This is a genomic window from Mesorhizobium sp. M2A.F.Ca.ET.043.05.1.1 (assembly GCF_003952445.1).
GTDB lineage: Bacteria > Pseudomonadota > Alphaproteobacteria > Rhizobiales > Rhizobiaceae > Mesorhizobium.
In genome coordinates this window covers 171,838-228,292 of sequence record NZ_CP034446.1, presented here as the reverse complement: position 1 = coordinate 228,292, position 56,455 = coordinate 171,838, and the positions used below count along the sequence as shown (strand labels likewise).

Below are 56,455 nucleotides of genomic sequence, written 5' to 3'. Positions count from 1 at the left end.
GGTCAGGCCGCGCCGGGTCAGGCGCAGGCGCCAGTTGCCCCTTTCGCCACCGATTTCGAACATGTTGTACTGCGCCGCGGGATGTTTGCCACCCGGCGCCTGGCCGGCGGCGGCGACCCCCACCACCGGCACCTTGGCGCCACGTGCGCCGATGGTGAACAAGGACGGCAGGTGCGAGTGGCCGTGCAGGACGAGCTCCCCGCCATGCCGGCGAATGACCTTGTGGAACCGAGCGATGCCGAACAGCCGCTTGTGCTGCGGGACTGCGCCGCGCACCGGCGGGTGGTGGATCATGATGATCCGGAAGAGTCCCTGTTTCGCGGTATCATCAAGGACCTTGCCGAGCCGTTCGGCCTGCCCTTCCATGAAGAAGCCGTTGGCCATGAAGGGTGCGGTGGCGCGCGCCGTGGTGACGCCGATCAGCGCGACATTGTCGCGCACGCGCAGATAAGGAAAGGAATTGCGGTCGACCGGACTGTTGACGCCGTCGCCCGTCATCCAGGGAGCCCAGGCCCGGCAGACCTTGTCGAAGGCGCCCGGCACATAGGCATCGTGATTGCCGGGAACCACGGAAACGTCGTGCGGCAATCCGAGCGTCTCCAGCCAGTGCTTGGCCATTTCGATCTCGCCGTCGAGCGCCAGATTGACGAGGTCTCCGGTGACGGCGAGATGGTCCGGCGCGTTCGCCTTGATGTCGGCGACGATTGTGTCGATGACGGCATCGTGCATATGGCGGCGTCGGTTGCGCTGCCAGTTGACATAGCCCAGCACGCGCTTGGACGCGAGGTCGCGATAGGTTACATCGGGCAGCGGTCCCAGATGAGCATCGGAAATATGCGCGAGCCTGAACATGACCCCTTCTTAAGCGACGCCGGCGAGGCTTTCCACTCACCCTTTGCTGTTCGCCCAAGCAGGCTTCGCAAAGGCGTCCCACGGTTTTCCGGCCAGACCCTGCGAAAAATGAAGAAGACCCAGCAGATGTTCGTGGGGCAACCCACAAACATCTGCTGGGGGATCGGTCGATGAACGACCGGCCAGATATTGAGGAGGCCTTCCGCCAGACCGGCTGGCCGGGGCTGCGGGCCAGATTCTTCCATTTTTACTTTCTGTTGCGCCGCCCGATGACGCTCGGCGTGCGCGGCCTGGTCTACGAACGTGCCTCCAACGCCGTCTTCCTGATCCGCCACACCTATGTTCCCGGCTGGCAGTTGCCCGGCGGCGGCGTCGAGTCCGGCGAGACGCTCGAGGAAGCGTTGACGCGCGAGCTGGCCGAGGAAGGCAACATCGCGCTGCTCGCGCCGCCGGTGCTGAGGTCGATGCATTTCAACCGGCGCTCCAGCAAGCGCGACCATGTCGGCCTTTATCTAATCGAAGCGTTCAGCCAGACCGCGCCGAAACTGCCCGACCATGAGATCGCCGAGGCCGGCTTCTTCCCGCTCGACCGCTTGCCGGAGGGCACGACCCCGGCGACGCTCCGAAGGATGGCCGAGATATTTGGCGGGGAGCGCATCTCACCCTACTGGTAATCACGCCGCTTTCCTGAACCTGCCCCGGTCATGCGCGACCGCATAATCGAGCTCTGGTCCCACCGGGACAACTCCCGTCGGATTGATCGACCTGTGGCTGCCGTAATAATGCGACTTGATGTGGTGAAGGTTGACCGTGCCCGACACGCCGGGCACCTGATAGAGATCGCGCAGATAGTTCGACAGGTTCGGGTAGTCGGCGATGCGGCGCAGGTTGCATTTGAAGTGGCCGACATAGACCGGATCGAAACGAACCAGCGTCGTGAACAGCCGCCAATCGGCCTCGGTGATGTGTTCGCCGGCCAGATAGCGCTGTCGCGACAGCCTCTCCTCGATCGTGTCGAGCGCCTGGAACAATTCGCCGAAAGCTTCCTCATAGGCTTCCTGCGTGGTGGCGAAGCCGGCGCGATAAACGCCGTTGTTGATTGCCGGGTAGACCTGCGCATTGATCCTGTCGATCTCCGCGCGCAGCGCCGCAGGATAGAAGTCGAGACCCGCATCGCCCCATTCGTCGAAGGCGGTGTTGAGCATCCGGATGATTTCGGAGGACTCGTTGTTGACGATCGTCTGTTGCTGCTTGTCCCACAGCACCGGTACCGTCACGCGGCCGGAATAGGCCGGATCGGCCCTGGTGTAGATCTGGTGCAGGAAATCGAGGCCGTAGAGCGTGTCGCCCGTGGCGCCGTCCTCGGCTTTGAAGGTCCAGCCGTTTTCGCCCATGAAGTGGTGCACCACCGACACCGAGATGATGCCGTCGAGCTTCTTCAGGGCACGGAAGATCAAGGTGCGATGCGCCCAAGGGCAGGCGAGCGAGACATAGAGATGATAGCGGCCGGGCTCCGCCTTGAAGCCCCGCCTGCGGCCCTGCGCCGGACTGCCGTCACGCGTGATCCAGTCGCGCCATTGCGACTCTCTGCGTATGAACCGTCCGCCGCTGTCGGTCTCGAACGGGCGGTCCTGCCATTTGCCTTCGATCAGCAATCCCATGCGGAAATCTCCCTGCGGTTCGCAACAATCTAGGCCGATAACCGGGTTGGCGAAGCCCTTCGACGCTGAACAGTTCGTCAAATGACGAACCAGTTCGTCGAATGACACAAAGAAAGACAAAAAGCGCCGATTGCAGGGGCACAAAATTGGTGCTAGCGGAGGCGCCCATGTTCGACTTTGCCTCGATCCGGTTCGACCGACGACGAAAGGGCGCCCGCGCTTAACAAAGCGCTGACTGGCGAACGCTGCCGCTTGCAGCAAACCTTCCTCGCATACCGGAACGCAAAGACCATGAGCCTTGCCGACGTGAAATACCTGCCGGAAACCCCGGCCCATGATGCTGAAATCGAAGCCATCAACGACGAGGCCTTCGGCCCGGGCCGCTTCGTGCTTGCCGCCTACAAGATCCGCGAGTCGGGCGGGCATGACCGCTCGATGTCCTATGTCGCCGTCAAGGACGACGCGGTCATCGCGTCGGTGCGCATGACGCGCGTGGCCGCGGGCGCGGGACGCGCCATGATGCTCGGCCCGCTTGCGGTGCGCCCCGCCTTCAAGAATCTCGGCATCGGCCGCAAGCTGGTCGCGATCGCGCTGGAAGCGGCCAGGAAGGCCGGTGCGCCTGCCGTCATCCTGGTCGGCGACGAGCCGTATTATGGGCCGCTCGGCTTCAAGCGCTTCCCGCGCGGGCAGATCGCCATGCCGCGCCCGGTCGATCTCGACCGGCTGCTGCATCACGAGATCAAGCCGGGCGCCGTCGCCCGCTTTGCCGGTGATGTCTGCCACGCCAACATGGCAAGGGTCGCGGAGTTTGCCCCGGCCCTGGCCCGTCCGGCAGCAAGCGCGTCGCTTTCGATCGAGCCGGCCATTGCGGTTGCGCCTCCCCTGCGCGCCTCGTAGCATAATCCGGAATCCTGGGAGGCTTGCATGAACCCGAACGGCCAGATCGCGATCGTCACCGGCGGAGGATCCGGGCTGGGAGAGGCGACGGCGCGCGCGCTTGCCGACAAGGGCGCCCGCGTCGCCATCCTCGATGTCGGCATCGAGCGCGCGGCGAAGGTCGCGGCCGACATCGGCGGCATTGCCGTCCAATGCGACGTCTCTAGCGGCGACAGCGCCACGGTCGCGATCGCCGAAGTGGCTGCAAAGCTCGGTGAACCGCGCATCCTGGTCAATTGCGCCGGCATTGCCATCGGTGTGAAGACGATCGGCAAGGACGGACCGCATCCGCTCGACCAGTACCGCAAGGTTATCGAGATCAACCTGATCGGCACGTTCAACATGATCCGCCTCGTTGCCGATCGGGCGGCGAAGCTCGATCCGCTTGCCGGGGGCGAGCGCGGCGTCATCGTCAACACCGCCTCCGTTGCCGCCTATGACGGCCAGATCGGGCAAGCCGCCTATTCCGCTTCCAAGAGCGGCGTCGTCGGCATGACGCTGCCGGTCGCGCGCGATCTGGCGCGCTCCGGCATTCGCGTCTGCACCATCGCGCCCGGCATCTTCAAGACGCCGATGATGGCCGGCATGCCGCAGGACGTGCAGGATTCACTCGGCGCCGCCGTGCCCTTCCCGCCGCGGCTGGGCGAGCCGGCGGAATATGCCGCCCTTGCCCTCCACATCATCGAGAACCAGATGCTGAACGGCGAGACCATCCGCCTCGATGGCGCAATCCGCATGGCGCCGAAATAGCGGGATGACCGGATCGCCGACAGGTGCCGGTGTTTCCACCGAAAGGACAGGCCCGCTTGCCGGTCTGAAAGTCATCGAGATGGCCGGGCTCGGCCCGGTGCCGCTTGCCGCCATGATGCTGGCCGAGATGGGCGCCGACGTGCTGCGAATCGAACGCGCCGATGCCGGCCAGCCGCTTCTGAACCTGCCGGAAGAATACGACCTCGACCGCCACGGCCGTTCCATCCTCAGGCTCGATCTCAAGCGTCCGGCGGGCACGGAGCTGTTGCTTCGGCTCGCGGCATGGGCCGACTTGCTTGTCGAAGGATTCCGCCCCGGTGTGATGGAGCGTCTCGGCCTAGGGCCCGATATCCTGCTCCAACACAATCCGGCGCTGATCTATGGCCGCCTGACCGGTTTCGGCCAGGACGGGCCACTGTCCGGGCGAGCCGGGCACGACATCACCTATCTCGCTTATGCGGGCCTGCTACACGCGATCGGCAGGAAGGACACGCCGCCGGTGCCGCCGCTCAATCTCGTCGCGGATCAAGGCGGCGGCGCGATGATGCTGATCGCCGGCGCGCTCGCCGCCCTTTTCCAGCGTTCGCTGACCGGAAAGGGTCAGGTGGTCGACGCTTCGATGATCGAGGGGGCCTCAATGCTCGCCGCGCCGATCCACGCTTACATGGCGGCGGGCCTGTGGAGCGACAGGCGCGGCGAGAACCTGCTCGATTCCGGCGCACCGTTTTACGACACCTATGAGACGGCGGACGCAAGGCACATTGCCGTCGGCTGCCTCGAACCGCGTTTCTTCGGCGAATTCGCCAAGCTGCTGCCGCTCGCCGCGCATTTTGTCGGCAGCCAATATGACAAATCGTCGTGGCCCACGATGCGCGCCGCCATTGCCGAGCGGGTCAGGGAGAAAACGCGCGACGAGTGGGCCGAGCTTTTCGCTGCGTCCGATGCGTGTGTCGCGCCCGTGCTGTCGCTGATCGAAGCCAGGAACCACCCGCACAATCGCGCCAGGCAAAGCTTTGTGACGTCTGGCGGGTTCGAGCGCCCCGCGCCGGCGCCGCGTTTCTCGCAGGACCCGGCAGCGGCTGCGGCAGCACCGGCCGCCGCCGATCGCGAGAGCGCAAGGATATTGACCCGTCTTGGCTTGAGCCAGGAGGAAATCGCGGCCCTTGCAAAGGCGGGTGTACTCGGCCGATAACCGGAGAATAGAAATCAACTTATCTCGGGTGAGCTTGTGACCAAAAAAGATGTCATTCGCGAGACCGACGCCGAAGCGATCAGGCTGGCGAAAACCCTGATCCGGTCGGCGCGTTTCGGTGCGCTCGCGGTTATCGAGCCCGGCACCGGCTCGCCGCTGGCGAGCCGGGTCGGCGTCGCCACCGACATCGACGGCGCGCCGCTGATCCTGGTCTCGATGCTGTCCGCGCACACCGGTGCGCTTGTCGCCGATCCGCGCTGCTCGCTGCTGCTTGGCGAACCCGGAAAGGGCGATCCACTGGCGCATCCGCGCATCAGCCTGGCCTGCCGGGCCGTGCGGCTGGAGCGGGGATCGGCCGACCAGATCCGAGCCGAACGCCGCTACCTCAATCGCAATCCGAAGGCCAAGCTTTATGCCGGGCTCGGCGATTTCTCGTTCTTCCGGCTCGAGCCTGGCCGCGCCAGCCTGAATGGCGGCTTCGGCAAGGCCTATCTTCTCGAGCGCGATGATTTCATCACCGGCAGCGCCCTTGCGGAGGAACTGGCCGGCAGCGAGCAGGCAGCACTCGATCACATGAATGCCGATCATCGCGACGCGATTGCCCTTTATGCTCGTCACTTCGGCGGCGCCGCGGGCGACGGCTGGATGGCTACCGGCTTCGATGCCGACGGCATGGATCTCGCCGCCCCGGACGCAACCTGCAGGATCTTCTTTCCCCAGCCTTTGCAAGCCGCGCGCGAATTGCGTTCGGTGCTCGTCGAGATGGCGAAGACGGGACGCGCGGCAGAGCAAGAGCGATAGTTGATCGCGCGCCAGCGAAAGCAACGCTTGAGATTTAAACGAAATGATCTACCTTTGTTGTGGCGCTGATTCAGCGCCTATCGACATCTGAACATTGTGGAATCAGGCGCCATTGCCCCCTGGCGCCAGGATGAGCCAGGACCCTTGGGGGATCTATGATCTCAAACAAACTAATGGCCAATGCGGAATCGGCCGCCGCCTTTCTCACTCTCATGGGTAACGAAAAGCGTTTGCTGATCGTGGCCCATCTGATCGACGACGAAATGTCGGTCGGCGCCATCGCCGAAAAGGTGCAACTCAGCCAGTCCGCGCTGTCGCAGCATCTCGCCAAGCTGAGGGCGCTCGATCTCGTCGAGACCCGGCGCGACCGCCAGATGATCTACTATTCCTGCAAATCCGAAGCGGTGCGCGAATTGCTGCGTATGCTGGAAGGCATTTTCGGCGACGGCGATCTTTCGCAGATGGCCTATCGGTTGCGTCGCGCCGGGGCTTGACCCGCAGCGCCAGTGGCTCATTACCTCGCTGACCATCCTCGGCGAGGTCCTGTATGAACATCATCCCGATCGACGATCCTGGAGATCCGCGCGTCGCCGCCTATCTCCACATTCGCGAGCGCGACCTCGTCGGTAGGCAGGGCCGCTTCGTCGCCGAAGGCAAGGTGGTGCTGGACCTCTTGCTGTCGACAGGGCGCTTCACTGCCGAGTCGGCTCTTATCCTCGAAAACCGGCTGGCGGGCCTGCAGGCGATCCTGCACAAGGCGCCTTCGGATTTCCCGGTCTATGTCGCGGCCGGCGAGGTCATGGACCGGATCGCCGGCTTCCACATGCATCGCGGCGTCCTGGCGATCGGCATGCGCGGCGATGCGGCGCCCGCCGAACTTCTGGTGCAAGACTTGCCTCGGCAAGCCTTGGCCGTCGTCCTGGTCGGCATCTCCAATCACGACAATATGGGGGCGATCTTCCGCAATGCCGCAGCCTTCGGCGCGGACGCGGTGCTGCTGGACCGGACCTGCTGCGATCCGCTTTACCGCAAGGCGATCCGCGTTTCCGTCGGCGCGGCGCTGAAGGTTCCCTTCGCGTCCTTCAACGATACCGCAGCCTTCACCGCGACGCTCGACCGGCTTGGCTTCAGCCAATTCGCGCTCTCGCCGCGTGGCGCAACCGACATCCGCGATGCGGAGCGGCCATCGAGGCTGGCGCTCTATCTCGGCACTGAAGGCGAAGGCCTGCCACAAGAGCTGCTTGCCAGACTGCACACGGTAAGGATCGCCATGGCGGAAGACTTCGACAGCCTGAACGTCGCGGCAGCTTCGGCCGTCGCCTTACATCACTTTTCAAACCGGTAGCAGTCCGCGGAACGATCCGAGGGCGCCCCGCGATCGTCTCTTCAGTTGGACGAGCCGGACTTCTGCAACGCCCTCACGCGGTCGGCAAGGCTGATGCCGCGCCCATTCTGCTGCCCGTCACTCGCCAGGGCCTTGGCGATAGGGGAATCCGGCCCTTCGAGCTTCATCGTCAGATTGACGACCTCGGCCGCCAGCTCGTTCATCTGTTCGCGAAGGCCGGCGCCGGAGCGTGCGTCGCCCGCCGATTCCGGCACTGCCGTCCCCGAGTCGGCGAGATCGCTTTTCAGCCGCTTGTTCTCACGCGCCAGCGCCGTCAGCCTTGCCTCCAGCCGTTCCCGGTCGGCCTCGAGCTTGGCGATCGCGTTGTCGACATCGTCGCTTTTCGCATCCGGCCCGGCGGTCAGCCGCGCGACGCCGTTTGCCACGGCGATCTCCTTCGAACGTTCGCGCATTCGAGCAAGGTCCTTCTCGCGCCGGTCGAGCTTCTCCTCACGGTCGGCGAGCGTGGCGAGCAGTCGCTCCACCTTCTTCTCGAGCTCGGCCGTTTTCTTCTTCTCGGCCTTCAACGCTTCGCGCGCAGCCTTGCTTTCCGATGCGATTTCCTGGCTGTGGCGGTCCGCCTCCTTGCGCTGGCTCTTGAGCAACGCGATGTCGCTGGCGAGCTTTTCCAGCTCGGATTCGCGGGCAACCAGCTCGATCTGGCGGTTCGAGGACGAGAAACTGGCGTCATCATACATCTGCTCGAGCTTCTGCAGCTCCAGCGCGCGCTTCTCCAACGCCCGCTCGGCCTGCGCAAGCTTTTCCGACAGGCGGTGCAAATCTTCCTCGCGCTGCTTGAGCTCCGCATTTTTGGCCTGCAAATCGGAGAGCGCCTGGTTCTTGTCCTTCTTTTCGACCGCGAGCCCCTTCAGGGCCTCGTGCCCGCGAGCGATCTCCACCAGCTGCTCGGCCACCTTCTCCTGCAGGTTCTTGACGGTTATCTCCAGCCGGCGCGTCGTCATTGCATATTCCGCCCGGACCCGGTCCTTGTCCGCCTGGATCTCGGCTTGCGTCAGCGGCAGCGACGCCTCCAGGCGTCTGCGCGTCAGCACGACGGCCCGCCGCCAGACCGCCGGCGCGATCAGCGACACCAGGAAAACGGCGCTCAGGAAACCGAGTGCGAAGAACAGAACCGACTGGACCAAGGCGAGCTATCCACTTTGCGGAGCGGCAATCGCTGGATTGTGCCACCTTGGCATGGCGGAAATTCAACGCCGCGGCAAGAGCTTGCCGCGGCGTGATCAGCACGGTCCGAGCGATTGTAACGGGCAGAACCCGATCAGAACGGGTTCCAGGTCGGCCTTTCGGTGAGCTTCAGATAGCCGAGATTGACCCCGAGGCGGGCGCCGACGCCGGTGCGGATCGGCACCAGCAGCACCCGATTGCTCTGCAGCACGTTGAAGCCGACGCCCGCAATCACATAGGCGGAGCCCGCAACGCCGCCGAAGCGGTTGTAGAGGCTGCTGATGTCGTCGAGGTTGTAAACCAGCATCATCACCCGGGAGCCCTCGCCGCCGAAATCCCAGCCGAGCGACGGCCCTTGCCAGAATACCTTATGGTCGCCGGCGTTCTTGGTGTAGAGCGTCCCCTCGCCATAGGTCAGGCCGCCGATGAGGGCCCCTGATCCCTCCTCGCCCAGCAGGTAGCCGTTCGGCAGGCCGTAGGACGCGAATATCTTCTCGACGACCGTGGCCAAGCCACCGGATGTCTCGCCGAAGAATTTATGACCGGAATCGATGATTTCCTGAGCGGTGTACTGTTGAGCCCGCGATGCCGCGGTCGAAAGGACCAAAGCCCCAGGAGTGTGATGGTCATGGTGAGGACACGGACGAATGTCCGGTCGTAGTATCGGGAAAACATGCTTCCAATCTCCGTCAGGGAGCACTTTCGCCGACGCCTCGCACCCTTGCGGCTCTTGGCGGCCGTTCAGGGTGGCTATCACGGGCAAACTATGCCGTAATCCTTTTTCAACCATTAAGCTCCGACACGAAGATGGCGGTTCGAAGGCTGAGCTTTGGCCCCGACCACCGGTTTTCCCCCCGTGAACGCACCATTTTCAGGCTCAGCAATTTGGATTTGTTGCTGCGCGCTCAGGCGCTGTGTATTCAGAAAGCCTTGGAAAGGCGCGTGATTCGTGTAGGCGGGCGCGAAAACGGTCGCTCGGCCATGAACAAGTGACTTGAAGCAGGGATTTCACCGATGGCCGAGCTCTTCACTCTTTCCGCGCCCGATCTCGCGGCGCTGCTTTGCAGCCGCGTCTGCCACGACATCATTTCGCCGGTCGGCGCGATCAACAATGGCCTGGAGCTGCTCGACGAAGGCGGCGCCGACGAAGACGCCATGAAGCTCATTCGCCAGAGCGCCAAAAACGCCTCGGCGCGGCTGCAGTTTGCCCGCATCGCCTTCGGCGCCGCAGGTTCCGCCGGCATGATGATCGACACCGGTGATGCCGAGGCCGTGGCCATCGCCTTCTTGAAGAACGAAAAACCGGAACTTGTGTGGAACGGCTCGCGCGCGCTGCTGCCCAAGAACAAGGTCAAGCTGCTGCTCAACCTCATTCTTGTCGCCCATGCGGCGATCCCCCGCGGCGGCAAGCTGGTGATCACGCTGGAAAATCTCGAAACCGAACCGCGCTTTTCGCTGTCGGCCAGTGGACCGATGCTGCGCGTGCCGCCGAAATTCCTCGAACTGCATTCCGGGCATAAGCCGGAGGAGCCGATCGACGCCCACTCGGTCCAGCCTTACTACACGCTGCTCCTGGCGCGCGAGGCCAACATGACGATCTCGATCCACGCGACCCCCGAAGAGATCGTGCTGACGGCTGCCTAAAGCATGTCTCCCAGAAGTGTGAGCGGTTCTGGGGACAACGAGATGCATCAAACAAAGACCTGAAGCGTCGCCTGAATCCGGCTCAGCGCGACGCGCGCTTTAAGAACTACAAGTATCTTTTATTGCTAATATTTGTATTGGCAATGCAGATCGAGCAATGCCGGCCGCGATCCATGTAACAGCGTCGTGGCCAAAAACCGCGCGATGCGCCTGTTTGGAAAAACTTTACCTAACGGCTTTTCAGCTTCTTTACCAGATTGGCCTATGGTGCTCATCGGTTACCCGGAGGCTGCCGGTTCGGCAGATGGCAAAGAGGATCCGGACATGAAGCGCTGCCTTTTCGTCGATGATTCGAGCGTCATCAGGAAGGTCGCTAAACGTATTCTTGGCGGCTCGGACATCATTGTTGTCGAGGCGTCGACCGGGGTCGAGGCTACCGAAATCTGCGCCGACGGCATGCCGGACGTCATTGTCATCGACGGCGGGCTGACCGACGTCCAGGCGGTGGACCTTATTCGCCGCATCCGCGCTATGGAAGCTCCCATCAAGCCCCAGATCCTGGTCTCGCTGGTCGAGGTCGATGTGGCCGCGATCATGCGCGCCAAGCGCGCCGGCGCTCAAGGTTATCTCCTGAAGCCCTTCAACCGCGCGCAACTGCTCGAAAGCTTCCGTTTCCTGAAGATCGCCGCCTGATTCGCAGGGAGCGGTGCAACAAAAAACCCGGCCTGAGCCGGGTTTTTGCTTCAAACCGTTTGGATCGCTTACGCGCTGACGCGGATGTCTTCCGGTTCGCGCAGCACATAGCCGCGGCCCCACACCGTCTCGATGTAGTTCTGGCCGCCGGACGCCGCGTCCAGCTTCTTGCGCAACTTGCAGATGAAGACGTCGATGATCTTCAGCTCCGGCTCGTCCATGCCGCCGTAGAGATGGTTGAGGAACATTTCCTTGGTGAGCGTGGTGCCCTTGCGCAGCGAGAGCAGCTCCAGCATCTGATATTCCTTGCCGGTCAGGTGCACGCGCTGACCGCCGACCTCGACCGTCTTGGCGTCGAGATTGACCACCAGATCGCCCGTGGTGATGACCGACTGGGCGTGGCCCTTGGAGCGGCGCACGATGGCGTGGATGCGCGCCACCAGTTCGTCCTTGTGGAAGGGCTTGGTCATATAATCGTCGGCGCCGAAGCCCAGGCCGCGCACTTTGTCCTCGATGCCGGCCATGCCGGACAGGATCAGGATCGGCGTCTTGACCTTGGAGAGGCGCAGCGTGCGCAGGACTTCGTATCCCGACATGTCGGGAAGATTGAGATCCAGAAGGATGATGTCGTAATCGTAGAGCTTGCCGAGGTCGACACCTTCTTCGCCGAGATCGGTCGTATAGACGTTGAAGCTCTCCGATTTCAGCATCAATTCGATGCTCTGTGCGGTTGCACTGTCATCTTCAATCAGCAGAACACGCATTTCATTCCCCTTTTCTGCTGCCGGGCCGTGTCACGACCCGTCCGGGACCCGGAGCAGTGATTGCCTGAACAGAAGGTGCCACCGACTGGTTAACAAATCCTAATTTCGTGTCATCCACGATACCAGATTTTTTAACCCCTTTCTACACCCACTTGAATCTAATAACGAATCACAGACGCAAACCGCTAATGCACCACATCAAAAAGTCAGCCTAAGTGACTCCAGAGACTCGCTGGCCCGGGCTTCCGCCGAGAGCCGGAATTTTTACCCGGCCTTAAGTCCTCGCCCGTATGATTAACAATGCCCGTAAACGAATGGTTACCGCCGGCGAAAATCTTTAGGGCTTTGTTTCCTATAGCCCAGGGAAAGCCGGGGGAAACGGGCGGGGCTTGGATCGTTCCGGGCGGACTGGACGGTATTGCAGGTGTGCGTTTGCGGAGTATCGAATCATGAAGTCACGTGAAAACCTCGTTCGGCTGAAGCAATTTCAGGTGAATGAGAAGCGGCGGCAGCTCTTGCAGCTGGACATGATGATCGCCGAGTTCGAACGCATGGCCGTCGAGCTGGAAGCGCAGATCATCGCCGAGGAGAAAAAAGCCGGCATCACCGACATCAACCATTTCGCCTATCCGACCTTCGCCAAAGCGGCCCGCCTTCGCCGCGACAACCTCAGGAATTCACAAAGCGACCTCGCCCAGCAGCGAAGCACCGCCGAATCATTACTCGGCGAAGCTGAAGCGGAGCTTTCCAAAGCGGAGATGCTGGAATCGCGCGACACCAAGATCCGCGACGCCGAAATAGGCGGCCGCAGCGCCATGATCGGCTGATCGCCGGCATATTGCAGCCATTGCGGCAGACATGTCGAGCCGGAGGCATGCCGCCGGCAGCTTCAGCACCGCCAGCCGGTCGAATCAGCCTCGCCGCCTGCTTCAGGACACGGCCATCTCGTCATGATCAGCCGATGCCCGCGCTCGGGCTTCCTTGATTTCCGGCGCATGTTCTTCGGCCCATGAGCGTATCTGGCTGAGCAGCCCCGCCAGGTTCTGGCCAAGCTCCGTGAGTTCATACTCTACACGTGGCGGAATGACGGGAAACACCTCGCGCCGCACGAGACCGTCGCGCTCCAGCACACGCAGCGTCTGGGTCAGCATCTTGGGCGTGATGCCTTCCATCTTGCGCGCCAGCTCGCCGTTGCGCAGCCTGCCGCGCCGCAGCGCGCAGACGGTAAGATAGACCCACTTGCTGGCAAGCATCTCAAGCACGGTGTGCGACGGGCAGGTGCGCCGGAATGCGTCGTAACCGAGCGGTGAAATGTCCTCACTATCCATAAGGTACCTATATATCAAAAAGGTGTATACTCGACAATCAGCTATTAGTATCCAAAAGATAGCGGCACATCCACTTGAACAGGAGGCGTTCATGCGTGCCGTTATCCAAACTTCCGTCGGCGGACCGGAGGTCCTTTTCGTCGCAGAGCAGCCAGACCCCGCGCCCAAGCCCGGCGAGGTGCTCGTGCGCGTCAAGGCGGCGGGCATCAACCCGGTCGACGGCGCCGTGCGCAGCGGTTCCTACCCACTGCTCGGCGAGCCGCCCTTCATTCTCGGCTGGGATATTTCAGGAACCGTCGCCGCGCTCGGCGCCGGCGTGACCGTCTTCAAGGTCGGCGATGAGGTGTTCGGCATGCCGCGCTTTCCCAAGCAGGCTGGAGCCTATGCCGAGCTTGCCGCGGCGCCGGCGGACGAGTTGGCCGCGAAGGCTGCGGCCATCGACCACGCGCATGCCGCGGCCTTGCCGCTCGCCGGCTTGACGGCCTGGCAGGGCCTCATCCGCCACGGCCACCTGCAGGCGGGCCAACGCGCGCTGATCCATGCCGGTGCCGGTGGCGTCGGCCATCTGGCGGTGCAGATCGCCAAGGCGCGCGGCGCCTATGTCATCGCCACGGCCAGCCCGGGCAAAACGGATTTCGTCCGCGCGCTCGGCGCCGACGAGGTGATCGATTACACCAAGGATGATTTCGCGGGGAAAGTCGGCAATGTCGATCTGGTTCTGGATCCGATCGGCGGCGACCATGCCGACCAATCGCTGGCAGTTCTGCGTGACGGCGGCGTTCTGGTCTCGCTGCTCAATGTTCACGATGCCACCAGGGCGAAGGCCGGCGCGCGCGGCATCCACGTCGAGCGCATGTCCGTGGTGCCCGACCGCGATGGCCTGGTCGAGCTTGCCAGGCTGGTGGATGCAAGCAAGCTCTCGCCCCATGTGGCGAAGGCCTTCCCGCTCGACCAGGCGGGAGCAGCTCATGCTTTTCTGGCCACGCGGCCGATCGGCAAGCTTGTGCTGACGGTCTGAGGTTTTACAAAAGCGAAACGGGCGCGGAACATCGCGCCCTTTTCGTTAATGTCTATCCAGCCTAGTGCCGGTATTGCTGGATACGCGTGGTGCGCAGCCCGGCAAGGCCGTATTCGTCGATCGATGCCTGCCAGGATAGAAATTCTTCGGTGGTGAGCTTGTAGCGCTGGCAGGCTTCCTCAAGGCTGAGCAGGCCGCCACGTACCGCTGCGACAACTTCCGCCTTGCGCCGGATAACCCAGCGCCGCGTGTTCGTCGGCGGCAGATCGGCGATGGTAAGAGGGCTGCCGTCGGGCCCAATAACATACTTGACTCTAGGTCTAACCAGATCGGTCATCGTACTCTCTACTAAAAACTCAAAGACCCAATCCCCGCCACAGTACCGCCACAGCTTTAAAAATTGCCTAAGCGAACCCTAATCACTAGGTAAGGATCGTGAACGCCCGGTTAGGATATCGTTTAGAATTTGAAACACCGGCCTCCAGGTCCTGAAATTGCCGGTAATTTCGTCCTGGGCCGCAAGCTGGCGCAGACGTGGCGCTTGACCTATATTCCGGCCATTGGCATTGAGCGCCGCACAGTGAAAGCACCATGAACAGCCTCGACCTCCCTCGCCGCCCAGAAGAAACCCGCGTCGTCGTCGCGATGTCGGGCGGTGTCGATTCGTCCGTGGTCGCGGGCATCCTGAAGCGCGAAGGATATGACGTCGTCGGCGTGACGCTGCAGCTCTACGATCACGGCGCCGCCACCCATCGCGCCGGTTCGTGCTGCGCCGGCCAGGACATAGACGACGCCCGCCGCGTCTCGGAGACACTCGGCATTCCGCACTACGTGCTCGACTATGAAGAGCGCTTCCGCAAGGCGGTCATCGATCCCTTTGCCGAGAGCTACGTCGCCGGCGAGACGCCGATCCCTTGCGTATCGTGCAACCAGACGGTCAAGTTCGCCGACCTCCTGGCCACCGCGCAGGATCTCGGCGCCGACGCCTTGGCCACCGGCCACTATATCCGTTCGCGCGCCAATGGCGCGCACCGCGCGCTCTACCGGCCGGTCGACGCCGACCGAGACCAGAGCTATTTCCTGTTCGCCACCACGCAGGCGCAGATTGATTATCTGCGATTTCCCCTTGGCGGTCTTTCCAAGCCGCAGGTCCGGGCCATTGCCGAGGAGATGGGGTTGACCGTCGCCGCCAAGCAGGACAGCCAGGACATCTGCTTCGTGCCGCAGGGCAAGTATTCCGACATCATCGCCAAGCTGAAGCCCGCGGCCGCCAACCCCGGCGACATCGTCCATATCGATGGCCGGGTGCTCGGCCGCCATGAAGGCATCCTGCGCTACACGATCGGTCAGCGCCGCGGCATCGGCATCGCCTCCGGCGAGCCGCTCTATGTCGTCCATCTGGATGCCGACCGGGCGCGCGTCATCGTCGGCCCGCGCGAGGCGCTGGAGACGCACAAGATCTATTTGCGCGCCATGAACTGGCTGGGCGACAACCCGCTGTCCGACGTTCCGGCCGGCGGGATCGAGCTCTTCGCAAAAGTCCGCTCGACCAGGCCGCCGCGTCCGGCCGTGCTGCATCATCGCGCCGGCGTGACCTCAGTCGAGCTGGCCGACGGCGAGTCCGGCATCGCGCCCGGGCAGGCCTGCGTGCTCTATTCCGACGATGGAAACGAGGCTCGGGTGTTCGGCGGCGGTTTCATCGAGCGTTCCGAGCGCGGAGCCGAGGCCGAGGCCATGCTGTCCAGGCTGGCCGCGAGGCCTGCGCAGATCCCAGCCGAGTAAGTTCTCAGTTATATCGTCGCTGCTTTCAGGACATCTCAGACCGACGAGCCCGTGTGTATGACTGTGCCGGCGGTCAGGATGCGCAGCACCCGGATCGCCTCCTCGCCGTCGGTGCGCGGTTCGGCGCGCGTCTGGATGCATTGCATGAAGTGGGCAAGCTCGCGCGTCAGCGGCATGCCCTCGCCGACCGGCACGTAGGAAGGCTCGTTGGCCGTGAACGCCCATTGGCCGCTGTCCTGCCAGACCGCGTGGCGGTAGACGGCAAGCTTGCGCTCCCATGGCTCGACGTCGTCGAACACCGCCATCGCCTTGGTGCCGACGACCGTCAGCCGCCGCTCGCGATAGGGATTGAGGCGCGAGGCGAAGAGATGGCTCCGCAGGCCGTTCGGAAAGCGCATATGCAGATGCGCGAAGTCGCTGAGATTGTCGAGCAGCGCCGCGCCCTCGCCCCTCACCTCGATCGGCTCGGTGCCGGTGATGGCGAGGATCATCGACAGGTCGTGCGGCGCAAGGTCCCAGAGCGCATCGTTCTCGGTGTGGAACTTGCCGAGGCCGAGCCGGTGCGAATGGATGTAGCGCACCTCGCCGAGCTCGCCATTGTCGATCAGCCCCTTCAGCGTCTCGAAGGCAGGATGGAAGCGCAACACATGGCCGACCATGAAGACACGGGCCTTGTCCTTGGCCGCCTGCACCGCGCGCTCCGCATCGGCGACGGTCAGCGCGATCGGCTTCTCCACGAGCACGTCCTTGCCGCTTTCGACGGCCCGAACGGCGGTGTCGGCATGAAATTGCGGCGGCAGCGCCATGACGATGGCGTCGATATCGTTTCTCTCGAACAGTCTGTCCGGCTCGATCGCCAGACAATCCTGCTCGCTGGCGAAACCCTCGGCCCGAGCGCGGTTGACGTCGGAAACGACGTGCAGCGCGCCAAGCGCCTTGAGGGTGCGGATATGGTTGCTGCCCCAGTATCCGCAACCGAGGACGGCGATGCGCGGCTTCATTCGTTCAAACTCTAGAATTTCATTGCCGAGACATAGCGACGTGCCCCGCCGAACTCAACCCCGGCGCAGCCCTGAGCGTCTGTCCGGCAAAGCTTTTCTGGGACGAGATTATACGGGCTGGATTATGCCGGCATGTCGGCATCATCCAAGCTTGACAGGCTCACCCTCCCAACCTTATATCCGCGCGACCTTGGCGAACGCCTCGCGACGCCCGTCCATTTAGGACGGTTTTCCGGGCCATTTGCCACCCTGGCGGGGTAGCTCAGTTGGTTAGAGCACGGGAATCATAATCCTGGGGTCGGGGGTTCAAGTCCCTCTCCCGCTACCATCTTCCCCCTACTCCTTGGACGCTGTGGGGAAGGCGCTGTTGCCCAAGAGTGCCGTCATCCGACCAGCGATTTCGACTTCAACGCGCCGGTTTTCGAGGATCTCGAAACACCGTAACGGTTTCGATCAGGCCACGCATTGCCCCTGCACATCCGGAATCGCCACGAAGCAATGCCCTTGGCACGCCCGGTCCGAAGTTGGTTCAGTTGCCCCTCGTAGCGGGCGAGCACCGCAGGGTGCAGCACGACCACTCCGTCGCAGCGGGTACCCGATCCAACTCTGCCAAAACGCTCTTGCGCTCTTCGTTCAGCGTTGTTGAGGTCCCCAGTACGGCTGGGTCGCCATAGCCCTTGGCAATAGCGTTGAAAAGCCGCTCGATCTCCTGAGACAAGTCCCCCTCTACGGCTCGTCCCTCTCATCGCGCAAATTAGACACGACGCGGCGATTCTGTGACCTGCAGGCGGTGTCGGGACAGTTGCGGACGAGCCTGTCCTTGCCGTAACCCTTGGCCCACATGCGACTACGGTCTATGCCGCCGGCGGCGAGGTAGCCCATCACTGCATCGGCGCGCTGCTGCGACAGCGCCGTTTCGTTTGCGCCGGGATCGTCGGCGAAACCCTGCAGCTTGAGCAGCCAGCGCGGATACTTTGCTAACCAGGCGATCTGGGTGTCGAGGGTGGTCTTGGCGACAGAATCGAGCGCGGCCGAACCTTTCGTGAAATAGGTGCGGCGGCCGACATTAAGGATAAAATCCTCCTCGCTGCCCGGCTGCACGTTCTGGAAGGCGGCAATCTCGGCGTTGGTGACGTCGGGCGTGGAAGGGGCCAGCGTGTTGCTGGTCGAGCAGGATGCGGTCAGCACCAGCAGGCTGGCGGCGAGCAGCCGGCGCGTGTTTTCAATCATGCGGTCCATGAGGCGCCATCATTCGACAGAGGTGGAAGCGGGCGCCTGGTCGGCGATGTGCGGCAGTACTTCCACCGCGGTGCCGATCGGGCACCGCTGGTAAAGGTCGATTATGTCTTCCGGGAACATGCGGATGCAGCCGCTGGAAGCGTCGGTGCCGATGCTCCATGGCTCCAGCGTACCGTGCAGGCGGTAGCCGATGTCGGCGCCGTCGCGGTACAGATAGAGCGCGCGTGGCCCGAGCGGATTGTTGGACGCGCCGCCTGCGATCATGTCCGGCAGTTCCGGCCTGCGCTTACGCATTTCGGGCGGCGGGACCCATTGCGGCCATAGCGCGCGGCGCTCGATCGTCGCGCGACCGTACCATTTGAAGCCTTCCTTGCCGACGCCGACGCCGTAGCGGATGGCGGTCTTGTTTTCCATGATGAGGTAGAGGAAGTGGTGGCGGGTATCGACCACGACGGTGCCGACCGGCTCGCTGCTGAAATACTTGACGATCTGGCGATGCCATCTCTTGTCTATCTTGGCGAAGTTGGTCTTTCGATAGACGAAATTGTTGTCGATGGAGGTGCCGGCGAAAAAGGATTTCGCGGTCGCGGCTTGAACAATATTGCCGGTTGCACCGACCGCGACCAGCGCCAGGCCGCCGATCACGACACCCCTGCGTGATAGAACCATCGGCAATCCCCCATGCCTTAAGCCTAGCAGACCATAGTTGAGAACTATTTCGCCTCAAAGTGGAAAATGCTGCAGTTTGCCGCAGTTGGTGGAGCACGACTGCCTCCAGTGGTGGCAGGCACCAGCTTCTCCAATGCCCGTGGTAATTGGCCTGGTTGTGCTGATGGGCGTGGTAACCAAGACCTCCATTCCCTTGGTGGAATTACGCGCTCCTGCTGCGGCGCCCGGGCCTTTCGGGTTTTGAGGCCCTGCTCGATGCAAGCCATAAGCGGGCGCGCTCCATCGTCCCAATGCATTTCCGGAGCCCAAGATCGACCTTAATTGAATTCACCTTGGCGGCGGCCTATACGTCGGCCGATGGAAACCATAGCCAGCGCCCAAAAGAACATCGTTCCGTTGTCCGGCAGCAAGCCTCATGCCCGGAAGGCTGCGCCGTTCCTGCCGATGAGCCGCGCCGAGATGGCGGCGCTCGGCTGGGATGAATGCGACATCGTGCTGGTCACGGGCGATGCCTATGTCGATCATCCGAGCTTCGGCATGGCGATCATCGGCCGTCTGCTCGAATCCCAGGATTTTCGGGTCGGCATCATCTCGCAGCCCGACTGGCAGTCGGCCGAGCCGTTCAAGGCGTTGGGCAGGCCGAGGCTGTTCTTCGGCGTTACCGGCGGCAACCTCGATTCCATGGTCAATCGCTATACGTCGGATCGCAAGCTGCGCCATGACGACGCCTATACGGCGGGCGGCGAGGGCGGCAAGCGGCCGGACCGCTGCACGATCGTCTATACGCAGCGCTGCCGCGAAGCCTACAAGGACGTGCCTATCGTGCTGGGCGGCATCGAAGCCTCGCTGCGCCGTATCGCCCACTATGATTATTGGTCCGACAAGGTGCGCCGCTCGATCCTGGCCGACGCCAAGGCCGACCTGTTGATCTACGGCAATGCCGAGCGCGCCGTCGTCGAGGTGGCGAACCGGCTTGCCGCCGGCGAAACGCCGCGCCAGCTCGATAGCATCAGGGGCGTCGCCCTGTTTCGCCGCGTGCCCGGGCATTTCACGGAACTCCATGCCGACGATCTCGATTCCGCCGACGAAGGCGCCAGCCGCAAGCCCGGCGATATCGTGATCCGGCTGCCGTCCTTCGAGCAGGTCGAGGGCAATCGCGATGCCTATGCCCGCGCCTCGCGCGTGCTGCACCGCGAGGCCAATCCCGGCAATGCCCGCCCGCTCGTCCAGCGCCATGGCGACCGCGACCTGTGGCTCAATCCGCCGCCCATCCCGCTAACCTCCGAGGAGATGGACGCCGTCTACGACCTGCCCTATGCGCGCGCGCCGCACCCGTCCTATTGCGATGCAAAAATCCCCGCCTGGGACATGATCAAGTTCTCGGTGACGGTGATGCGCGGCTGCTTCGGCGGCTGCACCTTCTGCTCGATCACCGAGCATGAAGGCCGCATCATCCAGAACCGCTCCGAGGGCTCGATCCTGCGCGAGATCGAGAAGATCCGCGACAAGACCCCGGGCTTCACCGGCGTGATCTCCGATATCGGCGGGCCGACCGCCAACATGTACCGGATGGCCTGCAAGGATCCCAAGATCGAGGCGGCCTGCCGCCTTCCGTCCTGCGTGTTTCCCGATATCTGCCCCAACCTCAACACCTCGCATGACGACCTGATCCGGCTTTATCGCAAGGTCCGCGAGGTCAACGGCGTTAAGAAGGTGATGGTCGCCTCCGGCGTGCGTTACGACCTCGCCGTCAAGAGCCCCGAATATGTCAAGGAACTGGTGGCCCACCACGTCGGCGGCTACCTCAAGATCGCGCCCGAGCACACCGAGCGCGGGCCGCTCGACAAGATGATGAAGCCCGGCATCGGCACTTATGACCGCTTCAAGGAGATGTTCGACGCAGCGCCAAGGAAGCCGGCAAGAAATACTACCTCATTCCGTATTTCATCGCCGCCCATCCCGGCACGACCGACGAGGACATGCTGCAGCTGGCGCTCTGGCTGAAGAAGAACCGCTACCGCGCCGACCAGGTGCAGACCTTCCTGCCTTCACCCATGGCGACCGCGACGGCCATGTACCATACCGGCGTCAACACGCTGAAGGGCGTGCGGCGCGGTGCGACCGACAAGGTCGAGACCGTTCGCGGCGGGCGGCAGCGCCGGCTGCACAAGGCATTCCTGCGCTATCATGACCCCGACAATTGGCCGCTGCTGCGCGATGCCTTGAAGGAGATGGGCCGCGCCGACCTTATCGGTCCCCGCCCCGACCAGCTCGTGCCCGCCCACCAGCCGCCCGGCACCGGCAAGGCCGCCGCCACCAAGCGCCCCGTGCGCCCGATCGGCAGAGGGCAGAGATTCACCACCAAGGGCGTGCCGTTTCCGAAGAAGTGAGCCGTAACGGTCCGTCAGCATAGCTGACCTGCCGGGTGGCGATCCGACCCACAAGCAGATCCGATTTCGCCGGCAGCTTGGCGCCCCAATGCAGTCGTTTGAGAACGACTCGGCGAATGACCGTTGTGGGGTTCAAGCGTCTAGTCGTAACGGCAGCGACACCAGCCGTCGAGGTTGGGCCGACATTAGTTCGGACAATCGCCAACCTCGCCTTCGACAGGAAGGAAGAAACGTCGCCGTTCGCTCGGTCGCGGCGAATTCGTAACCCTACTCGGCGGCCACCTCCGATGGCGCCTCGGCCGGCCCCGAGGGCTCCGCGTCGGCACGGGGCTTGCGCCGTGAAAACAGCGACCTGAGCGTGACGTAGAACACCGGCGTCAGGAACAGGCCGACGAACGTGACGCCGAGCATGCCGGAGAACACCGCGGTGCCGAGCGACTGGCGCATTTCTGCACCCGGGCCGGTTGCGATCATCAGCGGCACGACGCCGAGGATGAACGCGAAGGCGGTCATCAGGATAGGCCGCAGCCTGAGCCGGCAGGCTTCGACGGCAGCCTCAGCGACCGACAGGCCCCGTTCCTGCGCCTGCCGCGCGAATTCGACGATCAGGATCGCGTTCTTGGCGGCAAGCCCGATCAGCACGATGAGGCCGATCTGCACGAGGATGTTGTTGTCCAGCCCTCGCAAAGACACGCCGAGCAACGCCGCGAGCACGCCTAGCGGCACCACCAGCACAATGGCGAACGGCAGCACCCAGCTTTCATATTGCGCCGCCAGCGCCAGGAACACGAACAGCACCGACAGTCCGAAGATATAGACAGCGGCATTGCCGGTGTTGCGTTCCTGATAGGCGAGCTCGGTCCATTCATAGGAGGTGCCGGCCGGCAACGTCTTTGCCGTGATCCCCTCCATCAATGCCAGCGCGTCGCCCGTGGAAACGCCGGGCGCGGCGTTGCCCTGCAGCGGCACCGAGACATACATGTTGTAGCGCTGGACCAGCGCCGGGCCGGTGACGTCGCGGATCTCGATCAACGTGCCGAGCGGAACCAGCGCGCCGGTCGCCGAGCGCACCTTCAGTTTCAAGATGTCGGCGCGATCGAGGCGGAACGCCTGGTCGGCCTGCGCCCGCACCTGGTAGACGCGCCCGAAAGCGTTGAAATCGTTGACATACGCAGTGCCCAGATTGATCGACAGCGTCTCGAAGATGTTGGGGATCGGCACGTTCAGGATGCGCGCCTTGTCGCGATCGATCGCCAGGAAGAATTGCGGGCTCGACGCGGAGAACGTGGTGAACACGCCCATCAGCCCCGGCGTCTTGTTGGCCTTGCCGGCGATTTCGTAGGCAAGCGCCAGGATTTGCCGCATGTCGGCGCTGTTGCGCTCCTGGATCTGCAGCTTGAAGCCGCCGGCATTGCCGACGCCGCGAATAGGCGGCGGCGGCAGTGCTATGATAAAGGCTTCCTTGATGCTTTGCAGGCTGCCGAACAGATTGCCGATGACCTTGGTCGCCGACTGGCCGGCTTTCAGTCGCTCGTCAAACGGCTTGAACCTGGCGAAGATCACGCCCTGGTTGCTGGCGTTGGTGAAGGTCGCGCCGGAGAAGCCGGCGAAGGCGACTGCGTAGTCGACGCCTGGGGTTTTCTGGATGATTTGCGACGCCTGCTGGATGACCGTATCGGTCCTCGACAGCGAGGCGCCGTCGGGCAACTGGACGACGACGATCGCATAGCCCTGGTCGAGCGACGGAATGAAACCGCGCGGCACCGTCTGTACCATGTAGACCGTGGCGTAGATCAGGGCCGCGAAAACGGCCAGCATGGCGGTGATCGCTATCCGCGAGCCGACCAGCACGCGAATGATGCTGGAATACCAATGGGCGACCCTGTCGAAGCCGCGATTGAAGCCGTCGGCGAGCGCCCGTCCGAACCGCGCCAGGAAAAAGCGCGGCGGCGCCGCCGCGGCATGGTGCGGCTTGAACAGCAGTGCGGCCAGCGCTGGCGAAAGCGTCAGCGAATTGAACGCCGAGATCGCCGTCGAGACCGCGATGGTAATCGCAAACTGCAGGTAGAACTGCCCGGAAATGCCAGGGATGAAGGCTGTCGGCACGAACACGGCTATCAGCACCAGCGAGATCGCGATGATGGCCGTTCCGACTTCGTTCATTGTGAGGTGCGACGCCGGATTGGGCGCCAGCCCACTGGCAATATTGCGCTCGACGTTCTCGACCACGACGATCGCATCATCGACGACGATGCCGATCGCCAGAACGAGGCCGAACAGCGTCAGCATGTTGAGCGAGAAGCCGGCGGCGTAAAGCACAGCCAGCGTGCCGATCAGCGACACGGGGATCGCCACTATCGGCACGATCGCCATGCGCCACGACTGCAGGAAGACGATGATGACGATGATGACCAGCAGCATCGCCTCGAGGATCGTCTTGTAGACCTCCTGGATCGACTCGGCGACGAACTCGGTCGGATTGTAGACGATGTCGTAGCTCAACCCCTTCGGGAAGTCGCGGGAAAGCTCCTTCATCTTGTCCTGGATCTCCGCGGCCGCGGCGAGCGCATTGGTGCCCGGCCGCTGGAAGATAGCGAGCGCGACCGCCGGTTTGCCGTTGAGATAGGAGTTGGTGACGTAATCCTTGGCTCCGAGTTCGATGCGCGCCACGTCCTGCAGCGAGATCAGGCGCCCGCCGTCGGTCGATTTGACGATCACGTATCGGAAGTCGCGGGCGTCGTTGAAACGGCCTTGCGTGGTGACCGTGTACTGGAACGCCGTGCCGGTGCCGGTCGGCGGCGCGCCGATCGAGCCGCCCGACACTTGGACGTTCTGATCGCGCAGCGCCTGCACCACATCGCCCGAGGTCATCCCCAGGGCGGACAGTTTTTCCGGATCAAGCCAGATGCGCAGCGAATATTCGCGTTCGCCGAAGATGATGAGGTCGCCGACACCGTCTAACCTGAGCAGTATGTCGCGCACCCGCGAGCGGGCGTAGTTCGAGACGTAGAGCTGGTCGTAGGTATTGTCGGGCGACAACATGTGCACGACCATCATCAGGTCGGGCGAGCTCTTGGTGGTGGTGATGCCAAGGCGGCGGACCTCTTCGGGCAGGCGCGGCTCGGCGACCGACACGCGGTTCTGCACAAGCACCTGCGCCTTGTCGAGATCGGTGCCCAGCTTGAAGGTGATGGTCAGCGCCATCGATCCGTCGCCCGACGAATAGGATGACATGTAGAGCATGCCCTCGACGCCATTGATCTCCTGCTCGATCGGCGTTGCCACCGTCGCTGCGACCGTCTGGGCGTCGGCGCCCGGATACTGCGCGCGAACGACGATGGTCGGCGGCGCAATCTCGGGATATTGCGCGACCGGCAACTGGGTATAAGCAATCCCGCCGAGGATCAGCAGGACGATCGAAACGACCGATGCGAAGATTGGACGGTCGACGAAGAAATGCGCGAACCTCATTGCTGCAACCCGGCGGTTTCGACCTTGGGCGGCAACGTCACCATCTCGACCTTCACCTTGGTGCCGGGCCTTGCGTGCATCAGCCCGTTGACGATGATCGTCTCGGCGCCGGTCAGGCCCGAGCGGATCACCCGGTAGCCGTCGAGAAGCGGTCCGGTGCGCACGGGCTTCGCCGACACCATTCCGGACTCGTCCACCAGCAACACGATGCGACGATCCTGATCGGCGCCGATCGCCTCGTCAGGCACCAGCACGCCGCTATGCGGCAGCGACCCCGGCACGTTGATGCGCCCGAACATGCCTGGCTGGAGAACGCCGTCGGGGTTGGGAAACGTCGCACGAACCCGCATTGTGCCGGTCGCGTTGTCGATCCGGTTCTCGGCAAAGTCGAGCTTGCCCTTGAACACCGCCTCCGCGCGGTCGGCGACCTGAACCTGCACATCGAGCCCGCCGGCGCCTTCCTGCATGCTGCCGCCACGCGCCTTCGCGTCGCGGGCGTAGCTGAAATACAGCCGCTCATCGACGTCGAAATAGAAGTCGATCGGGTCGCGCGTGACGATGGTCGTCAGCAAGGTGGAATCCGGCTGCACGAGGTTGCCGACCGACACCAGCCGGCGGTCGATGCGGCCGGACAACGGCGCCTTGATCTCGGTGAATTCCATGTTCAGGCTGGCCGTTGTCAGCGCAGCCGTCGCGCCCTGCATCTGCGCCTGCGCCGCAAGGTATTCCCGTCGGCGGTCGTCGACCGTGGCGGGCGAGATGTTGCCGGTCTTGGCAAGTTCGTTGGCGCGATCCAGCTGCATCTTGGTGAATTCGAGCAGGCTCTTGGCGACATCCACTTGCGATTTGGCGGCATCATAAGCAGCCTGGTACGGACGCTGGTCGATGGTGAAGAGCAGGTCGCCCTTGTTGACCAGTGCGCCGTCCTGGAAGCTGACCTTGTCCAGATAGCCGCTGACGCGCGAACGGATGGCAACCTGGTCGACGGCTTCGAAACGCCCGACGAACTCGTCGTCCTCGATGATGTCACGCACCACCGGCTTGGCCGCCGTCACCACGGGCAGCTGCTGGTCCTGCGCAAACGCAGTGCTGCTGAAAGCCATGCCGAGCAGGAATGCCGCCGACGCGGTGGCGCAGGCAAGCCAGCCGGCCGATCGACGGGGTCGCCCGCCCACGTCGCAACGCAATTGCCCATTGCCTGTGGTGTCCATTTGCGTCCCCCCTCGCTGGACCCGGAGGTCGGTTGATCCGCTTTTACGCTCAGCCTTTTTCGTCGAGACCCGAGCACGTCAATGTTGTGCACGGCACATGATCATTTTCCATATGGGCTGAAATGTCCATCCTGTGGCTGCCTCGCCACCGGGCTAGGCCTAGTCGCAATCTAAAGAAATCAGGATTCGTTTGACACACACCGTCAAGCCAAACTCGCCACGCTCGTCACCCGCCTTCAGCCACACACCACCTGATGACCGATTGGTAGGAGCGTATCACGGCTGAAAGCGTCAAGAGGCAGGTGCTGGCGCAAGGCGGCCGACGCGGCGCCGCAGTTGTTTTCCGGCAACGGCAAGCGACGTCGTTGCCGCCAAGATGGGGGCGCCAGCGGAATGGCACCTTTCTCGCTAGGTCGTCCCAGAACCGGACCGTCCGCTTCCGGCCCCCTTCGGGTCATTCAAGAAATGGATCGCGAATGGATATCGGCGGCCCGACTGGGAGCGCGACTTCCCGCTGCATGACGGCGGCAAAGAAGCCGTCGGTGTCGTTGCGCGCGGGCGTCAGCGACAGGTAGTCGGAATGGGCCGAATTCGTCAGCCGCGGCGCGGCCACATTAAGCGGCACCACACGAAAGGCGGGATGCGCCGCCAGGAAAGCGGCCACCTGGTCCTCATTCTCCTCGGGCAGCATCGAGCATGTCGCGTAGACCAGCCGTCCGCCGGGTTTCACCAGGCGCGCCGCGCTTGCCAGGATCCGGGCCTGCAGCGACACGAGCTTGTCCAGACCCTGTTCCTCCTGCGCGCGCCAGCGCGCATCGGGGTTGCGTCGCCACGTGCCGGTGCCACTGCATGGCGCATCGACCAGCACGCGATCGAAACCACCCTTGTGGCGCTTGATCCACCGATCCGTTTCGCCGGCCAGGAGCCGCGTCTCGATATTGTGCAATCCTGCTTGCCGAAAACGCTCGGCGCCGCGCTTCAAACGGCCTTCCATGACGTCGCAGGCGACGACATGGCCCTTGTTGTTCATCTGCGCGGCGATGGCCAGCGTCTTGCCGCCCGCTCCGGCGCAGAAATCGACCACGCGTTCGCCCGGCCGGGCATCGACCAGCATGGCGACAAGCTGGGAGCCCTCATCCTGGATCTCTACCTCGCCTTTCTTCAGCATCGGCAGGCCGGCCAGCGAGGGGCGCTCATGCACACGAATGCCGAAAGGAGCGATGGCCGACGGCTGCGCCCGCCAGCCGAGATCCTTCAGCGCGTTGAGCATGGCATCGCGCGTCGACTTGATCGGGTTGACGCGCAGATCAAGCGGCGGCGGCGTCAGAAGCGCGGACATCTCCTGGCCGAACGCTTCCCCGAAACGGCGCCGCAGGGGATCGGCCGCCCAGGACGGGCATTCAAGGCGCACCTCTTCCGGCATGCCGGGATGGTCGATCGTGCCTCCCTGCAATTTGACCAGCAGCGCGTGCTCACGGTCCGTCAGCATGGCAGGCGCGAATTTCGCGCCATTGAACAGGCGCTTGATCTGATCGGGGTCTCGCTTTCCTTCAGCGTGAGCCATGCGAGCAGGCGGTTGCGGGGCCTATCCTCGCGCCCATGTCTCGCCAGCCACCAGCCAAGCCGTGCATGGTGCCGCAGAAGCGCATAAAGCAACTCCAAAATCTGGCCACGGTCCCTGTCGCCGATATAGCGCCGGGCCCGAAACCAGGCCGAGACGACAGCATCGGCCGGACGCGCGACGCTATCGACTTCATGCATAAGTTCGATTGTGGCTTGCAGGCGGGGGCAGGGATCACGGAGACGGCCAGGCTGAAAAACGCTTATATAGGCGACCGAGATGCTCCTGGCCATTTCTTCGGGCGTGGCGAGGCTGTCAGCCGGGGCTTTTCAGCAGCATCTTTTCGGCGAAGGCCTCGACCTCGCCTGCACGCGGTTCCTTGCCAGTGTGCGTGAGCAAATAGGCCGGGGTCAGGAACAGACGGTTGCTGACCGGCTCGACGATCTCAAGCGAGTAATAGCCGATCTGCGTGAAATAGAGCACGCGCGCCCGCACGAAGGCTTCCGTGTCCGCATAACCGTGCCGCGAGAACATGGCGCGGATCGCATCGACGCGCTTGTCGTCTTCCTCGTTGACGACCCGGTGCACTTCGGGGGATTGGCGCGACCAGGCGCGCACGGCGAAATCCAGCCGCGGATTGAACAGCTTCTCGTCCAGCCAGCACTCGAAGATATTGAGCACGGCCTGCGTGATCGACGCGGCCGGCCGGCCGGCCTGTTCGACGATGAAGCGCGTGTTGTTGTTGCGCCAATGGTCCAGCAGCTGGTCCAGCAGGTCCTGGCGGCTCTTGAAATACCAGTAAAAACTGGAGCGGGAGACGTTCAGCTTCTGCCCGAGCGCCAGCACGCGCACCGCCTCCACACCGTCGGAGATCAGCGTCTCAAGCGCGAGGTTCATCCAGTCCTCGCGCGTCACCTTGGTGTTGCCGGTCAGACCGGACCGCCGCACGACTTCATCAGCATTGGAATCGGAGAGCATCGCGGACGGGCCAAGATTGAACGCCGGCTAGATAGACCCGAAACCATTCCCGCTACAACACTTGCGCCTGTTCGAGCCATTCCCACAGATACGGAGCAAGGCCCCGGTCGACGTGGAGACGCGCCCGCTCAGGGTTGCCGAACCGGTAGAACAGAACGCCTATGCCGGCAAAGAGGATCGAAGCCGAGCGGCTTGCCGCTCCCGGATCGAGCGCCGTTCCCCTGGCGATCAGGCGGTCCAGGTCGGGCCCCTCGATCTCGAACACATGCAGTCCCGCATCCATGACCGTGACCGCGAAACCGGCCGTGTGCCAACCGGCCGCGATGGGGAACGGCTGTTCGCCGACCGCAAGAAGCCGGTCGCGCGCGATCCGCACCTTATATTTGTCGCCACTGGCAACCGCTCCGGCGCCGACGCCTTCGCCGGCAAGCCCGGAGGCCTTCGACCAGGCTGCGAGGTCGCCGCTGACCAGAAGCTGGTTCAGTCCGCCTACCGTCCTCACGATGACGCCATCTTTGCTCAGCGTCGCCTTGGCGAAATCGGGCGCCGCCGGCCATTTTTCGGCAAGGTTACGCATGGAGCCGCCTCCCCTCCGGATCGAAGGCGCAAGGCGCGACGATCGTCGCCTGCCGCACGACACCCAGATGTTGAACGTCGATGGTTTCGCCGTGCCGCGTCGCGCCGCCTTCGATGAGGGCGAGCGCAACCGGGCGTCCCAGGGTCGGACTCTGATAGCTGGAGGTGACGAAGCCGATGCTTCTGCGGCGGCCGTCGCGCTTCTCCACGCCATGCGCGCCGGTCGCCAGCGGCGCCTCGCCTTCGCGCAGCGCAAGGCCGACGAGCTGGTTGCGGCCCGCGTCGTTTGCCGCTTCGGTGAAAAGCGAGCGCCGGCCGACGAACTCGCTGGCGCGCTTGGTCCGCGGCCCGGCGACGCCGAGATCATGCGGCATGGTGGTGCCGTCGGTGTCCTTGCCGATGACGATATAGCCCTTCTCGGCGCGCAGGATCATCAGCGATTCGAGCCCGAGCAGCACGGCGTCGAAGGCGCGGCCCTCCTGCTGCATCCTTGCCCAGAGCGCCTCCGCCCGGTCGGCGCGGATGGAGATCTCGTAGCTGCGGTCGCCGGTGAAGGAGACCCTGGCGATGCGCACCTCGTCGCCGGCAAAGCGGCCGGCGGCAACGGCCATGTGCGGCAGGCTGGCATCGTCCAATGCTGCGCCCAGATCGAGCGCTTCCACGAGCTGACGCGCATTGGGACCCGAAACGGTCAAGGTGGCGTATTGCGCGGTGGCATTGTGGATATAGACCGCATCGCGGCCGAAGCGGTCCTGCCGCCATTCCTCGAGGCGCGCATGGACCGCGGCGACATGCGACGACGAGCAGGAGACGATGAAGCGATGCTCGTCCAGGCGGACCAACACGCCGTCATCGAAGACGACACCGTTCTCCGAAAGCATGAAGCCGTAGCGGCAGTGACCCGGCTTCAGGGTTGACATGGTGTTGTAATAGATGAAGTCGACAAACTCGGCTGCGCGCGGACCGATCACCTCGATCTTTCCGAGCGTCGAGCCGTCGAAAAGCGCCACGGATTGCCGGGCCTGCTGCGCCTCCTCCTGGATCGAGGCGCTGGCTTCGCCGCCGCCATAATAGGCAGGCCTTAGCCAACCGCCATATTCCTGGAACACGCCGCCGGCGGCGCGATGATTTGCCTCCAGCGGCAGGCGACGGACCGGAGCGTGCATGCTGCCCCGGCGCGACCCGGCTAAGCTGGCGAACGGAACAGGCGTGAAGGGCGGCCGGTAGGTCGTGGTGCCGACTTCCGCGATGCCGCGCCCGGTGATGTCCGCCAGCAACGCCAGGCCGTTGAGGTTCGAGGTCTTGCCCTGGTCGGTCGCCATGCCGAGCGTGGTGTAGCGCTTCAGGTGTTCGACCGAGACGAAGTTCTCCCGCGCCGCGAGCTCGACATCCTTGGCGGTGACGTCGCTCTGGTAGTCGATCCAGACCCGCCCCTTGGCCTTGGGCTTTGGCCAGAGGCTGACGACGCCGAGTGTTGCCTCCACTCCCGTGCCGCGAGGTACGGGCGACGACGAGCCGAAGTTGCCGGAAGCCGCGGCGCCGCTGGCCAAGGCATCCGAAAGCGAGACCGTGCCGGCCACCGCGCCGGCGACGCCGATCCCGTCGATGACTTCGCCGGGAATGAAGGCCGCCAGCTGGTCGCTCCAGGCGAGCTTGCCTTTCGCCTGCGAGAACAGGTGCACGGTGGGCGTCCAGCCGCCGGAGACGAGGACGCAATCGGCGGCGAGCGTCGTGCCGTCGTCCAGCAGGACGCCCTGGACGGCATTGCGCCCACGCGTCGCCGCGATCGTGCGCCCTGCCAGGACGCGAATACCGGTCTCCGCCTGTGCACCGCCCTCACGCCGGCAATCGACCACCGTCACCGAGGCGCCGGCCGCGGCCAACGCCAGGGCCGGCTCATAGGCGCTGTCATTGTTGGTCGCGACCACGATATCGCGGCCGACAAGCACGCCATGCCGGCGCAGATAGCTGAGCGCCGCATCGGCGGAGAGGATTCCCGGAAGGTCGTTGTTGGCGAACGGCACGGGCCGCTCGATCGCGCCCGTCGCCAGCACGATGCGGCGGGGCCGCACGCGCCACAGCGTGTCCGGCCTGCCGTCGGCGTGCCGCTGGTTGAGCGCCACCAGATTGTGGTCGTAAAGGCCGAAGGCGGTGGTGTCGCTGAGCACCAGCTGACCGCCGCCCTTCAGCCTGGCGACCGTCATCTCGACCCACGCCTTGCCCTCGACGCCGTCGACCTCGCCGGTGCGATGGCGCAGCGACCCGCCGGGATGCGTCCGGTCGTCGACCAGGACGACCGAGCGCCCGGCCGCCGCCGCGCTGGCCGCCGCGGCAAGACCGGCCGGCCCGGCGCCGACCACCAGGACGTCGCAATGATGGTTGACCTGGTCCGAGACCTGGCGTCGCTGCCAGTCCGGATCGACGACGCCAAGTCCGGCCATGGCGCGGATGCGCGGTTCGAACAGGTGCCAGTCCGGCCACATGAAGGTCTTGTAGTAGAAGGCGGCCGGCAGGAAGCGGGCGAAGCGGTCCAGAACCGCGTTGCGGTCGGTCTCGGCCGTCGGCGAAGCGTTGACGCTCCTGACCGTGATGCCGTCAGCGGCTTGCACGGTCGTCGCGCGCGCATTCGGCACCCGGCCGACCGGGCTCTCGACATCGACCAGCGCGTTGGGCTCCTCGAAGCCGGAGCCCCAGATGCCGCGCGGCCGATGGTATTTGAAGCTGCGGCCGATCACGGCCTGGCCGCTGGCGAGCAAGGCGGAGGCGATCGTGTCGCCGGAAAAACCCTCGACGCGCCTGCCGTCAAAGGTGAAGCTCAGCGGGCGGCTGCGGTCGATGTCGCTGCCGCCGGTGGCGAGACGGGAAGCGCTCATCTTCCGTGCTCCGCTTCGCCGAGCACGGAAGAACCCGACACCTTGTGATTGACGCTGTCGCGGCTCATGGCGAAGAACTCGCCGCATGTCATATGCACCCAGATCTCGCGGGTCGGTCCCTTCGGATTGTCGCGCATGTGGAGATAACCGGCCCAGCGCTCGGCGTTCACATCGGCGCCGTCGGGACGGAGATTGCCGGCCTCGCCGCCATAGTGGAATTCGCTTTCTTCGCGCGGCCCGCAGAACGGGCAGGGAAAGAGCTGCATCTTTTCTACACCTTCAATGCGCAATGCCGGAGCCGGCGGCCTCGTCGATCAGGCGGCCGCGGGCGAAGCGGTCGAGATCGAAGGGCCGGCTGATGTCGTGGTGCTGGCCGGTGGCAAGCAGATGGGCAAGCAGCGTGCCGCCGGCGGGGATCGCCTTGAAGCCGCCCGTGCCCCAGCCGCAGTTGAGGAACAGGCGGGGCAGCGGCGACTCGCCGATGATGGGCGAGGAATCCGGGACCACGTCGACGATGCCGGCCCACTGCCGCATCATCTTCAACTGGCCGAAGATCGGGAACATCTCGAGCATGCCGGCGATCACTCCTTCCAGCACCGGCAGGTTGCCGCGCTGGCCGTAGGAGGGGATGCGGTCGAGCGCGCCGCCGATCACCAGTTCACCCTTGTCCGACTGGCTGACATAGACGCCCGTGTCCGGCGAGATCACCACCGTGTCGATGATCGGCTTGACCGGCTCGGACACGCAGGCCTGCAGCGCGTAGGAATTGACGGGCAGCCGGAACCCCGCCTTCGCCGCCAGCACCGAAGAATGGCCGGCGACCGCCATGCCTGTGCGCTCGGCCCGGATCGCGCCGAGCGAGGTGACGACACCGCGGCAGCGCCCGTTCTCGATGATGAAGTCGGTGATCTCGCAATTCTGGATGATGTCGACACCGAGGCGGCTCGCGGCGCGCGCATAGCCCCAGGCGACGGCGTCATGACGGGCGGTGCCGCCGCTCGGCTGCCAGGTGCCGCCATAGACCGGGAAGCGGGCGTCGGGGCCGAAATTGTAGATCGGCACGACACGGCGCACGTCCTCGACCGAGAACAGTTCGCAATCGATGCCGTTGACCTGGATGGCGTTGACCGAACGAGCGGCGGTTTCCATTGCCGCTTCGCTGTGCGCGAGTGTGAGGATGCCGCGCGCGGAAAACATCACATTGTAGTTCAGGTCCGTCGAAAGCGTCTTGTAGAGGCTGTGCGCCAGCCCGTAGATCGCCGCGCTTTCAGGGTAGAAGTAGTTCGAGCGCACCACGGTGGTGTTGCGGCCGGTGTTGCCGCCGCCGATCCAGCCCTTTTCCAGCAGGGCCACGTTGGTGACCCCATGATTCTTTGCGAGATAATAGGCCGTCGCCAGGCCGTGCCCCCCGCCCCCGATGATGATGGCGTCATAGCGCGGTTTCGGATCGGGTGAGCGCCAGGCCTTTTCCCAACCAGTTTGACCGGCGAGGCCTTCCTTGAAGAGCGAAAGCGCCGAATAGTGTCTCGTCATGCGCTGAAGCCGCCGTCACCGGTCGGGCATGTCGCTTCATCGCAAAGGCTTGACCGCCCTGTCTGCAGCCCGAGCTTGTGCATCAATCGCCCCCTGGACACCCGCTTTGCCAAGCTCATGTCTAGCGCGAATGTACACCTGTGTCCATTCAAAGCGGCAACGATGTGGCCAAGCGACGTCCCCCGCTCCTCCGCCCTATTGTCCCTTGCGTTCCTGCAGGATGTTGCCGCCGTCCACGACGAGAACGGCGCCGCTGACATAGCTGGCTCCGTCCGACGCCAGGAACAGCACGGCGGCTGCGACTTCCTCGGGACTGCCGGCGCGCCCAAGCGGCGTGTTGCGGGCGGCGGCGAGTTCCTCCGGCGTCGATGCGCCGGTCGCGATCCAGCCCGGCGCCACGGCGTTGACGGTGACGCCGTTGCGGCCAACCTCCAGGGCCAGCGCATGCGTCAGCCCGATCATGCCGGCCTTGGCCGCGGAATAGGCGGCCTCGCCTTCATTGGATACGTAAGGTCCGGTCACCGAAGCCATGTTGATGACGCGCCCATGGCCGCGCTGCACCATGCCGGCCAGGAATCCGCGCGTGCTCAGGAACGCGGTTTTGAGGCTGACGTCGATGCCGCGGTCCCAATCGCGTTCGCTGAGATCGAGAAACCGCCGCTGCAACGCCGGCTGCGCGACCGTGCCCATCCCGGCATTGTTGACGAGGACGTCGATTTCGCCGGCCTGCGAGCACAAGCGCTCGACATCGCCCGAAACCGTCAGGTCGGCCACAACGGCGCTTACATCGAGCCCCTCCGCCCGCAGTTCCCCGGCCCGCTGCTCGACGCGCGCCGACGAAGCGGTGATGACGACCGAAAGGCCGGCCTCGCCCAGCGCCCGCGCGACCGCCACGCCGATGCCGTCGGCGGCGCCCGCGCCGGTCACCAGCGCCTTGCGGGATTTGCGGAACACGATCATTTCCTCTCCACGATTGGAATGCTGGCATGCTGGCGCGGCCAATCATACCCGCGATGAACCGCCCAGGCTTTCTTTCAATAGCCGGCGCTGACGCCAAAATCGATCGACAGCGCGGCCCCGGTGATCGGCGCCGCGCCCGGCTGGCAGAGATAGTGGATGAAGGATGCGATCTCTTCCACCTGAATGAACCTTGCCTTGTCCCCTTGCGGATAGTGCCCGAGAAGCCGGCGCTTGTAGCCGTCGGGATCGTCCCCGCCATAGGTCCTGGCCTGATATTCGATCATCGGCGTCGCCGTATCGCCGGGGCAGACGGCGTTGACCCTGATGCCTTGCGGGGCGAGTTCCAGCGCGAGAGCCTTGGTCAGCAGAACCAGCCCGCCCTTCGAGGCGCAATAGACGGCCGCCCCATTGTTGCCGACGAGCCCGGCGTCTGACGCAATGTTGACGATCACGCCTTGCGCCGCCGCCAGATGCGGGACAGCCGCCGAGATCAGGAAGAACGCTCCCTTGAGATTGACGTCCAGCACAAGGTCCCACTGATCTTCCTCGACCCCGCTCGCCGGCCCCTCGAGCCAGACGCCGGCGGCGTTGACCAGGATATCTATGCCGCCGCCCCAGTCCCTAGCCTTGGCCACCACGTCCCGGCAGGCAGCGACCGAGCGGATGTCGAGCGGCAAGCCCACCGCATCCGCTCCGGTCGCGACCATCTTGGCCACGGCTGCGTCGAGCTTGGGACCGGGAAGGTCGGCGAGCGCGATCCGCTCGCCGTCGGCCGCGAGGCGCAGTCCGGTCGCAAGCCCCATGCCCCCGGCGCCTCCGGCGATCAGAACCGTCCTGCCAGCCATTCGACAACCTCCACGCCACGCAGCGCCCGGCAAAGGCACACCAATGTCCCTAAATCACGTCATGGAGCCCTGTCGCATGGACCAGCCAGGCAAAACAATGACCTCAGTGGCTTCGCCGGCCCCCGATCATCCCAGCTCGAGCGTCGTGATGCCGAAAACTGTCGAGGGGGCATTGCCGGGTTTGCCGCTCTGGTACATGCGTGTCGTCGCAAAGCCCGGGACCATGCCGGCGGCCTGAAGCATGGCGGTGAATTGAACCTGGCCGGCCGGCACGTCGATATGCAATACCTCGTTGCCGATCCTGCCCGCGAGATCCGCCAGCAATGCCAGGGCAAGCTCCGTCCTGTCGGCAAACAGCGGCCCGACCTTGAAGCCTTCCCGGCATCGGCGGACCACGCCGTAGCCGGCAATGCCGGCCGATCCGCCACAGAACAGCGCAATCCGGGGCTGCCGCAGCCACTCCCGAAGGAAGGCTTCCCGCGGCGCCGGGAAACACTGGCGATCATAGGCGAGTATCCCAGCCATGTCGCCGGCCGTCACTGGCCGTGTGTCGCCACCCCCGGCAATCCGGCGGGGCGACCGATGTAGCGCACGGTCTCATAGGCGGGCACGAAGCCCATGCGCTGGTAATTGGCCCGCTGCTCGGCCACCCCGTCGAGACCGATGATGCGGTTGCCGAGGCGTGTCATGCCAGCATCCCAGACCGCCTTGCCATGGCCCTCGCCGCGCCGGTCGGGCCGGCAGATATAGAGGCCGATGAAGCCGAAGCCCGGGCCGTATGCGAGGGCCGAAATGCCGGCCACCATCTCTCCGTCGACGAAAGCGCCGATGAAACCGTCGGGATCGGCTGTCCGGAACGCCGCGGCATCGCCGATGCCCGGATTCCAGCCCTCTCCAGCCGCCCAGTCGACGAGCGCTTCCACTTCGCTGGCGGTCAGTGTCCGGATTGTTCTCGGCATCATTTCACCCGGGCGGCCTCGGCAAATGGCGTCAAGGCATCACGATAGGTAGCCGCTTCCTCGCTGCAAAGTCCACACGAGAACTCAGTTCACCTTGGATTACCGGCCGGCGCCGATCGCCTGCCGGCGCCCTGCTCAGCCGAGGCCGGGAGACAGATGGTGGACATCATTCCCATGGCTCGGCAGAACGCCGCCTATGCAACGCAGGGCTGCGGGCCGGACCATCATTGGGACGGGTTTCCCGAACCGATGCAACGAGTTAGCAACAAACGCGCTACTTGACCTTTCGTTGTTCCAATAGGCAACTGGACACAACCGGCGAACACTGGGAATCTTCATTTGCCGTTCTTCGAAAATCGCCTGGAGTGCCGCAGGAAATGCCGCTGAGCGCCGCAGAGATCGCCCGTCATCCGGCAGCGCTTCGCTGTATCCAGGAGCAGGCGCGCGCGCTCATCCACATATACGAAACAAGCCCGCGGCTGGCTGCCGTGTTCGCCACCCAGCAGCGCTGGCTGCTCGGTCACGCCGGTCTGGCCTTGCATTTCCGGCGCGATCCCAATGACCGCCGCACCGAAATGACGATGGCGCGGTTCATCGAGGTCGTACGCCGCTATTCGCTGGCCAGCCGCAACACGGCCGAGGCCTTTGTCAAGGAGATGCTTCGCTACAACATCGCCGAGTATATTTCGGCCAGCGGTGACGGCCGCGCCCACCCCATGCGGGTCACCGAAGGCACCATCGAAACCTTCACCGGCTGGATCCACGCACATCTGAGGACGCTCGACCGCATAGATGGCGGAAACCGGCTGACAACTTTCCTCGATCGACCCGGGATGCTGTCCAGGCTGCAGCCGCTCATCGCCGATGGATTGCTGGCCAGCCAGGGCGTGCGCGAGCCTGGGCGGACTTTCTCCTTGTTTATCTGGCTGAACAATGGCGGCATCGTCATGGACTGGCTGATGTCCGGTATCGATCCGGAGGACGCTCATCTCGACAGGATACCGACCAGCGTCATCTCGGTCAGCGAGTTCGCGCACTGGCTGAAGCTGTCACGCACCCACCTGGCGCGGAAACTCAACGATGCCGAGGCGCTTGGCAGCATCGGCTGGGTCGGCCAGCGTGGTCATTCCGTCATGTGGGTTTCACGCCAGTTCTTCGACGAATACATGGTCATGCAGACGTCCAAGCTCGCCGTCGTCGACCTGGCTTTCGACGACAGTTTGTCCCAGGGGTACGAGAGCTGACCGGCGCAACGACCGCTTCTCGGACCCAGCCGACAAATACCGCTGGTTGCGCTGGCAGGTGCCGGCCAAAACTGCTATCCGCATCCGCATATTGCGATATTTGGCGGAGTCTGGGGGGATGGCGCTGAACTTCGAAGACATTGTCGGTCATCCGGCCCTGAATGCAGCCGTCCAGGCACAGGCCCGGGCGATGCAGCAGGCCTATGAAGGAAACCCGCGCGCGTCCTCGGTCTTTGCCACCCAGCAGCGCTGGCTGATGGCGCATATCGGTCTTGCCCTGCATTTCCGCAGGGATCCCAGCGATTACCGGAAGGAACTGACGGCGGCGCGTTTTGTCGACGTCACCGTTCAACATGCAGTGGCAAGCCGAAACACAGCCCATGCCTTCATCAAGGAAATGCAGCACTATAATTTCATCGAAGTCGGTCCAATGGCCGACGACGGCCGCATTCGCCCCTTGCACCTGCCCGCCATAACCCTGGAGCCGTTGATCGGCTGGATTCATATGCATCTGAGCACGCTTGATGCTCTTGACGGCGGGAGCCGGCTGGAAACGTTCCAGGCACGGCCGCAAATGTTGGCGCGATTGCAGCCGCTAATCGCGGATGGGCTGATCTCCTCGGTGCCGGTGCGGGAGCCGCAACAGACTTTTTCGCTGTTCACGTGGCTCAACAATGGCGGCGTCGTCATGGACTGGCTGATCGCCGGCGTCGACCCGCAGAATGCCGGCCAGGAGCGCATCCCGACCGGCGTGCTGTCGATTGGCGACTTCTCCAGTTGGCTGAAGCTGTCGCGTACCCACCTTGCGCGCAAGCTGCGCGACGCCGAGGCGCTCGGCAGCGTCGGCTGGCTTGGGCGGCGCGGCCATTCCGTCATGTGGATTTCGAACGAATTCTACAGCGAGTACCTCACCGCGCAGGCGGTCAAGCTCGCCATCATCGACGCGGCTTTCGCCGCCTGTATGGAGCAGGCGACCGGCTAATCGTCAGCGTTCTATCCGGCCTTCAGGATAGCGGAAAAACGCGGGTCGAAGGCCCTGCTGATCGGTTCGGCGGCGGCGCCCACCGCGATCGCCCAGGGATCGGTGGTGCCCAGTTGCAGCCGCGGCAGGCGGCGGGCGGGCCGATCCGCGATCGACGGCAGAAGCGGATGCATGGCCTGGTGCAGAAGCCGGGCCAACGCCTCGGGCGCGGTGCTGGTGAGGATGACGGTTTGCGGATCGAAGATCGTTTCGATCAGATGCACGCTCCAGCGCAGGTCGGACGCGGCTCTTTCGACCCAGCTCATGACCCTTGCGTCCTGCGTGAGCGCCAGCGCGCCGAGCTTCTCGTAAAGCCCCCTCTCGGCGGGATCGAGGCCGAGATGCTGGTAGAGCGAGGCGAGCGAGGCGCGGTGCTCCAACGGCGTCGAGCCTGGACCGCCCGGCGACAGCAGCGCCCTGCCGATCTCGCCGGCATTGCCGTTGCCGCCATTGTAGAGCTCGCCATTGAGGATCAGCCCGGCGGCAATGCCGTAGCCGACATACAGGCAGACCGCGTGATCGACGCCATGCGCGGCGCCGACGATGCGCTCCGCCGTTGCACAGGCCGCCGCGTCATTCTGCAGCCCGACATCCAGTCCGGTGCCGGCGGCAAGCGTCTCGAGCAGCGGGAATTGCTGCCAGGCAGGCATCATCCATGTGTCGTCGGATTCCCTTAGGCCGAACGGCCCCGGCATGGCGACGCCAAGGCCGACCAGCCGCCGCTCGGACTGGGCGAACAAGGAAGCCAGCTCGCGCCTGACGCGGTCGACCAGGCCGAGGATGGTCTTGACGCCGGCTGATGGCTCGTCGAGCGGCAGACCTGCCTCGGCGCGCGCGATGACCTTGCCGACGAGGTCGACCACCACCACGCGCGTCAAATACCGGTCGATCTGCAGCCCGATGGCGAAGGCGCCCTCGGGCACCAGCCGGTAGGGTGTGAAGGGCTGCCCCCTACCCTTGCGCACTGCGTCCAGCGCGACAACCAGCCCATCGCGCTCGAGATCCTCGATGATGTTGGAAACCGCCTGCTTGGTAAGCTGCGTCGCCCGCGCCAGGTCGGCACGCGACAGCGCGCCGTTGAGCCGCAGCGCCTCGATCATGACGCGGCGGTTGTGCGCGCTGGTGCCTTCCTGGTTGGTGCCGCTCTTGGCGCGGATCGGGCTGATATCGTGCACCGTCTTTTCCCCTCTTGACTCGATTAAAGGATTGATCGACTAATTAAGTCAAGCGAATTGACTTAATAGGTGAAACCCGGGCGGCTCCACAAGAAGACGGCAAAGCCTCAAGCTCCCGCCGCGCGCCGTTCAGGACAGATCCGGTCACGCGATGCAATTCGAGAAAGCGGCGGCATAAGCTTCGCCGCCCACTTGCAGCTGTCGAAATGGGAGAAAGACAAATGCTGAAATCGATCGGTAAGACACTTCTGGGCGCGGTGTTCGTCGGTGGGCTGTTCGTCCCCCACGCCTTCGCCGATACCACCTTGAACGCCCTCTTCATGGCGCAGGCCGCCTATAGCGAGGCCGACGTGCGCTCGATGACGGAGGCCTTCACCAAGGCCAATCCCGACATCAAGGTGAACCTCGAATTCGTCCCCTATGAAGGCCTGCACGACAAGACCGTGCTCGCCCAAGGCTCGGGCGGCGGCTACGACGTGGTGCTGTTCGACGTGATCTGGCCGGCCGAATACGCGACCAACAAGGTGCTGGTCGACGTATCCTCGAAGATCACCGACGACATGAAGAAGGGCGTGCTGCCCGGTGCCTGGACCACCGTGCAATATGACGGCAAGTACTATGGCATGCCGTGGATCCTCGACACCAAATACCTGTTCTACAACAAGGAAATCCTGGAAAAGGCCGGCATCAAGGCACCGCCGAAGACCTGGGAAGAACTCGGCCAGCAGGCCAAGACCATCCAGGACAAGGGGCTGCTGAAGACGCCGATCGCCTGGAGCTGGTCACAGGCCGAAGCCGCGATCTGCGATTACACGACGCTGGTCAGCGCCTATGGCGGCGACTTCCTCAAGGACGGCAAGCCCGACTTCCAGAATGGCGGTGGCTTATCCGCGCTGAAATACATGGTCGACAGCTACAAATCGGGCCTCACCAATCCGAACTCGAAGGAATTCCTGGAAGAGGACGTCCGCAAGGTGTTCGAGAACGGCGATGCGGCCTTCGCGCTGAACTGGACCTACATGTACAACATGGCCAACGATCCGAAGGACTCCAAGGTCGCCGGCAAGGTCGGCGTCGTGCCGGCGCCCGGCGTCGCCGGCACCAGCGAGGTCTCGGCCGTCAACGGCTCGATGGGTCTTGGCATCACGGCGGTGTCGAAGCACCCGGACGAAGCCTGGAAATACATCGAGTTCATGACCTCGCAGGCGACGCAGAACCAGTATGCCAAGCTCTCGCTGCCGATCTGGGCTTCGTCCTATGACGACCCGGCCGTCACCAAAGGCCAGGAAGAGCTGATCGCCGCCGCCAAGCTGGGTCTCGCCACGATGTATCCGCGCCCGACCACGCCGAAATACCAGCAGCTGTCGACGGCCCTGCAGCAGGCGATCCAGGAATCGCTGCTTGGCCAGACGACGCCGGAAGACGCGCTCAAGACCGCCGCCGAAAACAGCGGCCTCTGATCTGGCATTCCTCGACGCGGGCGGCCTCATCCACGAGCGCCGCCCGTGCTATTTCGAGAGCAATTCCAGGAAAAGTGTGAGGCGGTTTTCCGTCCGGAATTGCGTTAAAACAAAGAGATAGGGCGGTTCGCCGTTTCCGTGAAACGGTGAACCGCTCTGACCGGATGAAGGGAAAGAGGCGCCTCTGATGTCAGGCACCTGGATGACGACTCGCGCGTGGCTGTTGATGCTGCCGCTGCTGGTGATCATGGTCGCCGTTATTGGCTGGCCATTGGTCGATACGGTCAGGCTTTCCTTCACCGACGCACAGTTGGTCGGCACCGCGGGCAATTACGTCGGCTTCGACAACTACACCAAGATGCTGACGAGCTCGAACTTCACCCGCACGCTCTCGACCACCACCTGGTTCGCGGTCGTCTCGGTCGCCGCCGAAATGGTGCTCGGCGTGCTGGCGGCCCTTCTGCTCAACCAGGAATTCCGTGGCCGCGCCGTGCTGCGCGGGCTGATGATCCTGCCCTGGGCGCTGCCCACCGTCGTCAACGCCACGCTCTGGCGGCTGATCTACAATCCGGAATATGGTGCGCTGAACGCGGCGCTGACGCAGCTCCACCTGATCGACGATTATCGCTCCTGGCTGGGCGAACCGGGCACGGCGCTTGCGGCGCTGATCGTCGCCGACTGCTGGAAGAATTTTCCGCTTGTTGCGCTGATTGCGCTCGCCGCCCTGCAGGCCGTGCCGCGCGACATCACCGCCGCCGCGCTTGTCGACGGCGCCGGACCGTTCAACCGCTTCCGCTTCGTAATCCTGCCCTATCTCGCCGGCCCACTGATGGTGGCGCTGGTGCTGCGTACCATCGAGGCCTTCAAGGTCTTCGACATCATCTGGGTGATGACCCGCGGCGGTCCGGCCAACAGCACGCGCTCGCTGTCGATCCTGGTCTATCAGGAGGCCTTTTCCTTCCAGCGTGCCGGCTCGGGCGCCTCGCTGGCGCTGATCGTCACCTTGCTCGTCACGGTGCTCGCCGTTGCATATGCGACGCTGGTGAGGAAGACCGCGGGGAGCGCTACCTGATGGAACGCAAGAACCCGGTTTTCACCGCCTTCGTCTACGTTTGCGCCATCCTGCTCGCCGTCGTCATCCTGGCGCCGCTCGCCTGGCTCTTCGTCATGAGCATATCGCCGGCCGCAGACCTTGCCGCCAAGCCGCTGCGCTGGTGGCCGCAGGCGGCCGACTTCTCGCGCTACACGCAACTCCTGTCGACCGCCGAAAACAGCGCCGGCGCGGCTTTTACGTCGTCGTTGCGCAACAGCCTGGAAGTCGCCGGCATGGCGACGCTCGCCGCAGTCGTCCTTGCCGTGCCGGCCGGCTGGGCCGTCTCGCGCACGCCTTCGGTCGGCTGGTCGCTGTCGATGGTGATCGCCACCTATATGCTGCCGCCGGTGGCGCTCTCCGTGCCGCTCTATATGGGCCTGTCCTGGCTCGGCCTGCTCAACAACGTGTTCGGCCTGGCAGTGATCTATCTGACCATCCTCGCGCCCTTCACCACCTGGCTGATGAAATCGGGTTTCGATTCCATCCCGCGCGAGATCGAGGCCGCGGCGATGATCGACGGAGCGGGGCTGCTCCAGACCTGGCGCATCATCACCTTGCCGCTGGCGGCGCCCGTGGTGGCGACATCGGCGCTGTTTGCCGTGCTGCTCGCCTGGGACGAGTTCTTTTACGCCCTGCTCTTCACCTCCGATCAGCGGGCGAAGACGCTGACCGTCGCCATCGCCGATCTCGCCGGCGGCCGCGTCTCCGATTACGGACTGATCGCCACCGCCGGCGTGCTTGCGGCCTTGCCGCCCGTGCTGATCGGCCTCGTCATGCAGCGCGCGCTGATCTCGGGCCTCACCAGCGGCGGCGTGAAAGGATAATGATGACTGCTCAAAAACCACGTCCATCCGGCCTGCTTGCGATCGACCGCGAAATGGCGCGCCAGCATGAGGATGCGCTCGCCTCGTTCGAGAGCAATCGGGAGGCAGCCGCCAAGGTCGCCGCCTCCATCAGCAAGACCGGCAGGCTCGTCCTGCTCGGCATGGGCGCCTCGCATGCCGTCGCCCGCGCCGTCGAGCCGCTCTATCGCGCGCATGGCATCGATGCCATCGCGCTGCCGCTGTCGGAGCATCTTGGACAGCCGCTGCCGCTTGCCGGCAAGACGGTGATCGTGACCTCGCAGTCCGGCGAAAGCGCCGAGGTGCTGCGCTGGTTTGCCGAAGCGGTTCCGCAGGCTGACACCTTCGGGCTGACGCTGGAAGCCGGCTCGTTCCTTGGCCGTACGGTCCCTTGCCTCGTCGGCGCCGGCGGCACCGAGCTTGCCTTTGCCGCGACCCGCAGCCTGACCGTGACGTTCGCGCTGCATCTGGCGATCCTCGCGGCGCTTGGCGAAGACCCCGCCGCCGCGCTCGCGGCGCTCAAGGCGCCTGAAACGGTCGAGATCGATGCAGCCTTGGCGGCGCTGAGCAAGGTCGCGACCATCGTCACCTCCGGCCGCAAGCTGCAAGGCGTGGCTGAAGCGCTTGCGCTCGGCTTCACCGAACTGTCACGCCTGCCCTGCTTTTCCCTCGAGGGCGGCCAGCTTCGCCACGGGCCGATGGAAATGCTCGGGCCGAAGATCGGCGTCGTCCTTTTCCGTGGCAACGATCCGACCGCCGACCTCGTCACCGCGATGGCCCTGTCCGTCGTCGAGACCGGCGCGCCGCTGATCGTGTTCGACGCTTCGGGCAAGCCGCCGGTCGCAGGCGCCGTGACCCTCGCCTTCAAACCCGCCTTCGGACTGGCGGCGATCTTTGCCATGCTGCCGGTTGCGCAGCGCCTGATGATCGCCTTCGCCGATACCCGCGTCGAGAATGCCGGGACGCCTGTGCGCACCACCAAGATCACCAGGAGCGAATGATGCGGCCGCTCGCGGTGATCGGCAACGTCAATGTCGACCTGATCGTCGGCCCGGTCGTGCCGTGGCCGAAGGCCGGCACCGAGACCGTCGTCGATCATGACGATTTGCGCGTCGGCGGCCAGGCCGGCAACACCGCGCTTGCCTGGCAGGCGCTGGGCATCGACTTCGAGATCGCCGCCAATCTCGGCGACGACCAGTTCGGCCGCTGGCTGCGCGAGGCGTTCGGGCACCGCGCGCAGAAATGGCCGGTCCGTCCCGAAGGCACCACATTGTCGGTCGGCATGACCCATCCCGACGGCGAGCGCACCTTCTTCACCACGCGCGGTCACCTGCCCCGTTTCAGCCTGGACGATGTGCTTTCGGTGCTCGACGGCAACCGCCTCGCCGGCGGCTATGCGCTGCTCAGCGGTTCCTTTCTCACCGACGATCTTACGCGCGACTATGGCGCGCTCTTCGGCTGGGCCGAAGCGAACCGCATCGCCGTCGCGCTCGACACGGGATGGCCGATCGACGGCTGGACTGAAGCGAACTGCGCGGCGGCGCGCGGCTGGCTGTCGCGCTGCGAACTGGCGCTGTTCAACGAGGTCGAGACGACGACATTGGCCGGCCTCGCAAGTCCCGTAGCGGCCGCGCGCAAGATCCGCCAGGGCATGAAGGACGGGGCGATCGTCGTGGTCAAACGCGGACCGGACGGCGCGATCGCCATCGGCGCCGACGGCAACCTCATCGAAGTGCCGGCACCGCGCGTCGCTGTCGTCGACACGATCGGGGCCGGCGACGTCTTCAACGCCGCCTTCTTGGCCGCCCTGGCACAGGGACGCTCCCTTGAAAAGTGCCTGTCCGCCGCCATCCGCGTGGCCTCGCGCGCCATCTCAACCTTGCCCCGCGACTATGGCGGGCCGACCCAATTCGAGGATGCCGTCCATGAGCGCGCTTGAGATCCGCGATGTCCACAAGAACTACGGCAGCGTCGAGACGCTGAAAGGCATCGACATCGCGCTCGAAAACGGCGAGTTCCTGGTGCTGCTCGGCTCCTCGGGCTGCGGCAAATCCACCTTGCTCAACATCATCGCCGGTCTTGCCGAGGCAACCAGCGGCGACGTGCGGATCGGCGGCCGTTCGGTGCTCGGCGTGCATCCGAAGAACCGCGATATCGCCATGGTGTTCCAATCCTACGCGCTTTATCCGAACCTGACGGTGAGCCGCAACATCGGCTTCGGCCTTGAGATGCGCAAGGTTCCCGCCACCGAGCGCGACAAGGCGGTGCGCGAGACCGCGAAGCTCCTGCAGATCGAGACCCTGCTCGACCGCAAGCCCGGCCAGCTCTCCGGCGGCCAGCGCCAGCGCGTCGCCATCGGCCGGGCGCTGGTGCGCAAGCCGCAGGTCTTCCTGTTCGACGAACCGCTCTCCAATCTCGACGCCAAGCTGCGCCTGGAAATGCGCACCGAGCTGAAGCGCCTGCATGAGATGCTCAAGACGACCGTCGTCTACGTCACCCATGACCAGATCGAGGCGATGACGCTGGCGACGCGGATCGCCGTCATGCGCGACGGCCGTATCGAACAACTGGGCACGCCGCAGGAGATCTACAACCAGCCGGCGACGCTCTATGTGGCCGGCTTCGTCGGCGCGCCTTCGATGAACATGCTGGAAGCGACAGTCGAGGACGGCAAGCTCGCCATCGTCGGCACGGATGCGCGTCTGGCGCTGCCGGCACGTTTCGTAGGTGCAGTCCGTAACGGCGCCCAGGTCATTGTCGGCGTGAGGCCCGAAGCGCTCCGCCTCGGGCTGGGCAGCGGCGCCGACTCGTCGCTGCCGGTCGAGATCGACGTCGTCGAACTGACCGGCCCAGAGCAGGTCACCACCGCCCGGGCTGGAACCCAACGGCTAACGGCGACCTTGCCGCCGCAGGCCCGCGTCATCAAGGGCCAGCCTTGCGCGTTTGTCTTCGACGCGGACGCGCTTCGCCTGTTCGATCCGGCAACCGGCAAGGCTTTGTGATGAGCGGTATCAGGCGCCGCGATTTCGCGGCGCCTGTATCTGTCATTAATCGATGTCGAACGAGACGCCCTGCGCGAGCGGCAGCGCCTTGGAAAAATTCACCGTGTTGGTGGCGCGACGCATATAGGCCTTCCAGGCGTCCGAGCCGCTCTCGCGGCCGCCGCCGGTCTCCTTCTCGCCGCCGAATGCCCCGCCGATCTCGGCGCCCGAGGTGCCGATATTGACGTTGGCGATGCCGCAGTCCGATCCGTCGACACCGAGGAAGCGCTCCGATTCCTGCAGGTCGCGGGTGAAGATTGACGACGACAGGCCGGCGCCCACCGCATTGTGCAATTCGAGCGCTTCGTCGAAATCGGAATATTTCATCACATAGAGGATCGGGGCGAAGGTCTCTTCCGTCACCGGCGAGACTTGGCTGGGCATCTCGACCAGCGCCGGATGCACGTAATAGGCGTCCGGATGACCGTTTTCGACGCGCGCGCCGCCCGTCACCTTGCCGCCATGCGCCTCAGCCTCCTTCAGCGCCTTCTGCATGTTGTCGAAGGCCGCTTTGTCGATCAGCGGACCGACCAGCGCCTTGCCTTCCAGCGGATTGCCGACCGAGACGCTCTGATAGGCCTTCTTCAGCCGCGGCAACAAAGCGTCATAGACGCTGTCATGCACGAAGAGGCGCCTCAGCGTCGTGCAGCGTTGCCCGGCGGTGCCCATGGCGCCGAAGGCGATCGCGCGCAGCGCCATGTCGAGATCGGCGGTGGGCGTCACGATGCCGGCATTGTTGCCGCCCAACTCCAGCACCGCGCGGGCAAAGCGCTTGGCGAGCCGAGGACCGACCTCGCGGCCCATGCGGGTCGAGCCGGTGGCCGAGACCAGCGGCACCTTCGGGTGGTCGACCAGCACCTCGCCGGCGACGCGGTCGCCGATCAGCACCTGCAGCAGCCCTGCCGGCGCATCGGCGCCGAAACGCCGTGCGGCGCGCTTGAAGATCGCCTCGCAGGCAAGCGCGGTCAGCGGCGTCTTTTCCGACGGCTTCCACACCACCGCATCGCCACAGACGAAGGCGAGCGCCGCATTCCACGACCACACCGCGACCGGGAAGTTGAAGGCCGAGATCACGCCGACCACGCCGAGTGGGTGCCAGGTCTCCATCATGCGGTGCCCAGGACGCTCGGTGGCGATGGTGAGGCCGTACAATTGCCGCGAAAGGCCGACGGCGAAATCGCAGATGTCGATCATCTCCTGGACTTCGCCGAGACCCTCGGACGGGATCTTGCCGACTTCGATCGACACCAGCCGGCCGAGCTCGTCCTTGTGCGCGCGCAGTTCTTCGCCCAGCAGCCGCACCAGCTCGCCGCGCTTCGGACCCGGCACCAGGCGCCAGGCCTGGAAAGCCTTGTGCGCGGCATCGATGGCTTTGCCGGCGTCCGCCGCCGAAATCTGCTTCAGCGCCGCGATCTGCTCGCCCGTCACCGGGCTGTGCACAATGAGGTCGCCGCCGGAAAGCGCCTCCTTGGCGACGCCGAGTTTCTCAAGAAGTGAAGCCGTTTCCTTCGCTAACGTCATTTTTGTCCCTTTCAGGTTCCACCTCGAAGGGTGGGAATGGAGCCATGCGCCATGTCCTTGACGTGCCGCCAGGCACGCCTGGGCGCTTTGATGGCGTGGCATTACTCGTTTCGGGGAAAAACCGCCACCCCGGCATGGTCCAAGGCCCGGCTGCGAAATTGGGCCAGAGGGTGAAGCCGGAGAATCAATGCGCTTTTTTGGCGGGAGTCCGCTCGGCGCTTTCCTTGATCAGCCGATCGATATGCATGCGGATATGCGCCGCCTCGGCTGCAGTATTGGCCAAGGCGATGGCGCGATCGAAGGCGACGCGCGCCTCTTCGTTGCGGCCAAGCTGCATCAGCAGCCCGCCTCTCAGGCCGAAGAAGTGGAAATAGCCCGACAACCGCTCCTCCAGCGGCTCGATCATGGCAAGCGCGGCTTCCGGGCCGCGTACCTTGCTGGCCGCGACGGCGCGGTTCAGCGTCACCACCGGCGAAGGCTGCATCTGCTCCAGCAAACCGTAGAGCAGGTCGATCTCGGTCCAGTCGGTATCCTCGGCCGTCGCCGCCCGCGCATGCAGCGCCGCGATCGCCGCCTGCACCTGGTAGGGGCCGGGCTTGCGGTGGCGCAGCGCCTTGTCGACCAGCGCCAGGCCCTCGTCGATCATCTTGCGGCTCCACAGCGAGCGGTCCTGATCCTCGAGCAGGACGATCTCGCCATGCTCATCGAACCGCGCCGGCGCCCGCGCGTGCTGCAGCAGAAGCAGCGCGGTCAGCCCCATGATTTCCGGCTCTGCCTGGAACAGCCTGAGCAGCAGGCGCGCAAGCCGGATCGCCTCTTCGCAAAGCGGCGCACGGGCCGGCGCTTCGCCGCCATTGCTCGAATAGCCTTCGTTGAAGATCAGATAGACCATCGCGGCGACCGCGGCGAGCCGCTCCGAGCGCTCGACCGCACCCGGCGTCTCGAACGGCACGCCGGCGTCCGCGATGCGCGCCTTGGCGCGGGTGATGCGCTGTTCCATGGCGCTCTCGCCGACCAGGAAGGCGCGCGCGATCTGCTTGACAGTGAGGCCGGAGACGATGCGCAGCGCCACCGCGATCTGCTGCGTCGCCGGCAGATCCGGATGGCAGCAGATGAACAGGAGCCGCAGGATGTCGTCGCGGTAATGCGCGCCGTCCAGCCGCTCGGCCATGTCGCCCTCGGCATCCTCCAGATCGGAGATCTGGTCCTCTTCCGGCATCGGCGCCTGCTTGGCGCGCTTGCGCACCGCGTCGATGCCGCTGTTGCGGCCGACGAAGATCAGCCAGGCGGCCGGATCGCGCGGCGGCCCGTTCTTCGGCCAGTTCTTCAGCGCCCTCAGGCACGCGTCCTGGAAAGCCTCTTCCGCGGCGTCGAGATCGCGGAAGTAGCGCAGCAGCGCGCCCATCGCCTGCGGACGGGCGTTGCTGATCGCCGTGCTTATCCAGGCAAGGTCCGTCATACCGCGACCTTTGTCGGATTGAAGACCGAAACCGGCCGGATCTCGTAGGAGCCGCCGCTCGGATTGACTTCGGAAAGCTCGCGGGCGAATTCGACCGCCTCGTCGAGGTCGCGGCATTCGAGCGTGTAGAAGCCGAGGAACTGTTCCTTGGTCTCTGCAAACGGGCCATCAAGCACGACCGCCTCGCCCTTGACCTTTCTGAGCGTCGTCGCGGCTGTCGTCGGCAAAAGGCGCGCCACGGGCCCGAGCCGGCCGGCCTTGGCGTATTTGTCCTGCACGTCGAGGATCTTCGCCATGACCTCGTCGTCCTGTTCCTTGCTCCAGGAGCAGACGACGTCTTCGGAGGCGTAGCAGAGGATGGCGTATAGCATGGCAGGTCCTTTCCGTGTCAAAGGACGCGACACTAGGACCCTTCCCGACACAAGGTCGATAAAAAAATTCGGCGGGCAATCACGGACTTGGCTGTCCCTCGCGCCTGACCGTCAGGCGCCATGCGCCTGCAGCCATCTGAGCACCAGCGTTTCTTCCTCGTCGAGGCCTTGTATCAGACGTTTGCGTTTGTTGGCCTCGGTCATTTCGTCAAGCAGGCGCCCCTCGGTCCATGCCTCGAACACCAGCGGATGGATGTAGCATTTGCGGCAGACGGCACGGGTATTGCCCAACCGCTCGGCGACCTTGTCGACGACGCTGTTGATCACCCGGTTTTGTTGCGTCTTGCTTTCCGGCAGCTCGGTCCCGGCAAACAGCGACGCGGCATGGATGGTGCCGCCCCAGGTGCGGAAATGCTTTGAGCTGAATTCGGCGCCGGAAGCCTCGCGGATGTACCGGTTGACGTCCTCCGAGCGCACCGGCCGCCGGTCGCCATCCTCACCCAGATACTGGAACAGCTTCTGCCCAGGCAGATCCTGCGCGCCGCGCACGACCTTGGCGATGCGGCGATCGACCAGCTTCAGCTTCCATTCCTTGCCCGACTTGCCCTTGAAGGCGAAGCGCAGGCTGGAGCCGTTGATCTCGACATGGCGGTCGCGCAGCGTGGTCAGCCCGAAACTCTTGTTGTCGCGCGCATAGGCCGCGTTGCCGATGCGGATCATGGTGTTGTCGAGCAGCCAGACCACCGAGGCGACGACCCGCTCCAGGGGCAGTCCCCGCCGGCGCAGATCGGCATCGATCTGGCGCCTCAGGGCGGGCAGGCTTTCCGCGAAGGCGACGAGGCTGGAATATTTGACGCCGTCGCGTTCCTCGGTCCATTGCGAATGGTAACGATACTGCTTGCGACCGCGCTGATCCCTGCCCGTCGCCTGGATATGGCCGTCCGGATCGGGCGAGATCCACACATCCGTCCAGGCCGGCGGAATGACGATCGCCTTGATGCGGGCAAGCGTCGTTTCGTCGACGGCTCTGCCATCGGGTCCTAGATAGGAGAATCCTGCGCCTTTCCTCAATCTGCGGATGCCGGGATCGGCATCGGTTACATAGTTGAGCGACGTGCTCCCGGCCAAGCTGGGATTGCCGTTCCTACGGGTTTCCTCGGCCCGCGCCGAACGGTCCGAGGACGCTTGTAAATGCTGTAACATGCCGGCTCCGCGAAATGACCCGTAGATAAAGCCGCGCGCCGGTGACTTGTTCCAGAAGGGCGTCAGCCCTGCCGGCTGACCGATACGTCCGCTATCCAACAGCCTTCCATCACCAACATGGGTCGGAGGTATTGCCGGCTGGCATGGGCTTGAGGATCCATTGCCGGCTGCCAGATAGTTGCGAGGCCCGGCCTCGACGCCATCAGGCGCGTTGCGGTTGGGCGACTGGCGCCGAGAACCGGCGCCGTAGAGTGACCTTCAATCGATAGCGCATGCAACGCCAGACGTTCGCGCCCGCCCGTGGCGCGGCCTCGGCCACGTTGAGGAATCTTGCCGCCTTGGCGAAATCGCCGCGCGCGTAATGAACGCGCGCGATTTTCAAGGCAACGAGGCCTTCCCTGACCTTCAAAGACCGCTCCGCGATGCCGCAGGACCGGAGCCGGCGCAGCGCCAGGCGCCATTCCAGAAAGCGCCCGGCAGATCTGACCGTGAAACGATCGTCGGAGCGCTCCGCAGACACGAAATAGATGAAGATCGGTTGTCTCACGACGGCAACCGATGCCTTGGCGATGACGCGCGCCCAAAACAGCGTGTCCTCGTCATAGGCAAGCCCGACCGGGAATCTCGTTTCGCCAATGACCCGCCGCGACACCAGCGCGCTGCCGACTGCAATCGACCGTATCCGCCCATCGAGATAGGCGCAGGCATTGGCAAGCCCGCTGGCTGTGTAGACACCCGGCATCTTGGTCGACCGCTCCTCGCCGTCGAGCCGCCGACGGAAGGCGCCGACCACCATATCGATCCCTGATCGTGCGCCGGCCTCGGCCAGCAACGCGCGCAGACCGCCTTCCAGATGAAGATCATCGGCGTCGATCATATAGATCCAGGGACAACGGGCCTGCTCCAGAGCCAGATTCCTGGAGCCGCCGGCGTCGCGGCAGCTCGATTTGATGACGCGCATCGGCAAGGCAAACCGCAACGCCGTCTCCGTGGCGACGGCAGCGGTGGCGTCGGAGGAACAATCGTCGACCACCAGCACTTCACCGATGACCTCCTTTTCCGAGACCAGCGAAGCGAGCGTCCGAGCAATTGTCTGAGCGGCATTGTGCGCCGCAATGATGATGCTGACCTCTTCCAAACCCTGTCGCCGCACACCACACCCACGCAGGCGCGCCCCCCGTCAATCCCATGCCCAGGATACCGACGGCCGGCGCAGTTGAGAAGCGTCTATCGGGCGATCGGGATTGCCGTCACACCTTTTCCATGGCAACCGGAATGACGTCGACCGCCTGCTCGCCGACCTGGCCGCCCGTCGTCTTCAGCACGCCGACGATCGGCGCCACATCGGAATAGTCGCGGCCATAGCCGACGGTGATATGGTCGTTGCTCGCCCGCATGCCGTTGGTCGGGTCGAATTCCTGCCAGCCGGCATCGCGGCCGCACCATACCTTGACCCAGGCATGCATGGCATCGGCGCCCTCGAGCCTCGGCTTTCCCTTGGGCGGGATCGTGCGCAGGAAGCCGCTGACATAGCCGGCGGGGATGCCCAGCCCGCGCAAACCGGCGATCATGATATGCGAAAAATCCTGGCAGACGCCGCGCTTCAGCGCGAAGGCGTCGCTCGCCCGCGTCTGCACCGTGGTCGCCTTGCCGTCATAGGCGAAATCGCGATGGATGCGATTGCACAGATCGGCCGCTGTGGCCACCGTCGAGCCGGCCAGGCTTTCCCGCGCATAGGCCGTGATCGCGGCATCGATGCCGACATGATCGCTGGCGGCGAGGAAATGATGCGGCGCGGATGGCGACAGGGAGCGGACCGAGCCGAGTTCCTCTTTGAGCTGCTGCAGATCCGGCGAGACGTCAAGACCAGGCTCCGGACGCGACACCGACACACGTGCGCTCATCTTGATGTCGAGGCCGTCGTGGACATCGCGAAAGGCGATCGCGGTGACGCTGTTGCCGAAGAAATCGGAAAAATCCGTGCGCTCAGATGGGTTTGGCACGAAAGACAGCGAGGCGACGACGACGCGCTGCACGCCCGCAATCGTCGGCGGCAGCACCCGCACCTGATGCCGGCTGCCACCGGCCGCGGCGTCATAGTCGTAGCTGAGGTGAAGCCTGATATCGTACAGCATGCTAACCAAAATAGGCTTTGGCGAGGCTGTTATAGAGATTGCCGATCTCGGTCGCGAGATCGTCAAGCACATCCGCCGTCATGTCCGATGGTTCCCTCACCGCGATTGCAGTGTTGAGCTGCAGGATTTCCTTAGCGGCAGTCGACATGTGCCCCTCGCCGCCGACCGAAGGCAGCATGCCGATCTCGGTCTTCAGCCGCTCGAGCTGGAACAGGACCGAGCGCGGATTGAGCGGGTCGAGCGCCAGCAGGTCGATGACCGTGCGCCGCCCGGCCTGCACCGGATATTGCCGGCGGTGGGTCATGACGCTGTCGCCGATCTCCAGCATCATGTCGAGCGCGCCCTCCGGCGCTCCTTTCCCGGTCAGCCGGCTGAGCGTGCGGGCAATCTGGATGCCGCGTTCCAGCCTGCGGCCGATCTCCAGGAAGCGCCAGCCGGTGAAGCGGTACATGTTCTCATGCAGCAGGCCGGAAAAGCCGGCGAGCTTGCGCAGCATGACCGTCATCGCCCGCGTCGCGTCGTCTCCGGGCGCTACCGTCTCCGCGAACTTGTGAACAGTCTTCGCCAGATCCTTAAGCGCCAGCCAGCCATCGGGCGAGAAGCGGTCGCGTATCTGCCCGGCGCTGTAGACCGCGCTGTCCAAGGTCCCGATCAACCCCGGCGGTATCGCCGTTCCGACGTCGATGCCGAACGGCTCAAGATAGTCCCTGATATCGGCCAGCAGCGGCATGTCCGGATCGGACGTCTCGGCAAGCCGCACGTGATAGGCGCGCAGCACGCGCAACGTGTCTTCCGAGCGCTCGATATAGCGTCCTAGCCAGGTCAGGTTCTCCGCCGCGCGGCTGGGGAGGCTGCCCGGCATGCTGCGGGTGAAGCTCTCATGTTCCTGCGGCAGCAGCGTCTCGCGCTCGACCGGCCTGTCGCTGACCACCCAGACATCCGCGGCCTGACCGCCGCGCTGCATGGCGATCGCCGTCGGGTCGAGCGAGAAGCCGACGCGGGCGAAGCCACCGGGCATCACCGTCCAGCCTTCCGGCGTGCGCGCCAGATAGACGCGCAGGCTGGCGGGCCGTGGTTCCAGCAAACCGCCGACAAACACCGGCGTGGTCGACAGCGTCACCGCTTCCTGGCCGACGAAACCGGCGCCATCCGCTTCGATCCGCGCGACAAGCTCGGCCCGCTCGCCGGCCGACAGGGATGATCCGAGCCGGGTCGCGCCGTCGTCCTCGAAGGCGAGCCGGGTAGACAGCGCCGGACCGACCACCATGCGGTCGATATTGGCCAGCACATGGGCGCGCTCGCTCTCCTGCCCGCACCACCAGGTGGCGATGTTCGGCAGCTTGAGCTCGTCAGCCTGCAGTTCCCGCGCGATCCTGGGCAGGAAGGACAGCAGCGCCCGCGTCTCCATCAGGCCCGAGCCCAGCGCATTGACGGCCGACACCGTGCCGCGCCGGATCGCCTCGACCAGCCCCGGCGTGCCGATCTGCGAGTCCGGCTTGAGTTCCAGCGGGTCGGCAAAAGCGGCATCGAGCCGCCGCCACAAGACGCCGATCGGCATAAGGCCGGAAACGGTGCGCACCATCAGCCTGCCGCCGGAGACGGTCAGGTCCTCGCCCTCGAGCAGCATGATGCCGAGATAGCGGGCGATATAGGCATGCTCGTAATAGGTTTCGTTGAGCGGCCCCGGCGTCAGGATGGCGACACGGCCGCTGGCATCCTTGGCCATGCCGTTCAGCGCGTCGCGGAAGCGGCGGAAGAAGCCGGCAAGGCGGTGCACATGCATCTCGCCATAGATGTCCGAAAGCGCCCGCGTCGTGGCGACACGGTTCTCCAGCGCGAAACCGGCGCCCGACGGCGCCTGGGTGCGGTCGCCCAGCACCCACCAGCGGCCGTCCGGGCCACGGCCGAGCTCGAAGGCGACCATGTGCAGGAAATGGCCGCTGGCCGGCCTCACGCCGGCGATGGGGCGCAGATATTCCGGGCTCGCCGCGATCAGCCCGGCCGGCAGGATGCCCCTCTCGATCAGCCGGTTCGGCCCGTATATGTCGGCCAGGATCGCCTCGAACAGGTCGGCGCGCTGGACGAGGCCGGCGCTGATCTCGGCCCATTCCTGCTCGTCGATCAGCAGCGGAACATAGGCGAGCGGCCATTCCCGCTCATTGGCGCCTGCCTTGTCATAGACGCGGTAATAGACGCCTGCATCGCGCAGATACTGGTCGGCCCGGGCAAAACGCTGCCCAAGCCGCTCCGCCCCCAAACCGTCGAGTGCGTCGATGAAGGAACGCCAGGCCGGACGCGGGCTGCCCGACGCGTCGACCATCTCGTCGACGACGCCTTCGATCGGCCGGTAGCGTTCCAGCAGGCTCTGCGCCCGCGGCCTGCCGCCCGCCCGTTTCTGATTCCCCTTGGCCATTGTCGATCAGAGTCTCGCCGGCCGCCTGAGGTCAAGGGTCATCGGGAACTCTTCAGAGGCTTCTTCGTCGCGCAGCACATAGCCGCCCGGCGTATGGCCGCGTGGCTCGAAGCGGGTGAGGCGTCGGGCCTCGGCCTCGTTGCCGTTGACCGGGAAGGTGTCGTAGTTGCGGCCGCCCGGATGCGCGACGTGATAGACGCAGCCGCCGACCGAGCGGCCCGACCAGCGGTCGTAGATGTCGAAGACCAGCGGCGTGTTGACCGGCAGGGCCGGATGCAGGCCGGAGGCCGGCTGCCAGGCCTTGAAGCGCACGCCGGCCACCGCGACCTCTCTGGTGTCGGTAACCTTCATCGGCACGATGCGGCCGTTGCAGACGATGGCGTGACGCTCCGGATTGAGGCCTTCCGTCCGCACCTGCAGCCGCTCGACCGAGGAATCGACGAAGCGGACCGTGCCGCCGATCGCGCCCTGCTCGCCCATCACATGCCAGGGCTCCAGCGCCTGCCTGAGCTCCAGCTTGACGCCGGCATGCCGAACCTCGCCGCAGAAGGGGAAGCGGAATTCGAGCTGGGCGGCGAACCATTCGGGCGGAAGTCGAAGCCGTTGAGCTTCAGATCCTCCAGCACGTCGAGGAAATCCGCCCAGACATAATGCGGCAGCATGAAGCGGTCATGCAGCGACGTGCCCCAGCGCACGAAGCGGCCGTCGAGCGGGTTCTTCCAGGCGCGAGCGATGATCGCACGGACCAGCAATTGCTGCGCGAGCGACATGCGCGCATTGGGCGGCATCTCGAAACCGCGGAACTCAACCAGCCCCAGCCGGCCGGTCGGGCCGTCCGGCGAGAACAATTTGTCGATGCAGATTTCGGAGCGATGCGTGTTGCCGGTGACGTCGGTCAGGAGATTGCGGAACAGCCGGTCGACCAGCCACGGCAACGGTGCATTGCCCTTGTCCGGATGCGGCACCTGCGCCAGAGCGATCTCCAGCTCATAAAGTGAATCGTGCCGCGCCTCGTCGAAGCGCGGCGCCTGGCTGGTCGGACCGATGAACAGGCCGGAAAACAGGTAGGACAGCGACGGATGCCGCTGCCATTGCAGCACCAGGCTCTTCAACAGGTCGGGCCGGCGCAGGAACGGGCTGTCATTGGGCGTCGCGCCGCCGACCACGACATGGTTGCCGCCGCCGGTTCCGGTATGGCGGCCATCGATCATGAACTTGTCG

Annotated in this window: 49 protein-coding genes, 1 tRNA gene and 4 pseudogenes (2 of these 54 running past the window's edge); 23 read left to right on the top strand and 31 right to left on the bottom strand. The window is 64.6% G+C overall.

Annotated elements, in window-relative coordinates:
- Positions 1-852, bottom strand: partial view of a metallophosphoesterase gene (locus EJ069_RS01060; protein WP_126059685.1) — the 5' portion only. 81 nt of this gene lie to the left of the window's left edge; 852 of the gene's 933 nt are visible here — the first part of the coding sequence; it begins with the start codon at positions 850-852; the stop codon falls past the left edge of the window.
- Positions 853-1,022: 170 nt separating this feature from the next.
- Here EJ069_RS01060 and EJ069_RS01055 point away from each other — a divergent pair, with 170 nt between their 5' ends.
- Positions 1,023-1,526 (top strand): NUDIX domain-containing protein, encoded by a 504-nt coding sequence (locus tag EJ069_RS01055; protein ID WP_126059684.1) that lies wholly within the window; start codon positions 1,023-1,025, stop codon positions 1,524-1,526.
- Here the strand turns inward: EJ069_RS01055 and EJ069_RS01050 are convergent, their stop codons facing one another.
- A complete protein-coding gene (locus tag EJ069_RS01050) occupies positions 1,527-2,513 on the bottom strand; it encodes a glutathione S-transferase family protein (protein ID WP_126059683.1) in 987 nt (328 codons plus the stop codon).
- Positions 2,514-2,804: 291 nt separating this feature from the next.
- On the opposite strand from EJ069_RS01050, the gene EJ069_RS01045 reads away from it, so the two are divergent.
- From EJ069_RS01045 to EJ069_RS01020, 6 genes are all read left to right on the top strand, one after another.
- Positions 2,805-3,410: an N-acetyltransferase gene (locus tag EJ069_RS01045; protein ID WP_126059682.1), complete on the top strand. Its 606-nt coding sequence runs from the start codon at positions 2,805-2,807 to the stop codon at positions 3,408-3,410.
- A 27-nt stretch (positions 3,411-3,437) separates the two neighbouring features.
- Positions 3,438-4,199, top strand: a complete 762-nt coding sequence (locus EJ069_RS01040; RefSeq protein WP_126059681.1) for a 3-hydroxyacyl-CoA dehydrogenase — start codon at positions 3,438-3,440, stop codon at positions 4,197-4,199.
- A 4-nt stretch (positions 4,200-4,203) separates the two neighbouring features.
- On the top strand, positions 4,204-5,391 hold the full coding sequence (locus tag EJ069_RS01035) for a CaiB/BaiF CoA-transferase family protein (RefSeq protein ID WP_126059680.1): 1,188 nt from the start codon (positions 4,204-4,206) through the stop codon (positions 5,389-5,391).
- A 36-nt stretch (positions 5,392-5,427) separates the two neighbouring features.
- The gene (locus tag EJ069_RS01030; protein WP_126059679.1) at positions 5,428-6,192 is read left to right on the top strand and encodes a HugZ family protein; all 765 of its coding nucleotides are present in this window, start codon (positions 5,428-5,430) and stop codon (positions 6,190-6,192) included.
- A 155-nt stretch (positions 6,193-6,347) separates the two neighbouring features.
- Positions 6,348-6,686 (top strand): metalloregulator ArsR/SmtB family transcription factor, encoded by a 339-nt coding sequence (locus tag EJ069_RS01025; protein WP_126059678.1) that lies wholly within the window; start codon positions 6,348-6,350, stop codon positions 6,684-6,686.
- Between the two features lie 53 nt (positions 6,687-6,739).
- On the top strand, positions 6,740-7,537 hold the full coding sequence (locus tag EJ069_RS01020; RefSeq protein ID WP_126059677.1) for an RNA methyltransferase: 798 nt from the start codon (positions 6,740-6,742) through the stop codon (positions 7,535-7,537).
- Positions 7,538-7,578: 41 nt separating this feature from the next.
- Here EJ069_RS01020 and EJ069_RS01015 read toward each other — a convergent pair whose 3' ends face one another.
- Positions 7,579-8,721 carry a hypothetical protein gene (locus tag EJ069_RS01015; protein WP_126059676.1) on the bottom strand — a complete coding sequence of 381 codons (1,143 nt, stop codon included), beginning with the start codon at positions 8,719-8,721 and terminating at the stop codon, positions 7,579-7,581.
- A 134-nt stretch (positions 8,722-8,855) separates the two neighbouring features.
- Positions 8,856-9,391 (bottom strand): annotated as a pseudogene (locus EJ069_RS01010) (EipA family protein).
- A 384-nt stretch (positions 9,392-9,775) separates the two neighbouring features.
- Between EJ069_RS01010 and EJ069_RS01005 the strand changes: the two are divergent.
- Together EJ069_RS01005 and EJ069_RS01000 are read left to right on the top strand one after the other, a co-directional pair.
- A complete protein-coding gene (locus tag EJ069_RS01005; protein WP_042640350.1) occupies positions 9,776-10,405 on the top strand; it encodes a histidine phosphotransferase family protein in 630 nt (209 codons plus the stop codon).
- Positions 10,406-10,729: 324 nt separating this feature from the next.
- Positions 10,730-11,098 (top strand): response regulator, encoded by a 369-nt coding sequence (locus tag EJ069_RS01000; protein ID WP_126064597.1) that lies wholly within the window; start codon positions 10,730-10,732, stop codon positions 11,096-11,098.
- Between the two features lie 68 nt (positions 11,099-11,166).
- On the opposite strand, the gene ctrA is transcribed toward EJ069_RS01000, so the two are convergent.
- Entirely contained in the window at positions 11,167-11,862 is a 696-nt protein-coding gene (gene ctrA, locus EJ069_RS00995) for a cell cycle two-component system response regulator CtrA (protein ID WP_006203583.1), read from the bottom strand.
- Between the two features lie 449 nt (positions 11,863-12,311).
- Here ctrA and EJ069_RS00990 point away from each other — a divergent pair, with 449 nt between their 5' ends.
- The gene (locus EJ069_RS00990; RefSeq protein ID WP_126064596.1) at positions 12,312-12,689 is read left to right on the top strand and encodes a flagellar export protein FliJ; all 378 of its coding nucleotides are present in this window, start codon (positions 12,312-12,314) and stop codon (positions 12,687-12,689) included.
- Positions 12,690-12,791: 102 nt separating this feature from the next.
- On the opposite strand, the gene EJ069_RS00985 is transcribed toward EJ069_RS00990, so the two are convergent.
- The gene (locus EJ069_RS00985; protein WP_126059675.1) at positions 12,792-13,190 is read right to left on the bottom strand and encodes a helix-turn-helix domain-containing protein; all 399 of its coding nucleotides are present in this window, start codon (positions 13,188-13,190) and stop codon (positions 12,792-12,794) included.
- 91 nt (positions 13,191-13,281) lie between these two features.
- On the opposite strand from EJ069_RS00985, the gene EJ069_RS00980 reads away from it, so the two are divergent.
- Positions 13,282-14,208 (top strand): NADP-dependent oxidoreductase, encoded by a 927-nt coding sequence (locus EJ069_RS00980; protein ID WP_126059674.1) that lies wholly within the window; start codon positions 13,282-13,284, stop codon positions 14,206-14,208.
- A gap of 61 nt (positions 14,209-14,269) precedes the next feature.
- Here the strand turns inward: EJ069_RS00980 and EJ069_RS00975 are convergent, their stop codons facing one another.
- Positions 14,270-14,545, bottom strand: a complete 276-nt coding sequence (locus EJ069_RS00975; RefSeq protein WP_006203587.1) for a DUF1153 domain-containing protein — start codon at positions 14,543-14,545, stop codon at positions 14,270-14,272.
- Positions 14,546-14,799: 254 nt separating this feature from the next.
- Here EJ069_RS00975 and mnmA point away from each other — a divergent pair, with 254 nt between their 5' ends.
- Complete coding sequence (gene mnmA, locus EJ069_RS00970) at positions 14,800-15,990, top strand: tRNA 2-thiouridine(34) synthase MnmA (RefSeq protein ID WP_126059673.1); 1,191 nt, start codon at positions 14,800-14,802, stop codon at positions 15,988-15,990.
- A 35-nt stretch (positions 15,991-16,025) separates the two neighbouring features.
- Here the strand turns inward: mnmA and EJ069_RS00965 are convergent, their stop codons facing one another.
- A complete protein-coding gene (locus EJ069_RS00965) occupies positions 16,026-16,991 on the bottom strand; it encodes a Gfo/Idh/MocA family oxidoreductase (protein WP_126059672.1) in 966 nt (321 codons plus the stop codon).
- Positions 16,992-17,242: 251 nt separating this feature from the next.
- Here EJ069_RS00965 and EJ069_RS00960 point away from each other — a divergent pair.
- Positions 17,243-17,319: transfer RNA gene (locus tag EJ069_RS00960), tRNA-Met, on the top strand.
- A gap of 398 nt (positions 17,320-17,717) precedes the next feature.
- On the opposite strand, the gene EJ069_RS00955 is transcribed toward EJ069_RS00960, so the two are convergent.
- On the bottom strand, positions 17,718-18,230 hold the full coding sequence (locus EJ069_RS00955; RefSeq protein WP_126059671.1) for an OmpA family protein: 513 nt from the start codon (positions 18,228-18,230) through the stop codon (positions 17,718-17,720).
- 9 nt (positions 18,231-18,239) lie between these two features.
- Positions 18,240-18,899, bottom strand: a complete 660-nt coding sequence (locus EJ069_RS00950) for a L,D-transpeptidase (RefSeq protein ID WP_126059670.1) — start codon at positions 18,897-18,899, stop codon at positions 18,240-18,242.
- An 81-nt stretch (positions 18,900-18,980) separates the two neighbouring features.
- Between EJ069_RS00950 and EJ069_RS33095 the strand changes: the two are divergent.
- Positions 18,981-19,186 (top strand): annotated as a pseudogene (locus EJ069_RS33095) (efflux RND transporter permease subunit); the annotation flags it as partial.
- Between the two features lie 70 nt (positions 19,187-19,256).
- Positions 19,257-21,289 (top strand): annotated as a pseudogene (locus tag EJ069_RS00940) (YgiQ family radical SAM protein).
- A 267-nt stretch (positions 21,290-21,556) separates the two neighbouring features.
- Here EJ069_RS00940 and EJ069_RS00935 read toward each other — a convergent pair.
- The 12 genes from EJ069_RS00935 to EJ069_RS33870 all read right to left on the bottom strand — a co-directional run bounded on the left by EJ069_RS00935 (position 21,557) and on the right by EJ069_RS33870 (position 36,256).
- A complete protein-coding gene (locus EJ069_RS00935; protein ID WP_126059669.1) occupies positions 21,557-24,760 on the bottom strand; it encodes a multidrug efflux RND transporter permease subunit in 3,204 nt (1,067 codons plus the stop codon).
- Positions 24,757-25,863, bottom strand: a complete 1,107-nt coding sequence (locus EJ069_RS00930; RefSeq protein WP_189476427.1) for an efflux RND transporter periplasmic adaptor subunit — start codon at positions 25,861-25,863, stop codon at positions 24,757-24,759. The genes EJ069_RS00935 and EJ069_RS00930 overlap by 4 nt, the downstream gene beginning before the upstream one ends.
- A gap of 562 nt (positions 25,864-26,425) precedes the next feature.
- On the bottom strand, positions 26,426-27,535 hold the full coding sequence (locus tag EJ069_RS00925) for an RsmB/NOP family class I SAM-dependent RNA methyltransferase (RefSeq protein WP_210211321.1): 1,110 nt from the start codon (positions 27,533-27,535) through the stop codon (positions 26,426-26,428).
- Between the two features lie 312 nt (positions 27,536-27,847).
- Positions 27,848-28,510, bottom strand: coding sequence for a TetR/AcrR family transcriptional regulator (locus EJ069_RS00920; protein ID WP_126059667.1), 663 nt, complete (start codon positions 28,508-28,510; stop codon positions 27,848-27,850).
- Between the two features lie 52 nt (positions 28,511-28,562).
- Complete coding sequence (locus EJ069_RS00915) at positions 28,563-29,087, bottom strand: hypothetical protein (RefSeq protein WP_126059666.1); 525 nt, start codon at positions 29,085-29,087, stop codon at positions 28,563-28,565.
- Positions 29,080-31,959 carry a sarcosine oxidase subunit alpha family protein gene (locus EJ069_RS00910; RefSeq protein WP_126059665.1) on the bottom strand — a complete coding sequence of 960 codons (2,880 nt, stop codon included), beginning with the start codon at positions 31,957-31,959 and terminating at the stop codon, positions 29,080-29,082. Before EJ069_RS00910 ends, EJ069_RS00915 begins: the two co-directional genes overlap by 8 nt.
- Positions 31,956-32,225 carry a sarcosine oxidase subunit delta gene (locus tag EJ069_RS00905; protein WP_126059664.1) on the bottom strand — a complete coding sequence of 90 codons (270 nt, stop codon included), beginning with the start codon at positions 32,223-32,225 and terminating at the stop codon, positions 31,956-31,958. Before EJ069_RS00905 ends, EJ069_RS00910 begins: the two co-directional genes overlap by 4 nt.
- Before the next feature lie 13 nt (positions 32,226-32,238).
- On the bottom strand, positions 32,239-33,492 hold the full coding sequence (locus tag EJ069_RS00900; RefSeq protein ID WP_126059663.1) for a sarcosine oxidase subunit beta family protein: 1,254 nt from the start codon (positions 33,490-33,492) through the stop codon (positions 32,239-32,241).
- A 195-nt stretch (positions 33,493-33,687) separates the two neighbouring features.
- The gene (locus EJ069_RS00895) at positions 33,688-34,446 is read right to left on the bottom strand and encodes an SDR family NAD(P)-dependent oxidoreductase (protein WP_245456410.1); all 759 of its coding nucleotides are present in this window, start codon (positions 34,444-34,446) and stop codon (positions 33,688-33,690) included.
- Between the two features lie 80 nt (positions 34,447-34,526).
- Positions 34,527-35,297 carry an SDR family oxidoreductase gene (locus tag EJ069_RS00890; protein ID WP_126059661.1) on the bottom strand — a complete coding sequence of 257 codons (771 nt, stop codon included), beginning with the start codon at positions 35,295-35,297 and terminating at the stop codon, positions 34,527-34,529.
- A 126-nt stretch (positions 35,298-35,423) separates the two neighbouring features.
- A complete protein-coding gene (locus EJ069_RS33875; protein ID WP_348639355.1) occupies positions 35,424-35,822 on the bottom strand; it encodes a hypothetical protein in 399 nt (132 codons plus the stop codon).
- 11 nt (positions 35,823-35,833) lie between these two features.
- A complete protein-coding gene (locus EJ069_RS33870; protein WP_348639354.1) occupies positions 35,834-36,256 on the bottom strand; it encodes a GNAT family N-acetyltransferase in 423 nt (140 codons plus the stop codon).
- A 377-nt stretch (positions 36,257-36,633) separates the two neighbouring features.
- Between EJ069_RS33870 and EJ069_RS00880 the strand changes: the two genes are divergently transcribed.
- Entirely contained in the window at positions 36,634-37,500 is an 867-nt protein-coding gene (locus tag EJ069_RS00880; protein ID WP_126059660.1) for a hypothetical protein, read from the top strand.
- Positions 37,501-37,618: 118 nt separating this feature from the next.
- Entirely contained in the window at positions 37,619-38,482 is an 864-nt protein-coding gene (locus tag EJ069_RS00875; RefSeq protein WP_126064595.1) for a hypothetical protein, read from the top strand.
- Between the two features lie 11 nt (positions 38,483-38,493).
- Here the strand turns inward: EJ069_RS00875 and EJ069_RS00870 are convergent, their stop codons facing one another.
- Complete coding sequence (locus tag EJ069_RS00870; protein WP_126059659.1) at positions 38,494-39,696, bottom strand: ROK family transcriptional regulator; 1,203 nt, start codon at positions 39,694-39,696, stop codon at positions 38,494-38,496.
- Between the two features lie 221 nt (positions 39,697-39,917).
- Between EJ069_RS00870 and EJ069_RS00865 the strand changes: the two genes are divergently transcribed.
- The 6 genes from EJ069_RS00865 (at position 39,918) to ugpC (ending at position 46,093) form a co-directional block, all read left to right on the top strand.
- The gene (locus EJ069_RS00865; RefSeq protein ID WP_126059658.1) at positions 39,918-41,156 is read left to right on the top strand and encodes an extracellular solute-binding protein; all 1,239 of its coding nucleotides are present in this window, start codon (positions 39,918-39,920) and stop codon (positions 41,154-41,156) included.
- 187 nt (positions 41,157-41,343) lie between these two features.
- Positions 41,344-42,228: a sugar ABC transporter permease gene (locus tag EJ069_RS00860; RefSeq protein ID WP_126059657.1), complete on the top strand. Its 885-nt coding sequence runs from the start codon at positions 41,344-41,346 to the stop codon at positions 42,226-42,228.
- The gene (locus EJ069_RS00855; protein WP_126059656.1) at positions 42,228-43,073 is read left to right on the top strand and encodes a carbohydrate ABC transporter permease; all 846 of its coding nucleotides are present in this window, start codon (positions 42,228-42,230) and stop codon (positions 43,071-43,073) included. The genes EJ069_RS00860 and EJ069_RS00855 overlap by 1 nt, the downstream gene beginning before the upstream one ends.
- Positions 43,074-43,075: 2 nt before the next feature.
- Positions 43,076-44,092, top strand: a complete 1,017-nt coding sequence (locus EJ069_RS00850; RefSeq protein ID WP_126064594.1) for an SIS domain-containing protein — start codon at positions 43,076-43,078, stop codon at positions 44,090-44,092.
- Positions 44,092-45,030: a PfkB family carbohydrate kinase gene (locus EJ069_RS00845; RefSeq protein ID WP_126064593.1), complete on the top strand. Its 939-nt coding sequence runs from the start codon at positions 44,092-44,094 to the stop codon at positions 45,028-45,030. The genes EJ069_RS00850 and EJ069_RS00845 overlap by 1 nt, the downstream gene beginning before the upstream one ends.
- Positions 45,017-46,093 (top strand): sn-glycerol-3-phosphate ABC transporter ATP-binding protein UgpC, encoded by a 1,077-nt coding sequence (gene ugpC, locus EJ069_RS00840; protein WP_126059655.1) that lies wholly within the window; start codon positions 45,017-45,019, stop codon positions 46,091-46,093. Before EJ069_RS00845 ends, ugpC begins: the two co-directional genes overlap by 14 nt.
- Before the next feature lie 45 nt (positions 46,094-46,138).
- On the opposite strand, the gene EJ069_RS00835 is transcribed toward ugpC, so the two are convergent.
- The 8 genes and pseudogenes from EJ069_RS00835 to EJ069_RS00800 form a co-directional block, all read right to left on the bottom strand.
- Entirely contained in the window at positions 46,139-47,653 is a 1,515-nt protein-coding gene (locus EJ069_RS00835) for an aldehyde dehydrogenase family protein (RefSeq protein ID WP_126059654.1), read from the bottom strand.
- Positions 47,654-47,837: 184 nt separating this feature from the next.
- On the bottom strand, positions 47,838-49,112 hold the full coding sequence (locus EJ069_RS00830; RefSeq protein ID WP_126059653.1) for an RNA polymerase sigma factor: 1,275 nt from the start codon (positions 49,110-49,112) through the stop codon (positions 47,838-47,840).
- A complete protein-coding gene (locus tag EJ069_RS00825) occupies positions 49,109-49,483 on the bottom strand; it encodes a YciI family protein (RefSeq protein ID WP_042640414.1) in 375 nt (124 codons plus the stop codon). Before EJ069_RS00825 ends, EJ069_RS00830 begins: the two co-directional genes overlap by 4 nt.
- Positions 49,484-49,594: 111 nt before the next feature.
- Positions 49,595-50,686: a DNA topoisomerase IB gene (locus tag EJ069_RS00820; protein ID WP_126059652.1), complete on the bottom strand. Its 1,092-nt coding sequence runs from the start codon at positions 50,684-50,686 to the stop codon at positions 49,595-49,597.
- Positions 50,687-50,888: 202 nt separating this feature from the next.
- Complete coding sequence (locus tag EJ069_RS00815; RefSeq protein WP_126059651.1) at positions 50,889-51,824, bottom strand: glycosyltransferase family 2 protein; 936 nt, start codon at positions 51,822-51,824, stop codon at positions 50,889-50,891.
- 112 nt (positions 51,825-51,936) lie between these two features.
- Entirely contained in the window at positions 51,937-52,821 is an 885-nt protein-coding gene (locus EJ069_RS00810; RefSeq protein ID WP_126059650.1) for a transglutaminase family protein, read from the bottom strand.
- Position 52,822: 1 nt separating this feature from the next.
- Positions 52,823-55,234 carry a circularly permuted type 2 ATP-grasp protein gene (locus EJ069_RS00805; protein ID WP_126059649.1) on the bottom strand — a complete coding sequence of 804 codons (2,412 nt, stop codon included), beginning with the start codon at positions 55,232-55,234 and terminating at the stop codon, positions 52,823-52,825.
- A gap of 6 nt (positions 55,235-55,240) precedes the next feature.
- Positions 55,241-56,455: pseudogene (locus tag EJ069_RS00800) on the bottom strand (transglutaminase family protein); it runs 2,144 nt beyond the window's last position.

What these genes read in the sequence shown, in the direction of transcription:
- EJ069_RS00955 (WP_126059671.1), bottom strand. Translation starts at nt 18,230, where the DNA reads ATGGACCGCATGATTGAAAACACGCGCCGGCTGCTCGCCGCCAGCCTG.
- EJ069_RS00850 (WP_126064594.1), top strand. Translation starts at nt 43,076, where the DNA reads ATGACTGCTCAAAAACCACGTCCATCCGGCCTGCTTGCGATCGACCGC.
- EJ069_RS01035 (WP_126059680.1), top strand. Translation starts at nt 4,204, where the DNA reads ATGACCGGATCGCCGACAGGTGCCGGTGTTTCCACCGAAAGGACAGGC.
- EJ069_RS01025 (WP_126059678.1), top strand. Translation starts at nt 6,348, where the DNA reads ATGATCTCAAACAAACTAATGGCCAATGCGGAATCGGCCGCCGCCTTT.
- EJ069_RS33875 (WP_348639355.1), bottom strand. Translation starts at nt 35,822, where the DNA reads ATGGCTGGGATACTCGCCTATGATCGCCAGTGTTTCCCGGCGCCGCGG.
- EJ069_RS01020 (WP_126059677.1), top strand. Translation starts at nt 6,740, where the DNA reads ATGAACATCATCCCGATCGACGATCCTGGAGATCCGCGCGTCGCCGCC.
- EJ069_RS00975 (WP_006203587.1), bottom strand. Translation starts at nt 14,545, where the DNA reads ATGACCGATCTGGTTAGACCTAGAGTCAAGTATGTTATTGGGCCCGAC.
- EJ069_RS00900 (WP_126059663.1), bottom strand. Translation starts at nt 33,492, where the DNA reads ATGACGAGACACTATTCGGCGCTTTCGCTCTTCAAGGAAGGCCTCGCC.
- EJ069_RS01000 (WP_126064597.1), top strand. Translation starts at nt 10,730, where the DNA reads ATGAAGCGCTGCCTTTTCGTCGATGATTCGAGCGTCATCAGGAAGGTC.
- EJ069_RS01005 (WP_042640350.1), top strand. Translation starts at nt 9,776, where the DNA reads ATGGCCGAGCTCTTCACTCTTTCCGCGCCCGATCTCGCGGCGCTGCTT.
- EJ069_RS00880 (WP_126059660.1), top strand. Translation starts at nt 36,634, where the DNA reads ATGCCGCTGAGCGCCGCAGAGATCGCCCGTCATCCGGCAGCGCTTCGC.
- EJ069_RS01055 (WP_126059684.1), top strand. Translation starts at nt 1,023, where the DNA reads ATGAACGACCGGCCAGATATTGAGGAGGCCTTCCGCCAGACCGGCTGG.
- EJ069_RS00890 (WP_126059661.1), bottom strand. Translation starts at nt 35,297, where the DNA reads ATGGCTGGCAGGACGGTTCTGATCGCCGGAGGCGCCGGGGGCATGGGG.
- EJ069_RS01045 (WP_126059682.1), top strand. Translation starts at nt 2,805, where the DNA reads ATGAGCCTTGCCGACGTGAAATACCTGCCGGAAACCCCGGCCCATGAT.
- EJ069_RS00830 (WP_126059653.1), bottom strand. Translation starts at nt 49,112, where the DNA reads ATGACGGACCTTGCCTGGATAAGCACGGCGATCAGCAACGCCCGTCCG.
- EJ069_RS00875 (WP_126064595.1), top strand. Translation starts at nt 37,619, where the DNA reads ATGGCGCTGAACTTCGAAGACATTGTCGGTCATCCGGCCCTGAATGCA.
- EJ069_RS00805 (WP_126059649.1), bottom strand. Translation starts at nt 55,234, where the DNA reads ATGGCCAAGGGGAATCAGAAACGGGCGGGCGGCAGGCCGCGGGCGCAG.
- EJ069_RS00860 (WP_126059657.1), top strand. Translation starts at nt 41,344, where the DNA reads ATGTCAGGCACCTGGATGACGACTCGCGCGTGGCTGTTGATGCTGCCG.
- EJ069_RS00965 (WP_126059672.1), bottom strand. Translation starts at nt 16,991, where the DNA reads ATGAAGCCGCGCATCGCCGTCCTCGGTTGCGGATACTGGGGCAGCAAC.
- EJ069_RS00910 (WP_126059665.1), bottom strand. Translation starts at nt 31,959, where the DNA reads ATGAGCGCTTCCCGTCTCGCCACCGGCGGCAGCGACATCGACCGCAGC.
- EJ069_RS00930 (WP_189476427.1), bottom strand. Translation starts at nt 25,863, where the DNA reads ATGGCTTTCAGCAGCACTGCGTTTGCGCAGGACCAGCAGCTGCCCGTG.
- EJ069_RS00820 (WP_126059652.1), bottom strand. Translation starts at nt 50,686, where the DNA reads ATGTTACAGCATTTACAAGCGTCCTCGGACCGTTCGGCGCGGGCCGAG.
- EJ069_RS00985 (WP_126059675.1), bottom strand. Translation starts at nt 13,190, where the DNA reads ATGGATAGTGAGGACATTTCACCGCTCGGTTACGACGCATTCCGGCGC.
- EJ069_RS00990 (WP_126064596.1), top strand. Translation starts at nt 12,312, where the DNA reads ATGAAGTCACGTGAAAACCTCGTTCGGCTGAAGCAATTTCAGGTGAAT.
- EJ069_RS01050 (WP_126059683.1), bottom strand. Translation starts at nt 2,513, where the DNA reads ATGGGATTGCTGATCGAAGGCAAATGGCAGGACCGCCCGTTCGAGACC.
- EJ069_RS00845 (WP_126064593.1), top strand. Translation starts at nt 44,092, where the DNA reads ATGCGGCCGCTCGCGGTGATCGGCAACGTCAATGTCGACCTGATCGTC.
- EJ069_RS00935 (WP_126059669.1), bottom strand. Translation starts at nt 24,760, where the DNA reads ATGAGGTTCGCGCATTTCTTCGTCGACCGTCCAATCTTCGCATCGGTC.
- ugpC (WP_126059655.1), top strand. Translation starts at nt 45,017, where the DNA reads ATGAGCGCGCTTGAGATCCGCGATGTCCACAAGAACTACGGCAGCGTC.
- EJ069_RS00810 (WP_126059650.1), bottom strand. Translation starts at nt 52,821, where the DNA reads ATGCTGTACGATATCAGGCTTCACCTCAGCTACGACTATGACGCCGCG.
- EJ069_RS00980 (WP_126059674.1), top strand. Translation starts at nt 13,282, where the DNA reads ATGCGTGCCGTTATCCAAACTTCCGTCGGCGGACCGGAGGTCCTTTTC.
- EJ069_RS00920 (WP_126059667.1), bottom strand. Translation starts at nt 28,510, where the DNA reads ATGCTCTCCGATTCCAATGCTGATGAAGTCGTGCGGCGGTCCGGTCTG.
- mnmA (WP_126059673.1), top strand. Translation starts at nt 14,800, where the DNA reads ATGAACAGCCTCGACCTCCCTCGCCGCCCAGAAGAAACCCGCGTCGTC.
- EJ069_RS00835 (WP_126059654.1), bottom strand. Translation starts at nt 47,653, where the DNA reads ATGACGTTAGCGAAGGAAACGGCTTCACTTCTTGAGAAACTCGGCGTC.
- EJ069_RS33870 (WP_348639354.1), bottom strand. Translation starts at nt 36,256, where the DNA reads ATGCCGAGAACAATCCGGACACTGACCGCCAGCGAAGTGGAAGCGCTC.
- EJ069_RS00825 (WP_042640414.1), bottom strand. Translation starts at nt 49,483, where the DNA reads ATGCTATACGCCATCCTCTGCTACGCCTCCGAAGACGTCGTCTGCTCC.
- EJ069_RS00865 (WP_126059658.1), top strand. Translation starts at nt 39,918, where the DNA reads ATGCTGAAATCGATCGGTAAGACACTTCTGGGCGCGGTGTTCGTCGGT.
- EJ069_RS00855 (WP_126059656.1), top strand. Translation starts at nt 42,228, where the DNA reads ATGGAACGCAAGAACCCGGTTTTCACCGCCTTCGTCTACGTTTGCGCC.
- EJ069_RS00905 (WP_126059664.1), bottom strand. Translation starts at nt 32,225, where the DNA reads ATGCAGCTCTTTCCCTGCCCGTTCTGCGGGCCGCGCGAAGAAAGCGAA.
- EJ069_RS00925 (WP_210211321.1), bottom strand. Translation starts at nt 27,535, where the DNA reads ATGGCTCACGCTGAAGGAAAGCGAGACCCCGATCAGATCAAGCGCCTG.
- EJ069_RS00915 (WP_126059666.1), bottom strand. Translation starts at nt 29,087, where the DNA reads ATGCGTAACCTTGCCGAAAAATGGCCGGCGGCGCCCGATTTCGCCAAG.
- ctrA (WP_006203583.1), bottom strand. Translation starts at nt 11,862, where the DNA reads ATGCGTGTTCTGCTGATTGAAGATGACAGTGCAACCGCACAGAGCATC.
- EJ069_RS00950 (WP_126059670.1), bottom strand. Translation starts at nt 18,899, where the DNA reads ATGGTTCTATCACGCAGGGGTGTCGTGATCGGCGGCCTGGCGCTGGTC.
- EJ069_RS01040 (WP_126059681.1), top strand. Translation starts at nt 3,438, where the DNA reads ATGAACCCGAACGGCCAGATCGCGATCGTCACCGGCGGAGGATCCGGG.